The 57,671-nt window shown below is 43.1% G+C and carries 50 protein-coding genes, 1 pseudogene, 1 riboswitch and 1 other annotated feature (1 of these 53 cut by a window edge); of the genes and pseudogenes, 28 read left to right on the top strand and 23 right to left on the bottom strand.

Annotated features, from left to right (window positions below):
• Window positions 1-694, top strand: the 3' portion of a protein-coding gene (locus tag ACIQYG_RS18200) for a nucleotide sugar dehydrogenase (RefSeq protein ID WP_402840641.1). The gene continues 608 nt to the left of window position 1, outside the view; only the last 694 of its 1,302 coding nucleotides appear in the window; the start codon falls outside the window, past its left edge; it ends in the stop codon at window positions 692-694.
• Between the two features lie 415 nt (window positions 695-1,109).
• On the opposite strand, the gene pckA is transcribed toward ACIQYG_RS18200, so the two are convergent.
• Entirely contained in the window at window positions 1,110-2,696 is a 1,587-nt protein-coding gene (gene pckA, locus ACIQYG_RS18195) for a phosphoenolpyruvate carboxykinase (ATP) (protein ID WP_402840638.1), read from the bottom strand.
• Between the two features lie 429 nt (window positions 2,697-3,125).
• Window positions 3,126-3,288, top strand: a riboswitch (SAM riboswitch).
• A gap of 164 nt (window positions 3,289-3,452) precedes the next feature.
• Between pckA and metK the strand changes: the two genes are divergently transcribed.
• Entirely contained in the window at window positions 3,453-4,646 is a 1,194-nt protein-coding gene (metK, locus tag ACIQYG_RS18190; RefSeq protein WP_402840636.1) for a methionine adenosyltransferase, read from the top strand.
• 185 nt (window positions 4,647-4,831) lie between these two features.
• On the opposite strand, the gene ACIQYG_RS18185 is transcribed toward metK, so the two are convergent.
• On the bottom strand, window positions 4,832-5,350 hold the full coding sequence (locus ACIQYG_RS18185; RefSeq protein WP_402840717.1) for a gamma carbonic anhydrase: 519 nt from the start codon (window positions 5,348-5,350) through the stop codon (window positions 4,832-4,834).
• 210 nt (window positions 5,351-5,560) lie between these two features.
• On the opposite strand from ACIQYG_RS18185, the gene ACIQYG_RS18180 reads away from it, so the two are divergent.
• Complete coding sequence (locus ACIQYG_RS18180) at window positions 5,561-6,364, top strand: alpha/beta hydrolase (RefSeq protein WP_402840633.1); 804 nt, start codon at window positions 5,561-5,563, stop codon at window positions 6,362-6,364.
• Window positions 6,365-6,428: 64 nt separating this feature from the next.
• Here the strand turns inward: ACIQYG_RS18180 and ACIQYG_RS18175 are convergent, their stop codons facing one another.
• From ACIQYG_RS18175 to mnmL, 3 genes are all read right to left on the bottom strand, one after another.
• A complete protein-coding gene (locus ACIQYG_RS18175; protein ID WP_402840630.1) occupies window positions 6,429-6,824 on the bottom strand; it encodes a hypothetical protein in 396 nt (131 codons plus the stop codon).
• A gap of 137 nt (window positions 6,825-6,961) precedes the next feature.
• Window positions 6,962-7,534 (bottom strand): tRNA 5-(aminomethyl)-2-thiouridylate-methyltransferase MnmM, encoded by a 573-nt coding sequence (mnmM, locus tag ACIQYG_RS18170; protein ID WP_402840627.1) that lies wholly within the window; start codon window positions 7,532-7,534, stop codon window positions 6,962-6,964.
• Window positions 7,531-8,490 carry a tRNA modification radical SAM protein MnmL/YtqA gene (mnmL, locus tag ACIQYG_RS18165; protein WP_402840625.1) on the bottom strand — a complete coding sequence of 320 codons (960 nt, stop codon included), beginning with the start codon at window positions 8,488-8,490 and terminating at the stop codon, window positions 7,531-7,533. The genes mnmM and mnmL overlap by 4 nt, the downstream gene beginning before the upstream one ends.
• A gap of 168 nt (window positions 8,491-8,658) precedes the next feature.
• Here mnmL and ACIQYG_RS18160 point away from each other — a divergent pair, with 168 nt between their 5' ends.
• The 5 genes from ACIQYG_RS18160 to ACIQYG_RS18135 all read left to right on the top strand — a co-directional run bounded on the left by ACIQYG_RS18160 (window position 8,659) and on the right by ACIQYG_RS18135 (window position 17,139).
• Window positions 8,659-9,165: an SMI1/KNR4 family protein gene (locus ACIQYG_RS18160; RefSeq protein ID WP_052137365.1), complete on the top strand. Its 507-nt coding sequence runs from the start codon at window positions 8,659-8,661 to the stop codon at window positions 9,163-9,165.
• 96 nt (window positions 9,166-9,261) lie between these two features.
• The gene (locus ACIQYG_RS18155; RefSeq protein WP_402840622.1) at window positions 9,262-9,525 is read left to right on the top strand and encodes a DUF2524 family protein; all 264 of its coding nucleotides are present in this window, start codon (window positions 9,262-9,264) and stop codon (window positions 9,523-9,525) included.
• A gap of 153 nt (window positions 9,526-9,678) precedes the next feature.
• Window positions 9,679-9,909, top strand: a binding site (T-box leader).
• 53 nt (window positions 9,910-9,962) lie between these two features.
• Window positions 9,963-12,377: a leucine--tRNA ligase gene (leuS, locus tag ACIQYG_RS18150; RefSeq protein WP_402840619.1), complete on the top strand. Its 2,415-nt coding sequence runs from the start codon at window positions 9,963-9,965 to the stop codon at window positions 12,375-12,377.
• A 336-nt stretch (window positions 12,378-12,713) separates the two neighbouring features.
• Window positions 12,714-15,881, top strand: a complete 3,168-nt coding sequence (locus ACIQYG_RS18145; RefSeq protein ID WP_402840617.1) for a S8 family peptidase — start codon at window positions 12,714-12,716, stop codon at window positions 15,879-15,881.
• A 679-nt stretch (window positions 15,882-16,560) separates the two neighbouring features.
• Window positions 16,561-17,139: a hypothetical protein gene (locus ACIQYG_RS18135; RefSeq protein ID WP_402840615.1), complete on the top strand. Its 579-nt coding sequence runs from the start codon at window positions 16,561-16,563 to the stop codon at window positions 17,137-17,139.
• 490 nt (window positions 17,140-17,629) lie between these two features.
• Here the strand turns inward: ACIQYG_RS18135 and ACIQYG_RS18130 are convergent, their stop codons facing one another.
• From ACIQYG_RS18130 to gltC, 3 genes are all read right to left on the bottom strand, one after another.
• Window positions 17,630-18,229 carry a hypothetical protein gene (locus tag ACIQYG_RS18130; RefSeq protein WP_402840612.1) on the bottom strand — a complete coding sequence of 200 codons (600 nt, stop codon included), beginning with the start codon at window positions 18,227-18,229 and terminating at the stop codon, window positions 17,630-17,632.
• 127 nt (window positions 18,230-18,356) lie between these two features.
• Window positions 18,357-18,851, bottom strand: a complete 495-nt coding sequence (locus ACIQYG_RS18125; protein WP_402840609.1) for a spore coat protein — start codon at window positions 18,849-18,851, stop codon at window positions 18,357-18,359.
• Window positions 18,852-18,986: 135 nt separating this feature from the next.
• Window positions 18,987-19,889: a glutamate biosynthesis transcriptional regulator GltC gene (gene gltC / locus ACIQYG_RS18120; protein WP_402840607.1), complete on the bottom strand. Its 903-nt coding sequence runs from the start codon at window positions 19,887-19,889 to the stop codon at window positions 18,987-18,989.
• Window positions 19,890-20,022: 133 nt separating this feature from the next.
• Here gltC and gltB point away from each other — a divergent pair, with 133 nt between their 5' ends.
• Both gltB and gltD read left to right on the top strand, forming a co-directional pair.
• Window positions 20,023-24,573 (top strand): glutamate synthase large subunit, encoded by a 4,551-nt coding sequence (gene gltB / locus ACIQYG_RS18115; protein WP_402840604.1) that lies wholly within the window; start codon window positions 20,023-20,025, stop codon window positions 24,571-24,573.
• A gap of 16 nt (window positions 24,574-24,589) precedes the next feature.
• Window positions 24,590-26,071: a glutamate synthase small subunit gene (gene gltD, locus ACIQYG_RS18110; protein WP_402840601.1), complete on the top strand. Its 1,482-nt coding sequence runs from the start codon at window positions 24,590-24,592 to the stop codon at window positions 26,069-26,071.
• Here the strand turns inward: gltD and ACIQYG_RS18105 are convergent.
• The 3 genes from ACIQYG_RS18105 to ACIQYG_RS18095 form a co-directional block, all read right to left on the bottom strand.
• The gene (locus tag ACIQYG_RS18105; RefSeq protein WP_402840598.1) at window positions 26,068-26,613 is read right to left on the bottom strand and encodes an MEDS domain-containing protein; all 546 of its coding nucleotides are present in this window, start codon (window positions 26,611-26,613) and stop codon (window positions 26,068-26,070) included. The two genes, gltD and ACIQYG_RS18105, sit on opposite strands and share 4 nt — an antisense overlap.
• Window positions 26,614-26,722: 109 nt before the next feature.
• Window positions 26,723-27,358, bottom strand: a complete 636-nt coding sequence (locus ACIQYG_RS18100; protein ID WP_402840595.1) for a FusB/FusC family EF-G-binding protein — start codon at window positions 27,356-27,358, stop codon at window positions 26,723-26,725.
• 143 nt (window positions 27,359-27,501) lie between these two features.
• Window positions 27,502-27,765 carry a CD3324 family protein gene (locus tag ACIQYG_RS18095; protein ID WP_034310602.1) on the bottom strand — a complete coding sequence of 88 codons (264 nt, stop codon included), beginning with the start codon at window positions 27,763-27,765 and terminating at the stop codon, window positions 27,502-27,504.
• A gap of 358 nt (window positions 27,766-28,123) precedes the next feature.
• Between ACIQYG_RS18095 and ACIQYG_RS18090 the strand changes: the two genes are divergently transcribed.
• Window positions 28,124-28,768, top strand: coding sequence for an SDR family oxidoreductase (locus ACIQYG_RS18090; RefSeq protein ID WP_402840591.1), 645 nt, complete (start codon window positions 28,124-28,126; stop codon window positions 28,766-28,768).
• 42 nt (window positions 28,769-28,810) lie between these two features.
• On the opposite strand, the gene ACIQYG_RS18085 is transcribed toward ACIQYG_RS18090, so the two are convergent.
• Window positions 28,811-29,377, bottom strand: a complete 567-nt coding sequence (locus ACIQYG_RS18085; RefSeq protein ID WP_402840589.1) for a sugar O-acetyltransferase — start codon at window positions 29,375-29,377, stop codon at window positions 28,811-28,813.
• A 357-nt stretch (window positions 29,378-29,734) separates the two neighbouring features.
• Here ACIQYG_RS18085 and brnQ point away from each other — a divergent pair, with 357 nt between their 5' ends.
• From brnQ to ACIQYG_RS18065, 4 genes are all read left to right on the top strand, one after another.
• On the top strand, window positions 29,735-31,066 hold the full coding sequence (gene brnQ, locus ACIQYG_RS18080) for a branched-chain amino acid transport system II carrier protein (RefSeq protein ID WP_402840588.1): 1,332 nt from the start codon (window positions 29,735-29,737) through the stop codon (window positions 31,064-31,066).
• A gap of 410 nt (window positions 31,067-31,476) precedes the next feature.
• Window positions 31,477-32,343: an ATP-binding protein gene (locus ACIQYG_RS18075; RefSeq protein WP_402840585.1), complete on the top strand. Its 867-nt coding sequence runs from the start codon at window positions 31,477-31,479 to the stop codon at window positions 32,341-32,343.
• Window positions 32,344-32,358: 15 nt separating this feature from the next.
• Complete coding sequence (locus ACIQYG_RS18070; RefSeq protein ID WP_402840583.1) at window positions 32,359-34,275, top strand: vWA domain-containing protein; 1,917 nt, start codon at window positions 32,359-32,361, stop codon at window positions 34,273-34,275.
• Window positions 34,276-34,433: 158 nt separating this feature from the next.
• Window positions 34,434-35,150: a hypothetical protein gene (locus tag ACIQYG_RS18065; protein ID WP_402840715.1), complete on the top strand. Its 717-nt coding sequence runs from the start codon at window positions 34,434-34,436 to the stop codon at window positions 35,148-35,150.
• A gap of 28 nt (window positions 35,151-35,178) precedes the next feature.
• On the opposite strand, the gene ACIQYG_RS18060 is transcribed toward ACIQYG_RS18065, so the two are convergent.
• The gene (locus ACIQYG_RS18060; RefSeq protein ID WP_048686276.1) at window positions 35,179-35,298 is read right to left on the bottom strand and encodes a DUF4023 family protein; all 120 of its coding nucleotides are present in this window, start codon (window positions 35,296-35,298) and stop codon (window positions 35,179-35,181) included.
• Window positions 35,299-35,585: 287 nt separating this feature from the next.
• On the opposite strand from ACIQYG_RS18060, the gene ACIQYG_RS18055 reads away from it, so the two are divergent.
• The 6 genes and pseudogenes from ACIQYG_RS18055 to eutC all read left to right on the top strand — a co-directional run.
• Window positions 35,586-36,959, top strand: a complete 1,374-nt coding sequence (locus ACIQYG_RS18055; protein ID WP_402840580.1) for a sensor histidine kinase — start codon at window positions 35,586-35,588, stop codon at window positions 36,957-36,959.
• 9 nt (window positions 36,960-36,968) lie between these two features.
• Window positions 36,969-37,553, top strand: coding sequence for an ANTAR domain-containing response regulator (locus ACIQYG_RS18050; protein ID WP_048686321.1), 585 nt, complete (start codon window positions 36,969-36,971; stop codon window positions 37,551-37,553).
• Window positions 37,554-37,698: 145 nt separating this feature from the next.
• Window positions 37,699-38,970, top strand: a complete 1,272-nt coding sequence (gene eutH / locus ACIQYG_RS18045; protein WP_402840576.1) for an ethanolamine utilization protein EutH — start codon at window positions 37,699-37,701, stop codon at window positions 38,968-38,970.
• A gap of 18 nt (window positions 38,971-38,988) precedes the next feature.
• A complete protein-coding gene (locus tag ACIQYG_RS18040; RefSeq protein WP_402840573.1) occupies window positions 38,989-40,395 on the top strand; it encodes an ethanolamine ammonia-lyase reactivating factor EutA in 1,407 nt (468 codons plus the stop codon).
• 18 nt (window positions 40,396-40,413) lie between these two features.
• Window positions 40,414-41,778: an ethanolamine ammonia-lyase subunit EutB gene (locus ACIQYG_RS18035; protein WP_402840570.1), complete on the top strand. Its 1,365-nt coding sequence runs from the start codon at window positions 40,414-40,416 to the stop codon at window positions 41,776-41,778.
• A gap of 32 nt (window positions 41,779-41,810) precedes the next feature.
• A pseudogene (gene eutC, locus ACIQYG_RS18030) lies at window positions 41,811-42,536 on the top strand (ethanolamine ammonia-lyase subunit EutC); the annotation flags it as partial.
• A 598-nt stretch (window positions 42,537-43,134) separates the two neighbouring features.
• Here the strand turns inward: eutC and ACIQYG_RS18025 are convergent.
• Window positions 43,135-43,860 (bottom strand): DUF4261 domain-containing protein, encoded by a 726-nt coding sequence (locus tag ACIQYG_RS18025; protein WP_402840567.1) that lies wholly within the window; start codon window positions 43,858-43,860, stop codon window positions 43,135-43,137.
• Between the two features lie 260 nt (window positions 43,861-44,120).
• Between ACIQYG_RS18025 and ACIQYG_RS18020 the strand changes: the two genes are divergently transcribed.
• Window positions 44,121-44,840: a YebC/PmpR family DNA-binding transcriptional regulator gene (locus tag ACIQYG_RS18020; protein WP_053536610.1), complete on the top strand. Its 720-nt coding sequence runs from the start codon at window positions 44,121-44,123 to the stop codon at window positions 44,838-44,840.
• A 99-nt stretch (window positions 44,841-44,939) separates the two neighbouring features.
• Here the strand turns inward: ACIQYG_RS18020 and ACIQYG_RS18015 are convergent, their stop codons facing one another.
• Entirely contained in the window at window positions 44,940-46,346 is a 1,407-nt protein-coding gene (locus tag ACIQYG_RS18015; RefSeq protein ID WP_402840564.1) for a polysaccharide deacetylase family protein, read from the bottom strand.
• 185 nt (window positions 46,347-46,531) lie between these two features.
• Here ACIQYG_RS18015 and ACIQYG_RS18010 point away from each other — a divergent pair, with 185 nt between their 5' ends.
• Both ACIQYG_RS18010 and rsiV read left to right on the top strand, forming a co-directional pair.
• Complete coding sequence (locus tag ACIQYG_RS18010; RefSeq protein ID WP_352926137.1) at window positions 46,532-47,047, top strand: RNA polymerase sigma factor SigV; 516 nt, start codon at window positions 46,532-46,534, stop codon at window positions 47,045-47,047.
• Window positions 47,032-47,901 carry an anti-sigma-V factor RsiV gene (rsiV, locus tag ACIQYG_RS18005; RefSeq protein ID WP_402840559.1) on the top strand — a complete coding sequence of 290 codons (870 nt, stop codon included), beginning with the start codon at window positions 47,032-47,034 and terminating at the stop codon, window positions 47,899-47,901. Before ACIQYG_RS18010 ends, rsiV begins: the two co-directional genes overlap by 16 nt.
• An 86-nt stretch (window positions 47,902-47,987) precedes the next feature.
• On the opposite strand, the gene ACIQYG_RS18000 is transcribed toward rsiV, so the two are convergent.
• Window positions 47,988-48,212 carry a hypothetical protein gene (locus ACIQYG_RS18000; RefSeq protein WP_402840557.1) on the bottom strand — a complete coding sequence of 75 codons (225 nt, stop codon included), beginning with the start codon at window positions 48,210-48,212 and terminating at the stop codon, window positions 47,988-47,990.
• A gap of 337 nt (window positions 48,213-48,549) precedes the next feature.
• On the opposite strand from ACIQYG_RS18000, the gene ACIQYG_RS17995 reads away from it, so the two are divergent.
• Complete coding sequence (locus ACIQYG_RS17995; RefSeq protein ID WP_402840554.1) at window positions 48,550-50,040, top strand: peptide MFS transporter; 1,491 nt, start codon at window positions 48,550-48,552, stop codon at window positions 50,038-50,040.
• Window positions 50,041-50,043: 3 nt separating this feature from the next.
• Here ACIQYG_RS17995 and ACIQYG_RS17990 read toward each other — a convergent pair whose 3' ends face one another.
• A complete protein-coding gene (locus ACIQYG_RS17990; RefSeq protein WP_402840552.1) occupies window positions 50,044-50,307 on the bottom strand; it encodes a hypothetical protein in 264 nt (87 codons plus the stop codon).
• A gap of 38 nt (window positions 50,308-50,345) precedes the next feature.
• Complete coding sequence (locus ACIQYG_RS17985; RefSeq protein WP_402840549.1) at window positions 50,346-50,618, bottom strand: YesK family protein; 273 nt, start codon at window positions 50,616-50,618, stop codon at window positions 50,346-50,348.
• 281 nt (window positions 50,619-50,899) lie between these two features.
• Here ACIQYG_RS17985 and ACIQYG_RS17980 point away from each other — a divergent pair, with 281 nt between their 5' ends.
• Window positions 50,900-51,091, top strand: a complete 192-nt coding sequence (locus tag ACIQYG_RS17980; RefSeq protein ID WP_402840546.1) for a hypothetical protein — start codon at window positions 50,900-50,902, stop codon at window positions 51,089-51,091.
• A 209-nt stretch (window positions 51,092-51,300) separates the two neighbouring features.
• Here the strand turns inward: ACIQYG_RS17980 and ACIQYG_RS17975 are convergent, their stop codons facing one another.
• The 4 genes from ACIQYG_RS17975 to ACIQYG_RS17960 form a co-directional block, all read right to left on the bottom strand.
• Window positions 51,301-52,248, bottom strand: coding sequence for a hypothetical protein (locus tag ACIQYG_RS17975; protein WP_402840543.1), 948 nt, complete (start codon window positions 52,246-52,248; stop codon window positions 51,301-51,303).
• A gap of 225 nt (window positions 52,249-52,473) precedes the next feature.
• Window positions 52,474-53,856 carry an adenosylmethionine--8-amino-7-oxononanoate transaminase gene (gene bioA, locus ACIQYG_RS17970; protein WP_402840540.1) on the bottom strand — a complete coding sequence of 461 codons (1,383 nt, stop codon included), beginning with the start codon at window positions 53,854-53,856 and terminating at the stop codon, window positions 52,474-52,476.
• Window positions 53,853-54,560: a dethiobiotin synthase gene (bioD, locus tag ACIQYG_RS17965; protein WP_402840537.1), complete on the bottom strand. Its 708-nt coding sequence runs from the start codon at window positions 54,558-54,560 to the stop codon at window positions 53,853-53,855. Before bioD ends, bioA begins: the two co-directional genes overlap by 4 nt.
• Entirely contained in the window at window positions 54,539-55,123 is a 585-nt protein-coding gene (locus ACIQYG_RS17960; protein WP_402840534.1) for a biotin transporter BioY, read from the bottom strand. The genes bioD and ACIQYG_RS17960 overlap by 22 nt, the downstream gene beginning before the upstream one ends.
• A 279-nt stretch (window positions 55,124-55,402) precedes the next feature.
• Here ACIQYG_RS17960 and ACIQYG_RS17955 point away from each other — a divergent pair, with 279 nt between their 5' ends.
• Complete coding sequence (locus ACIQYG_RS17955) at window positions 55,403-55,579, top strand: hypothetical protein (RefSeq protein ID WP_402840532.1); 177 nt, start codon at window positions 55,403-55,405, stop codon at window positions 55,577-55,579.
• Window positions 55,580-55,624: 45 nt separating this feature from the next.
• Window positions 55,625-56,590, top strand: coding sequence for a biotin synthase BioB (gene bioB / locus ACIQYG_RS17950; RefSeq protein WP_053537392.1), 966 nt, complete (start codon window positions 55,625-55,627; stop codon window positions 56,588-56,590).
• Window positions 56,591-56,711: 121 nt separating this feature from the next.
• Here the strand turns inward: bioB and ACIQYG_RS17945 are convergent, their stop codons facing one another.
• On the bottom strand, window positions 56,712-56,957 hold the full coding sequence (locus ACIQYG_RS17945) for a hypothetical protein (RefSeq protein WP_402840529.1): 246 nt from the start codon (window positions 56,955-56,957) through the stop codon (window positions 56,712-56,714).
• Between the last annotated feature and the right edge of the window lie 714 nt (window positions 56,958-57,671).

Raw genomic sequence — 57,671 nt, 5'->3', positions numbered from 1 at the left:
CAAACTGATGGAAAACACCTTCAGGGATGTCAATATCGCCCTTGCGAATGAGCTGACGAAAATCTGTTTCGAGCTGGACATCAATGTTTTGGATGTCATATCGATGGCAAACAAACACCCTCGTGTCAATATTCACCAACCAGGACCAGGAGTTGGCGGCCATTGTTTAGCGGTTGATCCGTATTTCGTCGTTGCAAAGGCACCAGAGTATGCGAGAATCATTAAATTGGCCCGTGATACCAACGTATCGATGCCTTATTACATCGTTAATTCCGTAAGGATGATGCTGGAGGGGATCCGGAAGCCAAAAGTAGCTGTTTTCGGTCTTGCTTACAAAGGAAATGTAGATGATATTCGTGAAAGTCCCGCCATTGATGTCGTCAATATCTTGATGGGGATGGAAAACGTGGATGTAGCCTTGCATGACCCGCATGTCCAATCTGGAAAGATGCCAGTCGTATCAGTGGAAGACGCTGTAAATGATGCCGACTTGATACTTATCCTGACTGACCATGATGAATTTAAACAGATGGATTATGATAAGCTATCGAATCTCATGAACAATAAATTGATTCTGGATACACGCAATTGCATTGATGCAACTAAAACAGATGTCCCGGTGGCAAACTTGGGCAATATATATCAATACAAAACAGTGTCCATGAAAAAAGCCAGGAATAAAGCGATCATCTAAAAACTTGGACAACATTGATAATGGAATAACGATTAAGGGGGCGCTGACTATCACAGCGCCCTTTTTCCAATCAAGAAAATGACCATGCAAGGGCTTGGTCCATTCAGACCGTGGAAACGATCCAGTTGGTTTCAGAAATCCGCTTCCTTTCCACCAAGCCTCCTCGCCGCAAGTTCTAGCAGGGATCTCGGCTAGCCAGTTATTCGAACGTATATGAGGTATATCGGGCTAATGGGATATTATTCACCGTAGACGCGATTTTTAGCCCTATTATTCGACCGCAGATGGTAGACGCCATATTTCGCCTTCCATGGCACTTAATAAAGTAAACCATAATCATGGTTCGGGAAGAAACATTTCTTGTCGACAAACTGAAAGGACCAAGCAAGAGCTTGGTCCTTTTTTGTACAATTTATTAAGCTGTAGGTCCGCCAAGTTCTTCGATTTCACTTGGAACGCTTTTGAATTTCTTGAAGTTTGCACGGAATTGTGCGGCAAGGTCTGTTGCTGCTTCTTTATAAGCGGCAGGATCTGCCCATGTCTTGATTGGTTGAAGGACTTCATCAGGAACACCAGGAACATGAAGCGGGATATCCAAACCGAAGATATCATCTTTGATCGTTTCGATGTTCGCTAATTCACCTTCAAGTGCCGCTTGTACCATTGCACGAGTGTAAGCAAGTTTCATACGGCTTCCAGTTCCGTATGCACCGCCAGTCCATCCTGTGTTGACAAGGTATACCTTTGCATTGTGCTCGTCAATTTTATCACCAAGCATCTCGGCATAACGTGTAGCTGGAAGCGGTAAGAATGGTGAGCCGAAGCAAGTGGAGAATGTAGCTTCCGGTGAAGTTACGCCTCTTTCAGTACCAGCCAATTTACTAGTGTATCCGCTTAGGAAGTGGAACATTGCCTGTTCTTTGGAAAGCTTGCTGATTGGAGGCAGAACGCCTGAAGCATCAGCTGTTAAGAAAATGATTGTATTTGGGTGTCCTGCAATACTTGGGTTCACGATGTTATCGATCGCTTGCATTTGGTAAGCGGCACGAGTGTTTTCAGTCAATGAACTGTCATCATAGTTCGCTTCACGCGTATCCGGATCAACAACAACATTTTCCAATACAGCACCAAAACGGATCGCATCGAAAATTTGTGGTTCTTTTTCACGTGAAAGGTTGATCGTTTTCGCATAGCAGCCGCCTTCGATGTTGAATACGCCGTTAGAAGACCAGCCATGCTCGTCATCACCAATCAGTTTACGGCTAGTGTCTGCTGATAAAGTTGTTTTGCCTGTACCGGACAGTCCGAAGAATAAAGCGACGTCCCCTTCACGTCCTACGTTAGCAGAGCAATGCATTGGAAGGATTCCAGCCTCTGGAAGTAAGTAGTTCATGATCGAGAAGATCGATTTTTTCATTTCTCCTGCATATTCCGTTCCGCCGATCAAAATGGTACGGCGTTCAAATGAAACGATGATGAAAGTTTCGGATGTAGTTCCGTCCACTTCTGGGTCCGCTTTGAAGTTAGGTGCAGAAAGGATCGTGAATTCAGCTTCGTGACCTCTCAGTTCCTCTTCGTTTGGACGGATGAACAAAGTATGGGCGAAAAGGTTATGCCAAGCATATTCATTAACAACACGGATGGGAAGACGTGATGTTTCGTCTGCACCAGCGAAACCTTTAAAAACAAAAATCTCTTCTTTTGCTTTTAGGTAGTCAACTACTTTATTATATAGTTTATTGAACACATCTTCGGAAATCGGCTGGTTCACGGGACCCCAATCGATTTTATCTTTAACTGATGCTTCTTCCACGATAAACTTATCTTTAGGTGAACGACCAGTATATTTGCCAGTTTCAGCTTTAACCGCGCCGGTTGATGTTAAAACGCCTTCATTTCTGCTTAGTACTTTTTCGACCAATTGAGGAACTGATAGTTGAGTTTGCACATTGTTTCCTGTTAATAATTGGTGTAACTCATTAGAAACATCTACAGAATTCATATATGAGGTACCTTCCTTTGTTTGAGTTTTTAGATTACAATTAGTATAACACATTCATTTAATTAGTCTATACTATTTCTTTTAATTTGTGATTATTTTCAGCTGGCCGCATTAATCATTTTAATCCGGTAGGAACCGAGTCAGGATTATCGCATATACTTTCATGAAGAAAAATTTATTTAAATAGGAAGTAAGTAAGCAATATATGTCTAATGGGAAAGTCAGGATGTCATTCCTTTTCGATGCTCAATACTTTATTATTAATGGCAATTTACAACATTTCTATTCGTATTTTGCATTGTAAACCCCGTTAGGACGTTGTATCAACATGATTTTTCAAATGAACGCCATTCTGGGTGGAAATGTTCTTTTTAGAAAAGCATTGACAAATTCCAGCCAGATACGATAATATCTTAAATTGTACGGATTCTCTTATCCCGAGTTGGTGGAGGGACAGGCCCTTTGAAACCCAGCAACCTGCCATATTGAACTTGACTCCAAGACCGATCGCCGAAAATAAAGCGAAGGTCTTCAAGGAATAGTGGTGATGGTGCTAACCTGAGCAAGGTAAAAAACCCTTGAACGATAAGAGTGAAAGGATAGAAGACAGAATTTTAAACCTTTCCTCATTTGCCAGGGAAGGTTTTTGTGTTTTTTATAAGTAATTCTGTGTCTATAGTCGAAACTAATGAGGGAAACGAGTTCCGTAAAAAATCAGGCTTATGCCTACAACATACTAACTTCCAAGGAGGAAATATGATGTCAAAGAAACGTCTATTTACTTCTGAATCTGTTACAGAGGGCCATCCGGACAAAATTTGTGATCAGATTTCAGATTCCATTTTAGATGCTATCCTAGCTAAGGATGCAAATGCACGTGTTGCGTGTGAAACTAGTGTAACTACAGGTCTTGTGCTTGTTGCTGGTGAAATTACAACTTCAGCTTACGTGGACATTCCGCGTATCGTTCGTGATACGGTTAAAGGAATTGGCTACACACGTGCGAAATACGGTTTCGATGCTGAAACTTGTGCCGTGTTGAGTTCCATCGATGAGCAGTCTGCCGATATCGCAGCTGGTGTCGATAAAGCATTGGAAGCTCGTGAAGGAAACATGTCAGAGGAAGAAATCGATGCAATCGGTGCAGGGGACCAAGGTCTAATGTTCGGATTTGCTTGTAATGAAACAGAAGAGCTTATGCCGCTTCCGATTTCATTGGCGCATAAACTTTCATTCCGCTTGTCTCAAGTTCGTAAAGATGAAACTCTTGCTTACCTACGCCCTGATGGTAAAACACAGGTAACTGTGGAATATGATGAGAATAACCGTCCTGTACGTGTAGATACGATCGTCATCTCTACACAGCATGATGCAGAAATTACGCTTGAACAAATTCAAGCCGATCTAAAAGAACATGTGATCAAAGCTGTTGTTCCAGCCGAGTTGATCGATGCAGATACTAAGTATTTCATCAACCCGACTGGCCGTTTCGTAATTGGCGGACCTCAAGGGGATGCTGGTCTTACTGGACGTAAAATCATCGTTGATACTTACGGCGGATACGCTCGTCACGGCGGCGGTGCATTCTCTGGTAAGGATGCTACTAAAGTTGACCGTTCTGCTGCATACGCTGCTCGTTACGTTGCGAAAAACATCGTGGCAGCCGGCCTTGCCGACAAAGCGGAAGTTCAATTGGCATACGCGATTGGTGTGGCAGAGCCTGTATCGATCTCCATTGATACGTTCGGAACTGGTACAGTTAGCGAAGAAGTCCTTGTTGACCTAGTTCGCGCTAACTTCGACCTTCGTCCAGCTGGTATCATCAAAATGCTTGACCTTCGTCGCCCAATCTACAAACAAACGGCTGCCTACGGACACTTCGGCCGTACAGATGTCGATCTTCCATGGGAACGCACGGACAAAGCAGAAACATTAAAAGCACAAGCGTAATTCATATAAAAAAGGTGTCCCGCAATTAGCGGGGCACCTTTTTTTATGGATTAATTTTGCCGTCTATCGGGAATAATTCAAGAAATCCCAAAGAAATTCAACTTAAGGGCCATACTCGTGAGTTAGAACAGTTTACTCGAGAGTTAGGAGCGAATACTCGTAACTTTCAGTCAATTACTCGTGCATTACTTTATTCGTTCCTCCGTTTTATAGTATTGCCCTTTTTCGGCGTATTCGCGTACGATGCGCTCCATATCCTGACGATCTTCTTCGTTGATTTCGCGGATGACTTTAGCTGGACGTCCGAATGCCAACATGTTCGGTGGAATGACTTTACCTTGGGGAACGAGACTGCCGGCACCGATGAAAGCCCCTTCGCCGATTTCGGCTTCATCAAGTACGATCGATCCCATGCCGATTAAAGCTCCTTTGCGGATTTTACAGCTATGTAAAATGACCTGATGGCCAATGGTTACTTCATCCTCGATGATCAATGGATTATTGGGGCTTTGGTGCAGGACGCTGTTATCCTGTATACTGACTTTTTTTCCGATGATGGTTGGGGATACATCACCGCGAATGACGGAATTGAACCAGATTGATGTTTCGTCGCCGATTTTGACATCACCTGTGACGACAGCATTTTCAGCGATATAAGCGCTTTCAGCAATTTCAGGTTCTTTGCCTTTATACGGATAAATAATCATTTTCAATCATTTCCTTTCCGAAGTGAATGTTTTTATGTATTATTTTAATATACCGTATGCAAATACACTTGGCTATTTATAATAGCAATGTACAACTTGTTAGATTTCTTTTTTGTCGAAAATCATGAATATGGTTATAATTTATATATATTATTTCAACTATCATGGATCGTACACAACAAGTGAAAAGTGAAAGGGGGATTTCGAATGTGGAAATGGGAGACAGAAGGAGACGCAAAGGGCGTCATTGTCATCGTTCATGGGGCAATGGAACATCACGGACGTTATAAGTGGGTAACACAAATGTGGCTTTCAGCTGGATACCATGTCGTCATGGGCGACCTTCCTGGGCAGGGGATGACTACTCGCGCCTACAGGGGACATATCGATTCCTTTGATGAGTATTTGGACGAAGTGAAAAGCTGGATAGAAGAGGCTTACGAATATTCGTTGCCGGTCTTTTTACTTGGACACAGCATGGGCGGTTTGATTTCGATACGCCTTCTTCAGGAAGAGGAATGGGACATTGCAGGGGTGATTCTTTCTTCTCCTTGCTTGGGCCTCGTGACGAAGCCGCGGAAGTTCCTTACAACGCTCTCGCATGGATTGAACATCGTTATGCCTAAGTTCAGGGTACATTCCGGATTGACCCCTGAAATGGCGACGAGAAGTGCGGAAATTCGTGAATCCGATAGAAACGATACATTATATATCACAAAGGTTTCAGTTCGCTGGTATCGCGAGCTTGCACAGGCTATGAAGGATGCTTTTGAAGAGATTCCTGAATTTCAGGATGTGCCGCTTTTGGTCATGCAGGGCGGAGATGACCGAATCGTCAACAAGAAGGCGGTTCGTGAGTGGTTTAATTATAACATGGCCAGTGAAAAGCAATATAAGGAATGGCCGAAGCTTTATCATGAAATCTTCAATGAACCAGAGCGTGATGATGTATTTCAATATGCGCTGAGTTTTGTTGAAAACCGTTTAAAGATATTAGGGTATGTCGTTTGATCAGTACATCCTTCAGGATAAATAAAAAACTGCCGAAGTTAAATCTTCGGCAGTTTTCTTTGGATCAGCCTGCGTTTTTAAGCAATTCGTTCGACTTGATGACCGGTGCCCAGAAAGTAACCGGGTACATAAATTGCTTCAAATGTGTAAGTTCCTTTTTATTGGATAATGCAGTGGATAGGAGATAAATGGATTTGAAGGTCAAGTCATTGGCGAATAGGTCCAAAAGCGTCGCTTTCATATTCATGATCGCTTCATGGTTTTGGGTGGAAATCATTAAATCGAGCTGTGGCAGGAACTTATCAAAATGATGATCGAATTGTTTGAGGTCCTCGATGGTTTTTTGTTCTTCTGTCAACGAGTTGAGCGAGCTGACAAAATCCCCGTATTGCTCACTTGAATCCCTTTTGATTTTTTCAGTCAATATATCCGTCAGTAATGAAGTAGGCAAATGTTCCATTTTCTGCACCCTCTTATCTATTTTCCATCATTATAATCATTATAGACGAAAAATTCAAAAAGTTATGATTGGTAATTCTGCTGCCTGCGAGTTGGGATTGAAAAAACACCGTTCATATCGAACGGTGTCAATAGTCATCATCTCTTTTCAATCGCGACAATGAATGGCGGATTGTTTGCTTGGTTGATGAACCCGTATTTCAGGATATGTGCTTTCTGTTGAGGGAAGTTCTCTACATAATCCATCAATGCATCCCGTTCTGCCGATCCCCCTGGATGACCATGGTAAATGACGAGGATGATGATGCCTTCAGGCGCCAGAAGTTCAAACAGCTGTTCAATGGCTGATATCGTCGTCTCGGCTTGGGTGATGATTGATTTGTCTCCGCCAGGTAGGTAGCCCAGGTTGAAGATGGCACCTGTGATCTTTCCGGAATGTTCTTTCCGGATATATTTGCTTAAATGTTCATGCCCATCGTGAATGAGGGTGCAGCGCTCTTGTAAATTCTCGGCGTTCAGTTTCGCTGTTGTGGTTTCGATCGCTTCTTTCTGAATATCAAAACTATACACATGTCCGTCTACACCTGTAAGTCCTGCAAGAAAGACTGTATCAAAGCCGTTGCCCATCGTGCCATCTATGGTTATATCCCCGGGATGGACCGCTTTTTCGAGCAGAATCCTGGCGAATGGCAAAATTCGATCTAGCTTCATGATTGTACCTCCGTGTGATGGTTTTTCCCCTGCCAGCTGTTACGGCGTTTCAATTCGGCGTCAATGGCATTCAAGACGTCCCATTTATTGACGCTCCACATTGGACCGATCATCAAATCGATCGGACCGTCACCCGTAATGCGGTGAACGATCATTTCTGGAGGGATTATTTCCAGCTGGTCACATACCAGGCTGACATAATCGTCACGGTCAAGAAACTCGAGCAGGCCTTTTTCATATTGTTTGACCATCGGTGTCCCTTTTAATAGATGAAGTAAATGGATCTTTATCCCCTGTACATCGAGTTTGGCGACTGCACGGGCTGTTTCCATCATCATGCCGTAATCTTCCTGAGGAAGGCCATTGATGATATGGGAGCAGACGCGGATGCCGTGTTTGCGCAGTTTATCGACGCCTTCTTTGTAGCAATCGAAGTCATGGGCGCGGTTGATCATTGTCGCGGTCTTTTCATGGACCGTCTGGAGACCCAGCTCCACCCAAAGGTAAGTGCGTTCGTTCAATTCCGCTAAATACTCGACTACATCATCTGGAAGGCAATCCGGTCGTGTCGCGATGGAGAGTCCGACGACACCTTCCTGGGTCAATACACTTTCATATTTCTCGCGAAGCTCTGCCACGGGTGCATGCGTATTCGTGAATGCTTGGAAATAGGCCATATATTTTCCATCTTTCCATTTATGGTGCATCCGTTCGCTGATTTTCTTTAACTGGACGTCAAGGGGTTCAACCCTGCTGCCCGCAAAGTCACCAGAGCCTGAGGCACTGCAGAAAGTACAGCCGCCATGTGCGACGGTGCCATCACGGTTCGGACAGTCAAAACCGCCATCCAGGGCAACTTTAAAGACCTTATGTCCAAAATGTTCTCTCAGGTGGTAATTCCATGTATGATATCGTTTGTTATCCGTTGCATATATAAACGGGTTTGCTTGATTCAAATCAGCAACCTCCTAAATAAAATAAAGCGCAACATATATTATACAACATTCTCGCAGCTAGGTCTTTTTTTGAAAAATAAGCGTATACTGTATACTTGAAGGCTAAATATTTTGCTGCTATTTCCAGTTTATCTTTGAATGACTATATCCAATCGGGAGCTGATGGACATGACCGGTCAAGTTGAAGAAGCGATCAAACAAATGAAAAAGAAATTAGCCGAAAATAATCAGGTGATCGAAGTAAATGAAGATGGGTTCACATACAAAGCCACTTGCACCTTCAATTCACCTGCTTCGGATGAACAAATTCATTCCTTTGAAAAGAAAACCGGACTGCTTCTGCCTGAGGATTATAAGGAGTTTTTAAAAATAACCAATGGATGCCGTCTGTTCGATAATGTGGAATCGGGCGGGGAAAACGATTTATACAGCTTGGATGATATTATTAATTACACATATGAAAATTCCTACGAGGGATGCTATAAAGTGGCCTGCATTTATCAAGATAATATTGTGATCGATGGGGAAGCCGTCGCCAAAGGCGATAAGGAGTATTTAATGGTAAAAGGCCATATCGATGATTTTGAAGAAGGCGAGAAGCTCCATATGGGCTTTGCCGAATGGATCGAGCAGTTCATATCCCATCAAGGTGAGAAGTTTTGGGATAAAGGTTGATTGCCCAAAAAAAAATGATAATCCTCCCGTTATTTGCTCAAACTAGAAAAGATGATTCCGAATCATCCAAATGAGACGCGAAGGAGAGGGTTTGAAATGGCAACCAGACAATCCGTCGATCATTTTTTAGAGCAATGTGAAGGGGCTCTCCATTTTGCAGAGTTTGAATTTAACGAGGCCTCACGGCAGGAGCATTATGATGATGAGCAATTTCAAAATTCGCAAAAGTATATCGAAGAGGCTTTGACGGATATGGAACGATTGTATGCCAGTTCGAATGACCAGCAACGGGAAATGCTTTCGCGGATGAAGCAGCAGTTGAACCAATTGAGGAATGAAATGATTTTACTGCGACATTAGATGGAAGCAGGGGAGCTATGAATGAATAGCTCCCTTTTTTGCACGAATTTCCCTGAATTCGCATATATAATGAAAAACCTGTCGATAATGTTTATGTACGGCTATTGCAATTATCGGTAAAATTGACTAGAATGAAATAAAATCAATATTCTCATAAAGACTATGATGAGGAATAGTAGCGGTTTAAACCAGTAAAGAGAGTTGACGGGTGGTGCAAGTCAACCTGGGATGGTCGTGAACTCGCCTTGGAGTCCCGGGTGTGAATTAATAAGTAATGCCTGGCGTTTTAATCCATGTTACGGATGTTTTAAGCTGGGCGGATTTTAGCTATCGCCAATGTGGGTGGTACCGCGGGAAGATATACATAATCCTCTCGTCCCTATTTTGGGATGAGGGGTTTTTTATTGTTTTTTATACGGAAATTAGGAGGAAATCATATGAGTTTTGACCATAGAAGCATAGAAACGAAATGGCAAAAGTATTGGGAAGGCAATAAGACATTCAAAACGGGTGAAGAAAGCGGCAAACGCAAATTCTACGCGCTGGATATGTTCCCATATCCTTCAGGGGCGGGTCTTCATGTGGGTCACCCGGAAGGTTATACGGCAAGCGACATCCTGGCACGGATGAAACGGGCACAGGGGTATAATGTATTGCATCCGATCGGCTGGGACGCTTTTGGACTTCCGGCAGAGCAATATGCGATCGATACGGGAAATGATCCAGCTGAATTCACGGAGCACAATATCAACACGTTCCGCCGCCAAATCAAAGCCCTTGGTTTTTCTTATGACTGGGATCGTGAAATAAACACGACAGATCCCGACTATTACAAATGGACTCAATGGATCTTCTTGAAATTATATGAAAAGGGCCTTGCTTATATTGATGAAGTGGCCGTTAACTGGTGTCCGGCACTTGGCACGGTATTGGCGAATGAAGAAGTCATCGATGGGAAAAGTGAGCGTGGAGGCCATCCTGTTGAGCGCCGCCCAATGAAACAGTGGATGCTTCGCATCACGGCGTATGCTGACCGTTTAATTGACGACTTGAATGATGTGGATTGGCCGGAAAACATCAAGGATATGCAGCGTAACTGGATTGGCCGTTCCGAGGGAGCGGAGGTTACATTCAATATCGATGGCTTTGATGAAACATTCACGGTGTTCACGACTCGCCCGGATACGTTATTCGGTGCAACATATGCCGTATTGGCACCTGAACATCAGTTTGTCGATAAAATTACCACGGATGATCAAAGGGCGGCAGTTGAAGCCTATTTAGATGAAGTGAAACATAAAAGCGACTTGGAAAGAACGGACTTGGCAAAGGATAAATCAGGCGTGTTCACGGGGGCTTATGCCATTAACCCGGTAAACGGCGAAAAAATGCCGATCTGGATTGCCGATTACGTGCTGATCAGCTACGGAACAGGAGCAATCATGGCCGTTCCTGCCCATGATGAGCGTGATTATGAATTTGCAGTCAAGTTCGACTTGCCGATCAAGGAAGTCGTAGCTGGCGGAGACGTGACAAGTGAAGCATATACAGGCGATGGACTTCATGTGAATTCGGAATTCCTTGATGGGTTGAATAAGGAAGAAGCCATTTCGACAATGATCAAATGGCTCGAAGAAAAAGAAATCGGCACGAAGAAAATAACATACCGCCTTCGCGACTGGTTATTCAGCCGTCAGCGTTACTGGGGTGAACCGATTCCAATCATCCATTGGGAAGACGGCACGATGTCTCCAGTGAAGGAAGAAGAACTTCCATTGATTTTACCGAAAACTACGGACATCAAGCCTTCGGGTACAGGCGAATCACCACTTGCGAACATAGCGGAATGGGTGAATGTAACGGATGAAAACGGACGAAAAGGACGTCGTGAGACGAACACTATGCCACAGTGGGCAGGCAGCAGCTGGTACTTCCTTCGTTATATCGATCCGGATAACAAAGAAGCACTTGCAGATCCTGAAAAATTAAAAGAATGGATGCCGGTCGACATTTATATTGGCGGCGCCGAGCATGCGGTGCTTCACTTGCTTTATGCTCGCTTCTGGCATAAATTCCTGTACGATATCGGTGTCGTGCCAACGAAGGAACCGTTCCAGAACCTATTTAACCAAGGAATGATCCTTGGTGAGAATAATGAAAAAATGAGTAAATCCAAAGGGAACGTCGTGAACCCGGATGATATCGTGGAAAGCCATGGTGCGGATACACTTCGCATGTACGAAATGTTCATGGGGCCATTGGATGCTTCGATTGCCTGGTCCACAAACGGATTGGACGGTTCTCGCAGATTCCTTGACCGTATCTGGCGTTTATTAGTCAACGATGACGGTACGATCACAGATAAGATGACAGAGACGGATGACACGGGCAAGCTCGAAAAAGTCTATCATCAAACGGTTAAAAAAGTGACCGAGAACTATGAGGAATTGAAATTCAATACGGCGATTTCACAATTGATGGTATTCATTAATGATGCTTATAAAGCGGATTCGCTTCCTAAGGTGTATATCGAAGGCTTCGTAAAGCTGCTTGCACCAGTTGCACCGCACATCGCCGAGGAGCTTTGGTCTAAACTGGGCCATTCCGAGAGCATCACGTACGGAACATGGCCGGCTTTCGACGAAGCGAAGTTGGTGGATAACGAAGTCGAAATCGTCATCCAAATCAACGGGAAAGTCAAAGCGAAATTAATGGTGCCGACTGACACTACGAGAGAAAAACTGGAAGAAATCGCAATGGGTGATGACTCCATCAAAGAACAAATCGATGGGAAAACCATTCGTAAAGTGATTGCCGTACCAGGCAAATTAGTCAATATCGTCGCAAACTAAATAAAAATCATTGAAGCTGTCCCGCATATTTTTACTGCTGGGACAGCTTTTTTTCGTGGCAGTGGCTGACCATAGGAATTAGGTCATGTTAGGATTCTCACCGATTTAAATCTATTAACGATCAATCTGCCAATTGGACATCTACTATCGTCATGAGAGGACAATCGGAACGCAAATATCTTGCTTAATTGGTACATGAGAATCATTTTTCAGCTCTATGGCCAAATAAATCAAGCATTTGACATAAAAAAGGGAAAAAATTGGTTGATAAAATTTTACAGTGTGATAGTTTGGTATAGTACTGTTATTTTTTAACCAAATATTGGAGGGGAAACCGTGAAATTTAAGAATGTGAGTCGAATTACAGCGTGTGCACTAATTTTTGCACTGATTTTCAGCTTGATGGTTCCACTGAATTCTCAAGCTGCAGCTGTAACACCCATTGAAAATGTAAAAACGATTAAAAATGGTGACACTCTGGACGGAAAGTTTGAAAAACCGGATGTTCAATGGTACCAAATCAGTCCCACAACAGAAGAAGTACAAAAGTTCTCCCATATTGAGTTCGAAGTCAATTCGGACAAAATCTTGAATATCTCCGTATATCAAGATAAAGAAAAAGCAGAAAAAGATGAGAGCAATTATTTGGTCTCTTCTAAGCCGGATGAAAAAGCTGTTATCGATTTCCCATATGCTTGGGAAGGCACGTATTATGTTAAAGTTGAATATTTCGGCGATACGGATGATGAGGGAAATCCCATCCCGGATGCGGAAAATGTAGCTGAATACTCCATCAATGCGCATTCAGTGACATTGCCGCCATCTTCTGGGGACGAAGGAGAGGACCTCGAATCATGCCCGGTTGAACTAAGTGTCAACGATAAGAAAACGGGAGAATCGATGTTGAAAACACTCCGTGTGTTTAGAGATGAAGTTCTCACGAAGTCGCCTGAGGGACGCACTCTTTCTTCTTTATACTATAAGGCTTCACCATTCCTGGCCATTCATCTTGCTGGTAATAAAACGGCAAGGGAAGCCGTTTATAAACACTTAGTCGAGATTAAGCCGCTCATCGACGATCTTAATGAAAATGGAGCAAGCAGTACGGCAGTCATTAGCAACAAGCAGCAAGAAGCGATTAAAGCTTTATTCAACAAGGCGGCAGGCGTCGCTCCAGCTGGATTGAAAAAGGATATGAACGGCATTGCAAAGAAAATCAATCTTGATAAGCTTGCAGGCGAGAGAATCGTCGATATCGCAAGCAAAGCGGGAATCGAACTTCCGGCTTCGAAAAATGTAAAGAACAAATATATCGTCAAACTTAAACCTGGGAAGTCATTAAGCGCTGTCCAATCCAAGGTAAGCGGAAAGGGATATGGAACATTATCGGTACCTAAGCAACAAGAGGTTCTGTATGATGGTATGTATGTTGTAGAGTTAAAGAATCAAGCTGAAATGAGCACAGCAGCTCTATCAAGTATTGAAAACCTTCCAGAAGTGGAATATATCGAAGCGGTAAAAACGTACAAAGCACTTTCTGCCGACATTCAATCACCGTATCAATGGTCTTTAGATAACGCCGGTGGGGAAGAAGGCATAAAGGGAGCGGACATCGATAACGAAAAACTGCAGAACCTTATTAAGAAACGTAATTTAAAAGATACATTGGTAGCGGTTATCGACACAGGTGTCGATGATTCACTGGCGGATTTGAAAGATACGGTCCGCATGGACTTAGGCAAGAATTTCATTGATAAGAAAGTAGATGCAGTCGATGACAATGGCCATGGTACACATGTATCCGGAATCATCGCTGCCAAAGCCGATAATGGATATTCCATGCAAGGAATCAATCCAGCAGCTAAAATCATGCCTGTAAAGGTCTTGGATTCTTCAGGATCTGGAGACATGGAGAAAGTTGCACTAGGCATTAAGTATGCCGTGGACCATGGTGCAAAGGTCATAAACCTTAGCCTGGGCGGAGGATATAGCAGGACAATTGAATATGCCTTGAAACATGCCGCTGCCAAGAATGTAATGGTTGTCGTAGCAAGCGGTAATGATGGGACGGAAGGTCTTTCTTATCCTGCATCATCAAAATATGCCATTTCCGTCGGTGCAACCAATGCCCTTGATTTAGTTTCCGATTATTCCAATTATGGATCGAAGTTGGACATGGTCGCTCCAGGGACAGGCATCCCGAGCCTTGTACCTAATGGGAATGTTACCTACATGGATGGTACTTCAATGGCAGCTCCGCATGTTGCGGCAGCTACAGCCTTGTTATTATCCGGAAATCCTGGGTTGAAAGTGAATGAAGTAAGGGAAATCCTTCATGGGACATCGGAATATGTCGCTTTTGAAGAAGAAGATAATGCAGTTCCTGATGAGGACTATCTACCTGAAGATGGCGAAATCATAATCCCGGAAGAAGAACTGCCTGTCGGAAAAGATTTAGTCTCTGGATATGGAAGGCTGAATGCGTACAGTGCACTTAGTACAGTGGATTTACAAGCTAAAGTCAATCCTGTGATGGATACGCAAACAAAACTGACTGGTTCAGCTAAAAAAGGTTCAGTAATCGAAGTGAAAAGCGGAAACAAAACGCTCGGTAAAGGAACGGCGGCAGCCAACGGAACGTTCACCGTCACTATTCCGGTCCAAAAAGCTGAGCAGCTGCTTACTGTGAAGATCTCTGATTCTTCCAAACTAGCAGTATCTTCAATCAAAGTATACGTGAATAAGGGTGAAACCCCTAACAAGCCAACTGTCAAAGCTTTAAGTGACAAAGATACGTATGTAACGGGTCAATCGCAAGCGGACATGAAAATCACGATCAAAAATAGCGCAAAAAAAGTGATTGGTTCAGGTAACACGGACAGCAAAGGGAATTTCAAAGTGAAAATCAGCAAGCAAAAGGCTGGAACTAAGCTTTTAGTAACGGCTACAGACTTAGCAAAACGTGAAAGCAAGGCGGCAACCGTGACTGTTCTCGATAAAACAGCCCCGGATGCACCGAAAGTGAATGAAGTAAGCGATAAAGCAACAAAAGTAACAGGTAAAGCCGAAATCGGTTCAACCGTTACCGTGAAGCACAGCAATAAAGACATCGGAACGGCAAAAGCTGATAGTAAGGGGAACTTCTCCATCAAAATCAGCAAGAAAAAAGCAGGTTCCGCATTATACGTCTCAGCAAAAGACAAAGCGGGCAATACAGGGAAAGCAGCAAAAGTAACCGTTAAAGATAAAACGGCTCCAGGAGCACCAAAGGTGAATGAAGTAAACGATAAAGCAACAAAAGTAACAGGTAAAGCCGAAATCGGTTCAACCGTTACCGTGAAGCACAGCAATAAAAACATCGGAACGGCAAAAGCTGATAGTAAGGGGAACTTCTCCATTAAAATCAGCAAGAAAAAAGCAGGTTCCGCATTATACGTCTCAGCAAAAGACAAAGCCGGCAATACAGGAAAAGCAGCAAAAGTAACCGTTAAAAAATCTAATTAGTAACAGGTGAAGGCCGTTTAACTACATGTTAAACGGCCTTTTATTGTGAGAAGCCCATTAGCTGTGTAGATGCCAGTTTCCCTGCCCCGACTGCCGATTTGTTGTGGCTTAAGATAAGATGATAAGCATGAGATGATCTTAATTAAAATCGATGAGAATTCCGACATTTTTTGTGCGACTATTTTTGACTTGCCAATGTCATTTTTTAGTAACATAAGTCTTGATTTATAAAAAACTACTATAAGGAAAAGCAGTATAATTATATTTTTTTTACAAAATAGTCCTTTTTTATCATAGAAATATTGGTAGCATAGGTATAAAGTATTATCGTTGACCTGGGAAATAAATATTCAAGAGGAAATAAAATGAAAAAAGTAAGAGTAATGGCATTAGGAACTATTTTAGCTTGCTCAATTGGTTAGGAACGCTTTCAGTTGAAGCAGGACATGACAATTCGGGATATCATTTACGATTAAGAAAGAGTAGGCTAACTCGTACACAGGTACAGAGTATCGCCAAACGACTACGGAACGGAATGCATGGAAATTTAGAATGTATAAATCAACAGAAGGAACTAATGCTTTAACTACTTGATAATGGAGGAATCGTCTTTGACTCTAAATAAAAGAATGGCTCTTTTAGCTTACTCGTATTAGTAGGCGGATTTCTTATATATGAATTGTACTTTGTTTCATCATCTGATAGTAAAGGTACCAGAAATGCAGAAAATAATACTGCTTCCTATAAGGTGTTACAATCACAAAAAATCATTGTCGGTAAAGATATCGATCCAGGCTATTATGATATTAAAGCCCTCGATAATGAAGCGGAATTTTTTGGTGACAAAATGCATAAAAATGATGTTTTTCATGCGGTGCCTTTTCATATGAATGGTAATATCCCGCTTAAAGGGAAAATTGAATTCAGGCCATCTAAATTTGAAAAAGCAGCGAAAATTGGTCAAAAAATCATCCTTAAAGAACCTGGTCATTATGTGGTCGGTACAGAAATACAAGCAGGGAATTATGTACTATCAAGGACATCCGATAACATCCGAGTGTTCGTTGATATAAAAGATGAAACGGAAACCGAAAGTTTGCAAACGATTCAATGGGAAATCGACGAAAAAGTGAAAAAACCAATCGAAATCGAACTGAAAAAAGGCTATAACGTGTATATCGATAAAGCGGGAAAAGATGGATATATATCAAATAAGGGTGATCTGGTATTGGAGAGAAATGATGAGGATAGTGAGTAATATAAGGGGATTAATATTGAATTACTTCCGAAATGATAAGGAATCAAGCCGCAAAAGCGGATTCCTTATTTCAAATGTCTATACCTAGGGCGGGATTTTCGAGGGTCTATATATCCGCCGGTTATTTGATGTCCTAGAGAGCTCGCGATGACCACTGCTGCAAAGAGGAGGATGATTTTCTTCAAATTAATAATCTTCTTTCCGTTTTTTTATTTTTAAAGATTACACCCAAATACCTCTTCCTTCAACCCCTTTTTACAATGTAGAAAAATTTACTACATTAAAACCTTCCATCCTATAATTTGAACTTACTCATCTATCGAATGAGCGAAGTCAGTCATCTAATGGGCTTTTCCACCTTAATCCATTATATGACAAACCTTTTTTGATTCTTTCAAATGCCCCATTTATTTTCTCGAAGTCATAGAGTTGAACGATCCACTTTTGCCATAGTATCGTGCTAAAAAACTTGCTCCTGCGTTTTGTCAGCTCATTTAGTGAATTCACTTCTCAGGAGGTAGACAACATCGTATTCCTTCAATTCGTCCATATGTGCATCCATATCACCATAAAAATCAGTGGAAAGTGAACGTATGCCCTCATTTCCGCTTGAGTAACATATACTCGCCAATGCTAGTTTGTTTGTGCTGTTTATTTTAAGTTTGCCAGCACTGCCCCATACGCTGGAATCCATTTCATCAATGGTTTCAGGATAAGTAACTGTATCCGTACCATCATCGTTTTGAATGCTGACGTTGAACATCGATCGTTTTTGGTCAGCATCCGTTTTGGATGTGGTGAAGATGATCGTCCCATTCTTTTCAACCCCAGTTGTCATGCGGCCTTTTTCCTCTTCAACTAGTTTGCCGAATTCATATTTTTCGACCCAGACGGACATCTCCTTGTATGTATCATCAACATTGAAATCAATAAGAAAGGAATGTTCACTTGAATTTTCCAAGATGGCCTTTTCCCTTGCTGTCAGCTCAGGAATTGAAAGGTTATTCTCGGATTTTGGCTCATCGGCCTTACATGCGACTAAAGAAAATGAGAGAAGGGATAGGATGATGGATAAAAAGATCTTTTTCATGAATTTCACCTTTTGAATACTTTTAACCTAATTAAAACCAATTCTTGTATATTATAACATGATAATGAAAAACGGAATCGGAACGCGGCAAAAAGGCAAGCAATCGGAATGCTTGCCTTTTTTGTATTTAGAAAGGTTGGGATAGAGCCTTATTGGCAACATCGACGTCATTTTGAAGCAATTGGTTCAAGTCATAAGCAGGATAGAGGTTTCTTTCATACAGGTAGTTGAATATCTTGGCATGTGTATCGATTGCTCCATTTAACTGTTTCTTAAATACTTTTCGAAGGGAAGGGGTGGCTGTTTCAGTAATCGCCAGTGCATAATTTTTGATGGATGATTTGGCAAAGCCAAGTAATTCCCCGGCAGCGGCGGCCGATGCTTCATCCCTTGATACATCGTCATCCCGTCCCGTCTTAGGCGTCAACGGGTAAAATTGCAGCAGCTCCATGATGTTTTGGGTAAGGGTGTCAATCGTTTGTTTATAAATCGTTTTTAGAATGGGGTCTTTTATTTTTGGATAAGCTTTTTTAAATTTCATAAGGGCATTGGACTGTGCGGCGACCAACTCATGAAGCTCGAGTGTTTCATGCCAAGCAAGATGTGAATGGGTGGGTTGCATTTAAATTCCTCCTGAACGAATAATCTTGATACATTATTCGTTCAGTGGGCTATAGGTAAGTTGTCTAGTGAAATATTTATGGGAAGAGCTGTCCCATCTTCGATTTCCATTACTGTTTAGAAGGATCGCAATGTTTTATTGATATTGCTCGAGAACAGAGAAGAACTTTTTGGCAAATTGGTAAAAAAGTTTTTCTGATGGTGCCAAGTCCCTGTTTTTGGGAGTGATGATGCCGACAGTCCGTTTGACTTCGGGTGTATCGATCGGGATCTTGACAGTCAGTCTTGGAATGACTTCATAAAAGGTACTGTCAGGGAGCAGACTGACTCCGATGCCGGCAGAAACGAGACCTTTTATGGAATCCATGTCTTCACCTTCCGAGGCGATGTTCGGTGTGAAGCCGGCTGCTTTGCACGCTTCGAGAGCGATAGTGTGAAAGATATAGCCTTTTGGAAACAAGACGAAGGGATCATTTCGCAAGTCACTTAGGCGCAGGCTCTTCCTATCAGCCAATGGGTGAGTTATTGGCAGTAAAGCGGATATGTTTTCCGTGAACAGGATATGACCTTCGATATCTGGATCGTTTGTCGGGATCGGTCCAAGGAAGGCTAATCCGATTTCGCGATTTTTGACAGCTTCCTTTAAAAAGGAATAAGATCCCTGTCTTAAGTGGAAGCCGATATTCGGCTGCTCATCTTTAAAAGCGGAAATGACGGTAGGCAATAAATGGGTGGAAAGGCTGGTCGGGAACCCGATTTTAATGCTTCCGTGTTCAGGGTCCAAAAACTCCTCAATTTGATATTTGGCATATTCAATCGCCTGTATCGCCGTTTTGGCATGAATTAAGAAAATTTTGCCAATCGGGGTTAACTGGATATTCCGGCCGATTTTCTCGAATAAAAGCACGCCAAGCTCATCTTCCAATCTGGAGATTTGCCGGCTGATTGCTGATTGTGCGATATGCAGGTGCTCTGCGGCTTCTGAGACGTGTTCCCTCTCGGCGACCTCAACAAAATAACGTAATTGTCGTAGTTCCATTTATTCATCCTCCTGGCATCTATCTCAAAGTGAGATAGATTCTACTAGAATTATATATTGTTTATATCGATTTGAAAACCTAGAATAAATGTAAGTGACATAACGGTGTAAGAATACGATGGGGGCGATTAATATGACATACAATCAAATACCAAAAGCACAAGGGCTCTACCATCCTGAATTTGAACATGATGCATGTGGGATCGGTTTATATGCTCATTTAAAGGGGCTTGCTACACATGACATCGTCAAACAAGGATTGAATATGCTGTGCCAATTAGATCATCGCGGCGGACAAGGCAGCGATCCCCTTACAGGAGATGGCGCAGGATTAATGGTACAGATTCCTGATGAATATTTCAGGCTGGCATGCCCGGAAATGAACTTGCCGGCAAAAGGACGCTATGGTGTAGGCATGCTCTTTTTCTCTAACAATGATGATGAACGGAATGAAATCGAAGCTCGTTTGAATGCATTTATCGAACAAGAGGGCCAAACGTTATTAGGCTGGAGAACGGTTCCTGTTGATGCAACGAAAATCGGGGAGGTCGGCAAGGAGACATGTCCGACGATCCGCCAAGTATTCATCGGGGCAAGCGTAGAGATGACCGATGATTTAGCTTTTGAGCGTAAATTGTTCATTATCAGGAAACAAGCTGAAAACTGGGCTCGTGAACGCGGCAATCGTTTTTATTTTGCCAGCCTTTCAAGTGCTACGATCGTTTACAAAGGATTATTGACGCCAGAGCAGGTGGATGCTTTTTATCTTGACCTTCAACAGGAGTCTTTCGTTTCGGCTTTCGCTTTAGTGCATTCCCGCTTCAGCACAAATACTTTTCCAAGTTGGGAACGGGCACATCCAAACCGCTACCTGATCCATAATGGCGAAATCAATACGCTTAGAGGTAATGTGAATTGGATGAAAGCGCGTGAGCAGCAGTTTGTTTCGGAAGCATTCGGGGATGACCTGCAAAAGGTCCTGCCTATTCTGGATATAGACGGCAGTGATTCCTCGATTCTTGATAATGCACTTGAATTCTTCGTGCTTGCCGGGCGTAAACCGGCACATGCGGCGATGATGCTCATTCCTGAACCGTGGACAGAAAATCCGCATATGACGAAAGAAAAGAAAGCATTTTACGAATATCATAGCATGCTCATGGAGCCATGGGATGGACCGACGGCCATATCCTTTACGAATGGCAAGCAAATCGGTGCCATCCTGGATCGAAATGGTTTAAGGCCGGCAAGGTATTATGTGACAAAAGATGATTACATCATTTTCTCCTCTGAAGTCGGAGTAATCGATGTGGAGCCGGAGAATGTATTATATAAAGATCGTTTAAGCCCAGGCAGAATGCTTTTAATAGATTTAGAGGAAGGCCGTATTGTTTCCGATGAAGAGATCAAGTCGGAAATGGCTCAGGAAAATCCATATCAGCAATGGCTGGACGAACAGCTTGTTCAATTAAGTGACGAAGAACCTGTGCTCGAAGTTGAGCCTTTGAGTGATTTATCATTCAGGCAAAAAGCGTTCGGATACACGTATGAAGATGTCCAAAAATATTTACTGCCGGTCATTAACGAAGGCAAGGATCCACTGGGCAGCATGGGCAATGACATTCCGTTAGCGGTCTTATCAGATCGTCCGCAATCGCTTTTCAACTATTTCAAGCAATCTTTTGCACAGGTAACCAACCCGCCGATCGATTCGCTGCGTGAACAGATCGTCACGTCAACGATGACATTTCTCGGTGCGGAAGGAGATTTGCTGAAACCGGATGAAACGAACAGCCGCCGCATCCAATTGGATTCACCTGTTTTGACGCCAGGTCAAATGCAGCAGTTGAAAGAAAATGCCTATCCTGAATTCAGGAGCAAAGTCATTCACACTTTATTTTCAGAAGATTTAGAGAGCGAACTCGATCGCATCTGCCGTGAAGCGGAACAAGCGATCGCTGATGGTGTCAGCCTTTTGATATTATCTGACAAGGATATGAGCAAAGAAAAAGCTGCGATTCCTTCCCTGCTGGCTGCGAGTGCCCTTCATCAAGAGCTGATCCGTCATGGGAACCGTACGAAAGTGAGCATTATCGTTGAATCGGGGGAAGCAAGGGAAGTCCATCATTATGCGTCCCTGATCGGGTATGGAGTGGATGCGATTTACCCGTACCTTGCTTATGAAACATATAAGCAGGCGGTATTGGAAGGCAGTTTGGCCATCAGCTACGAAGAAACGGTGAAGAAATATGTAAGCTCTGTGACAGAAGGCATCGTAAAAGTGATGTCGAAAATGGGGATTTCAACGATTCAAAGTTATCGCGGCGCACAAATTTTCGAAGCGGTCGGAATCGGTGCTGACGTTATCGAACGCTATTTCAGCGGTACGGCATCGCAGCTTAGCGGGATCGATTTGGAAACGATCGCGGATGAAGCGTTGATCCGCCATAGGAAAGCTGCAGCCGATTACCTTGATGAAACTCTTGAAAGCGGAAGTGATTTTCAATGGAGAAAAACAGGGGAACATCATGCTTTCAATCCTAAAACGATCCATACACTGCAATGGGCCTGCCGGAAAGGCGATTATAATTTATTTAAGGAATATTCAAACTTGGCGAATGAAGAGAGACTCGGGTTTTTACGGAATTTATTCTCGTTCGATCAAAAACGCCAAAGCATTTCAATAGATGAAGTGGAATCCGTGGAATCCATCGTCAGCCGATTCAAAACGGGCGCGATGTCATTCGGTTCATTGAGTCAGGAAGCACATGAAACATTAGCGATTGCGATGAACCGATTAGGCGGAAAAAGCAATAGCGGTGAAGGCGGGGAACACTCTAGCCGTTACCAACTGGATGAAAACGGCGATGACCGCCGCAGCGGTATTAAACAAATTGCGTCCGGTCGTTTTGGAGTGAAAAGCCATTACCTTGTTAATGCCGATGAACTTCAGATCAAAATGGCGCAAGGTGCAAAGCCGGGTGAAGGCGGCCAGCTGCCAGGAAACAAAGTATATCCTTGGGTAGCAGAGGTCCGTGGTTCCACACCAGGTGTCGGCCTGATTTCACCGCCTCCGCATCATGATATCTATTCGATTGAAGATCTGGCACAGCTGATCCATGATTTAAAAAATGCGAACCGTGATGCCAGGATCAGCGTCAAGCTTGTGTCAAAAGCAGGCGTAGGCACGATTGCAGCCGGTGTGGCCAAAGGAGCTGCAGATGTCATCGTTATCAGCGGGTATGATGGCGGTACGGGTGCATCACCAAAAACGAGTATCAAACATACTGGTCTTCCTTGGGAGCTGGGTCTTGCCGAAGCACACCAAACATTGATGCTGAATGGCCTGCGCAGCCGTGTAGTCCTTGAAACGGATGGAAAGTTAATGACGGGACGCGATGTAGTCATGGCAGCTATCCTTGGAGCGGAAGAATTTGGCTTTGCTACAGCACCGCTTGTGGTCCTTGGCTGTGTCATGATGCGTGCTTGCCATTTGGATACATGTCCTGTAGGGGTAGCTACTCAAAACCCTGAGCTTCGCAGCAAATTCACTGGAGATCCGGATCATGTCGTGAATTTCATGCGCTTCATCGCTGAGGAAGTCCGGGAAACGATGGCTGAGCTTGGTTTTAGAACACTGGAAGAAATGGTCGGCCGCACTGATGTTTTACAAGTGAGCGAGCGGGCACAAAACCATTGGAAAGCGAAGCACCTGGACTTGACGGCACTTCTTTTCCAACCGGAGGGGATTCGTACGTACCAACTTCCTCAAAACCATAAAATAGAAGAATCTTTGGATATCCGTGAGATTTTACCTGTTGTGGAGCCTGCTTTAAATGACCAAACCCAGGTGGATGTCAGCTTCCCGATTACAAACGTGAACCGTGTGGTCGGAACGATTGTCGGCAGTGAAGTATCCAAACGCTACGGTGAAGAAGGGTTGCCTGAAGATACGATCACACTTCGTTTCACGGGATCGGCGGGCCAGAGCTTCGGTGCGTTCATTCCAAAAGGGATGTCGATGTATTTGACAGGTGATGTCAATGACTATGTTGGGAAAGGCTTATCTGGCGGGAAGATCATTGTCACGGCACCTGCTGGCAATCAGATCGAGGCTGGGGACAATGTAATTGCCGGAAATATCGCCTTATATGGTGGAACAAGCGGCGAGGCCTACATTAATGGCCGTGCGGGAGAACGATTTGCAGTGCGGAATAGCGGAGTCAATGTCGTCGTTGAAGGAATTGGAGACCATGGCTGTGAGTATATGACAGGCGGACGCGTGGTCATCCTGGGCGATGTCGGCAAAAACTTTGCGGCAGGCATGTCAGGCGGCATCGCTTATGTACTTGCTGATGATGCAGAAGAATTCAAGGCATTATGCAATGGTGAAATGATAGAATTCGAGACGCTTGATGATATGGATGATGGAAACGAGGTAAAAGAAATGCTTTACAGCCACCTTCATTATACAGAAAGTGCCAAAGCATCGTATGTACTGGAGAACTGGGAGGATTTCGCCAAGAAATTCGTAAAAGTCATTCCGAAAGATTACAAACGGATGATCAAAAGCATCAATGAGCAGAAGCATGCAGGGCTAACGGATGAAGAAGCGATCATGAGTGCATTCCAAGCAAATGCCGTTCAAGATAAAAAAATCACTAAACAAGCTGTGATGCAGTAAGGAAGGGGAGAGAAAGATGGGAAAAGCAACAGGATTTATGGATTATCCGCGAGAAAAACCAAAAGACCGGAATCCTCTCACTCGTTTAAACGACTGGAGAGAGTATACAGCTCCTTTCTCTGATGAAAAGTTAAGTACACAGGGAGCGCGTTGTATGGACTGCGCCACTCCTTTCTGCCATATGGGCATGGAATTGAACCGAGTCACAACGGGCTGTCCGATTCATAATCTGATTCCGGAGTGGAATGATTTGGTGTACCGCGGCAGATGGAAAGAAGCATTGGACCGTTTATCGAAAACAAATAATTTCCCTGAATTCACCGGGCGCGTCTGCCCGGCCCCTTGTGAAGGGTCTTGTACGGTAGCGATAAGCGATCCTGCCGTTACCATCAAGAACATTGAACGGACCATCATCGATAAAGGATTTGAAAATGGCTGGATAACGCCTCGCATCCCTGAAAGCAGGACCGGCAAGAAAATTGCCATCATCGGTTCAGGCCCGGCAGGATTGGCGAGTGCCGACCAGTTGAATCAAGCAGGGCATTCGGTCACCGTTTATGAGCGTTCAGACCGTGCAGGAGGGCTGTTGACATACGGCATCCCGAACATGAAACTTGAAAAAGATGTCGTTGCACGCCGAATCAAATTATTGACTCAGGAAGGCATCGATTTCATTACCAATACAGAAGTAGGCAAAGATATAACAGCCGAAGAACTGCAAGATCAATATGATGCAGTCATCCTTTGCACAGGTGCCCAAAAGCAGCGTGACCTGGTAATTGAAGGACGCGGGGCATCAGGCATTCACCTTGCAATGGATTACTTGACGACCTCGACTAAAAGCCTGCTGGATTCCAATTTTGAAGACGGCAAGTTCATTGACACAAAGGGGAAGGACGTCATCGTCATCGGCGGCGGGGATACAGGAGCTGACTGTGTCGCAACTGCCCTTCGCCAGGAATGTAAGAGCGTCGTACAATTCGGGAAGCACCCAATCCTTCCGACGGCCCGTACATCTGATAATATGTGGCCAGCCTACCCGAATGTATTTTCCCTTGATTATGCATATGAAGAAGCGGAAGCGAAATTCGGTGCAGATCCGCGTCAATATTCAATCCAAACAAAGAAAATTGTAGCCGATGAAAACGGCAACGTTAAGGAACTGCACACAATCTCAATGGAAAAAATCAAAGGCGATGACGGAATGTACATTTTCAGGGAAGTTCCAGGAACTGAAAAAGTATGGCCTGCACAATTCGTTTTCATCGCAATCGGATTTGAAGGAACCGAAATGCCGCTATTAACTCAATTTGGCGTAGAAACAGTAAATCAAAAAATTGATGCCGTTTATGGCGAATACAGAACGAATGTCGAAGGGGTGTTCGCTGCCGGAGATGCTAGAAGAGGGCAAAGCCTCATCGTTTGGGCAATCAATGAAGGCCGAGAAGTGGCAAGAGAAGTGGACCGCTACTTGATGGGCGCGACCGTATTACCTTAATTCCGAAAAAAAGGAAGTGCCGTTATGGTGCTTCTTTTTTTGTGTGGTGTGAAATGTGTACTCACGAGTAAATGCCCCGAATTCACGAGTAAAACGCCAAAACTCACGAGTAAAGCACAAATTAATGGAAATGACAGCAGATTTACAGCTTTATCTACTGTTCTCTCAAATTCCTCTATGATATGCAGCGGTTCTTCCAAGGTCGCCCATTCCACATGTGCCCATGATCGGAAAGAGATTTTATTTTCCACATAGGGCTGTACCGTTTTATTAAAGTATTCTTCGATTACAGGAGGATGATAACTGCCTCTTGAGCAATAGAAATCGAAGTTGTTCACAAAGTGAAGGAGCTCCATTTGATCTTTCGTTAACCGAGTGCTTAGTTCTTTATGAATAAGGGGGTAAATACGGTCATTTTCAACAAGAATGACATGATCTCCCGCCATGATGCCATCTTGGATATAACTTAAAACTTGTTTAATGTAATTTTCCATTTCAGTATAGGAATACAGCACATGAACATTTTTTTGGTCTTCGAACAACTTTCAAGTATCGCTTCCATTATGCTAGAATTCGATAGACAGGACAAAATGAGAATTTTTTAACAAGGGAAAAAGCAATCCTTCACCATTGAAGGATTGCTTTTCCTTGTTATTTCAGCCGTTCGATCAGGTCGGTCATTTTATCCAAAGTGGTTATGTTCTGGTTGCATTTCATACTGTCCAGACAAATATAATTCCCTTTTTTAATGAATGTCCCTTGGACTGTTCCTTTTGTTTCAGACATGAACATCCCTACTTCTTCAAAGCGGCTGCATATGGCACAGATCCCCTTTTTATTTGCAGGTTTAATGGTCCCGTGCAATCCGGTGAGTTTATTATGATGGGGTGCAATGATGAATTTCTTTCCGGATCCGACATCATCCCATCCCAGGTATGAAATCTCTCTCAAATCGATGTTCTCCAACAAAGGGGTTTTTAATTTCTTTGCTTTAGGAAATAATTTTTTTATCGTTTTTTCGGTTACTTCTTTAAATGGGATCACAAATGGCTTCACCTGTAAGAGAAAGGCTTCGGCTTGTGCGGAATCCTTGATGGTATCCACTGGGTCCAGCAGTTGTTTTTGCTCTTCGTTCAAGTCACTGAATAAGCTTAGTACTCGTTCTTTGGCGACTGTTTTCAGGGTGTTGATCACATCCTTATCGTTGGCAGTCGCGTGTCCATTTATGAGAATTTGTGTTTGGGATTTTATGAAGTTATACTGCTCGCTCCTGATAAAAGCTTCCATTTTCTTCACTCCTGTTTCTGCATGTGTTACCGTTTCCCTTTACTTTACATAAATTGCATCTGCTTTAAAAGGGGGAAAACGACTAAGAAACATACTCGGCATACAAATAGCACTGACATCATTATCAGTGCTACCCGTGTATCCTATTTAGAATAAACGATTTTCTTGATGGTTTCCGCGGAAAGAAAATGTTCCTCGGCTAATTGATGGATGGAATGACCGTCTTTGAATGCATATTTTATAGAGGCATTCCGGTCATCGATCAATTCCCTTGATCCCGAACGGGTTCCCCATTTGTGATGGGCCTTTTCGGGTTTAGGGATATATATGGTTTCACCTTGCACATACTTTTGAATTTCAACGATCAGCTTTTCAGGTAAAACGGCCGTCGCTTTTACATATTTCATTTCTGCCAGCCCCTTATTCTTTATTAAGAATGAAATAAGGTGCAAAGCCGAATATTAGAAATGATAAGGCGGGCGATTGAGTTTAGCTTAATTCAACCCCATGCAAAGTATCGCCTCCAATACTAGGCTTTGCATGAGACGCTGCAGAAGGTGGCATTAACATTATTATTGCCATCTTTACACCTCCCCTTTGTGTTTCTGAATAACACGTGTTGTTCTTATTATAAAATATATAAGTGTAGTTGCCAAACTTTTTCCAATGTTAAAGCTGAATCGGCGGGCTGATTGTTTGATAATGTTCTGAGTCCATGAAATAATTTGAAAGGAATCCAAACTAACCATTATGGGAGCTGACTTTATGAAAGTATTCGTAGTTGGGGCAAATGGGCAGATCGGTAAACATCTTGTAGATTTATTAAAAGATAGCCCGGAACATCGTATACGGGCAATGGTTCGCAAAGAAGAGCAAAGTAAGCATTTAGAGAAAAATGGAATTGAATCTGCAGTCGTCAGTTTAACTGGATCAGTGGATGAGATTGCGAATGCGGCAAAAGGCTGTGATGCCATCGTGTTCACAGCAGGATCCGGAGGGAGCACCGGCGCTGATCAAACGCTGTTGATTGATCTGGATGGTGCAGTTAAAACGATTGAAGCGGCAGAAAACTTGGGAATCGACCGATTCATCATGGTGAGTGCCTTTCAGGCCAATAATCGCGAAAACTGGAATGAAGCCATCAAACCGTATTATGTGGCCAAGCACTATGCAGATAGGGCATTGTTACAAAGCGATTTAAATTATACGATCATTCGGCCTGGCGGACTGGTGAATGAACCGGGAACAGGCAAAGTGACCGCCGCCGAGGAATTGGAAAGAGGTTCGATTGCCCGTGAAGATGTGGCTCGAACGATTCTTGCTTCATTGACCGAAGAAAATACCTATAAGCGTTCATTTGATTTAATTTCTGGCGATACTGCAATCGCGGAAGCATTGAGGAAAATTTAACGAAAAACAGGGGCAGAGCCACTCGGGGGGAGTGGGCTCTGCTTATTTAATTCCTTCGATATGCTTGATGACCTTCGCTGGGTTTCCGCCGACAACAACGCCTTCAGGAACATCCTTTGTTACGACTGCCCCTGAGGCGACGACGGAATGGCTCCCTATTGTTACGCCAGGATTGATGATGGCCCTGCCGCCAATCCATACATGATCCCCTATCGTAACCGGTTTTCCGTATTCCACTCCAGAACTGCGTTCAAAGGGATCCAGTGGATGTGTGGCTGTATAGATATGCACTCCGGGAGCCAACATGCAGTCCCTGCCAATTGTCACTTCACAAACATCCAAAATGACACAATCAAAATTAGCATAAAAGTTTTCCCCGACAGAAATGTTGTATCCATAGTCACAACGGAAAGTGGGTTCAATATATACATTTAGCCCAGTGGAACCTAAAAGCCTTTTCAGCAGTGCAGTCCGTTCATCCCCTTCGCTTTCCGTTGTCTGATTGTATAACCGGGTCAACTTTCTGGCATTTTCCCTATCTCTGATTAATTCCGGATCGGCGGCCATGTAAGGTTTCCCGCTCACCATCTTTTCTTTTTCGGTATTCATGTTTACTCCTCCTGTTTTTCTTGTTTTTTATATAGTTTGGTTAAATATCTGAATATTAAAACATTTTTTCCGCAAAATAAATTGCAGTACTTTTTACTCAACTTTTCTGTTGAATCTAAATGTCTCTCTCGTTTTCTTAAAAAGAAGTAAGAAAAGAAAGATTTTTCCGAATAATGAATGAAATAGCTTTGACAAACGTTCCGCCGGATTTTATAGTAAGGAGAGTCATGGATGATTCATAGCATGAGGTCCATTTTAACTGATTAGTAGAATGGTTCGAAGTTCATGTCTTTTTTACCGGGAATTGTTGGACAACTCTTTCTTCGTTAAGATAATCAAAACAATGGAGGGCTCTATATGTCACAGAAAGCACCGCTGTCTTTTGTCATTGTAACAGGATTAATGCTTTTTGCTTTGTTTTTTGGTGCAGGAAACTTAATTTTCCCTGCCATGCTCGGTCAATCTGCGGGGACGAATTTATGGTCGGCCAGTTTAGGATTCATCATTACTGGTGTTGGACTGCCATTCATTACAATATTGGCCTTTGGTTTTTCGGGAAAAAATGATGTTCAATCGCTTGCAAGCAGGGCACACCCGTTATTCGGCATCATTTTCACAGTCGTTCTTTATTTATCTTTGGGACCGCTTTTCGCGCTTCCCAGAACGGGGAGTGTATCCTACGAAATAGGGATTAAACCTTTCCTATCTAATGATGTCGGTTTTTTACCATTGCTGATATTCACGATCATATACTTTGGAATTGCCTGTTTATTATCCATCAATCCATCAAAAATGCTGGATATCGTCGGAAAAATATTAACACCTTTATTATTGATTTTCATCGGGATTCTCATTGTGGTCGCAATTATTAACCCAATGGGTGAAATCCAGTCACCAGCGACAGATTATTCAGATAATTCTTTCTTCAAGGGATTTAAAGAAGGATATTTGACTATGGATACGCTGGCAGCATTTGCATTTGGGATCATCGTCATCAACGCGATCAAAGATAAAGGGATAACATCCAGAAAAGAAGTGTTAGGCTTTTGTCTGAAAGCCGGCATTATAGCTGCCGCTTTGCTGGTGATTGTTTATACGTCCTTAGCTTATGTCGGGGCAACAAGTGTGGAAAAACTCGGTCTGCTGGGTAATGGCGGAGACGTTTTGGCTCAAGCCTCGAATCATTTTTTCGGATCTGCTGGCGCCGTGCTGTTAGGGTTGATTGTAATCGCTGCTTGCCTGACGACAAGCATCGGTTTGATAACGGCTTGTGCTACGTATTTCAATAAATTACTGCCTGCCGTATCGTATAAATCATACGTCGTCATCTTCTCCGTTTTCAGTACGGCTGTTGCCAATGTAGGTTTGACCAAGCTGATTTCGATTACAGTGCCTGTGTTAACGGTGCTTTATCCCGTGGCGATCGTTTTGATTGTTCTTACGTTCTTCCATTCTTTTTTCAAAGGGAAATCGGAGGTATATTTAGGAAGCTTATTATTAACGGCCATCATCAGCATAATGGATGGAATAGTGGCATCAGGCATTAAAATGGAAGCTGTTTCTGACCTTTTCACTCAATACCTTCCACTATATAGTGTAGGGGTGGGATGGGTGATTCCTGCCATCATCGGCGGTGTATTGGGCTATATGGTATACCTATTGAAAGGTGACCCTAAGGAAGCCTATTAAGGATCATCAAAATGAACTCGAATAACGTTGCCTCCAGGCACTCGCTTTCGAGCGGGCGGTCCGCCCTCGGCGCTCTTTGCGCATGTGGGGTCTCCTTTGGACACGCTTTTCCCGCAGGAGTCCCGTACCTTCCGTTCCAATTAACTGGGGTGTTTCATTGGATTGAAGAAATTTGCGACACTGCTCCCGAATAACTGGCCAGCCGAGACCCCACAGCCGCTTGCGGTGAGGAGGCTTGGGAGCCAGTCGGCGGAAAGGGAGCGGATTTCTGAATAAAACTGCAGGGCAAACTCGCTTTACTCCGAGTTTTTCTACAGTCTGGGAGCTGTCTTGATGACAGCTCCTTTTCTTAGTGTTTGTTTTTAATGCGAAAGAGCCTTAAAATGTTCAGAAAGGGGTGTAGGAACATAATGATCAATCGATTACCAATAGAAATAGCGAATATATTACAAGCAAGCCAAAAGAATCCTGCTCAATTTGAGGAATTGATCAGGAGCGGCGGATATCTGCCTCCCGAGATGGAGTTGATGGTGGATGCCATCACGGCCTTGAGCATGGGGAAGAATATCCTTTTGAAGGGTCCGACAGGGGCTGGAAAGACAAAGTTTGCCGAGACATTATCGAATTTATTCAACCAGCCGATGTTCAGTGTCAACTGCTCAGTCGACTTGGATGCCGAAAGCTTATTGGGCTTCAAGACGCTGGCTTACAAAGAGGAAAAACAAGTGATAGAATTCGTACCTGGACCAGTGACCAATTCGATGAATCACGGTCACTTCCTATATATAGATGAAATCAACATGGCGAAACCGGAAACTCTGCCGCTTATCAACGGTGTGCTTGATTACAGAAGGACGATAACGAATCCGTTCACGAATGAAGTCATAACGGCAAAAGAAGGCTTTAATGTGATTGCTGCAATCAACGAAGGGTATGTTGGTACAGTGCCGCTGAATGAAGCGCTAAAAAATAGGTTTGTCGTAATTGAAGTTCCTTATATCGAAGGGGAGCAGTTAAAGCAATTGATAGAAACCAATACAAAGTTGAAGGACCCAAGAATTATTGATTTGTTCGTTAAACTGTCGAGTGATTTGATAAATGCCGTGAATCAAGGGAAGGTGGCTGAAGATGCGGCATCGATCAGGGCTTTGCTTGATGCTTGCGATCTGAGTGTGTTGATCCCGCCGAAACGGGCGATTCTTCGTTCCATTGTGGATAAGTTGGACGAGGAACGTGAGCGTGAGTTCGTGAAGAACTTGGCTGACACATTATTCTAACTAGGAGAATGCCTCATGAAGTATATCCGGTTCAATGATTCAATAATAGATACGGCTCTTTTTTTACAGCTTCAGGATCTCTCGACTGTTTTATCCGGCATTCCTGAGCTGGAATTCGAATACAATTATGGCTCCTTCATTGATCTGATCGAGAATAAGGTCACAGCCAGCCATTTTTGGGAAAATGGCAATAAGGAAGTGAAGGAAGCGGGGCTGAAAACGGACGTGCTTCTTAGAACGATAGGTACGCTGCATCATACAACGATCCAGAGCATGAAGGAGTACCAGGAGAGCATTGGGGAAAGTTCGCTTCCGAAGTTTGCAGCCCAATTATTCGCTTTGCTGGAAGATTTGCGATTGGAAGAATTGGTGAAGAAAGAAAGGCCAGGCACGAAAAAGTGGTTTTCGGTAAGGGGTGCTTACCTTAAACAATATTTCGAAAGCCAATTGGCGACGAATGTCACAAGAAGTTTTGCACTGGATGAATTATACTGCCTCATATATTTACTGCTTCAATCTGATAGGCCGGATCCAATTTTTCCAAGAGCCAATGAAAGGCAGCTGGAAGAACTGGAGAAGCTCAAACCGTTCATCCATTCGGTCTTTGAAGCTACTAAAACCAGTGATATCACAAGGATTTGCGAGCAAATCGTTTTCCGTGTGAACGATGGATACGAGGATACGATGAATGAATATTTCATTTTCCCCATTGCAAGTGTGGAAAAGTATAAAGCAAATACTTTATTTGATGAACTGACTAGAAATGATGAACTGTTGAACGATGATACAGATGATGCAGATGAAGAAAAAAGTGAGTTCATTGATGAAAAATTCTCGACTTGGCATCGGGAGAACAAGAACGGCGAGAGTAATTCGACTTTTCTCCAATTTGAATTGGAGCAGGGAACGAAAACAAGCCTGATGGGCGGAGGTGCCCGGGAAGCGGAAGATGCCGACCAAGCACTGGCTTCGATCCAGGGTTCATCAGGGGAAAGTCAACAAAAGGAATACAATCAGCAAGAAACGCTGGAGAAGAAACAAACCAATATGGGCAAAAGCGGTGAACATCCATTTGGTGAAGAAAATAAAGACGTCGTTCAGGTAATCAAAGAAGCAAAAATACCAACTCTTACGGAAGAGAAACACTACCGAGAGTTTGTTGCGGATATTGAACCGTTCAAGAGAAAACTCTCCAGTACAATTGAAAAGACGCTGGAAAATAAAAAGAACGCACCAAGAAAAGATTTGGTTTATGGCCGTTTATCAAAGAAATTACTGCCGCTTGTATTTGAAGAAAATCCAAGGGTCTTTTATAAAAAGAACCAGGATTCCAATGAAATGGATGCCGTATTCACATTGCTTATCGATTGCTCGGCTTCCATGCATAACAAAATGGATGAAACGAAACGAGGGGTCGTCCTATTTCATGAAGTGCTGAAGAAATTAAGGATCCCCCACTCGATCGTGGGATTTTGGGAAGATGCAAATGAAGTGAGAGAAGGATATCAGCCGAACTATTTCCATGTGATCCAGTCCCATTCCGATTCCCTTTATCTAAACTCAGGAGCTAAAATCATGCAGCTTGAGCCAGAGGAAGACAACCGGGATGGATACAGTATCAGGGTTGCCACAATGGAATTGGAAAAAAGACGTGAAAAAAACCGTTTCTTGCTCGTATTTTCCGACGGTGAGCCGGCAGCAAGCGATTATGATCAAAATGGCATTGTCGATACACACCTTGCTGTTTCGGAAGCCAGGAAGAAAGGCATCGAAGTCATCGGCCTGTTTTTAGCGGATGGAGGCATCGATGAAAGTGAAGAAATGACGATGAAGAACATCTATGGCAAAGAACGCCTGATGATTCCGAGTGTAGCTGAATTGCCAGAACAATTTACACCGCTGTTAAAAAAACTGCTGCTGAAGACCATTTAAGAAATAGATAGATAAAAACGCAGTAGGATTCAAGTTGGATCTTACTGTGTTTTTTTGTTTGCCTATGTCAGCTATAGATGGAAACTTAAAATGAACATCGAATGAGATTTCTTTTGTCGTGATTGGGGTAAACCATAGATGAGGAAGTGAACATTTTGATGAATTTACTTTTTATGTTGCTTTATTTAATAATCATTGTTCTAGTTATTGAAATATCGGTCACCTTGATGAAATTGACAGGATTAAAAACCACAGTGGCAAGATTTCAGGTTATCTCCATGCTGACGGGTACTGGTTTTACAACTGACGAGTCAAAATCCATCATCGATCATCCCGTTCGAAGGAAAATAAGCATGTTCTTAATTTTATTTGGTGCTTTCTCGCTTGCTGTCATCATTTCATCGATCAGTACATTGCTTACAGATGATCTGCGCTTGATGGAGTTAAGCATCATTATTGGAATATTGCTGGTTTTAACCGTTTTAGTGAAAGCTCCATTCCTGAATAATAGAATATCGAATAAGTTGAAAAGTGAAATGTACAATCATTATGAACTATGGGAACATCCGATAGAAGAGGTCCTATTTTTAGAAGATGAAGACGTGGTCATGGAGATCGATATTTATGAGGACTCCGAATTCATCGAAGTCAAAGCCTTTGATGTCATATCACATGGAGCCGACATCAATATTTTATTTATTGAAAGCGGAGAAGTGAAAATCAGAAAAGAGCTATATGAGTATAAAATCAAATTAGGGGATAACCTCTTTTTATATGGAAATAAAAAAGAGATAGAAGAAACATTCTCAAAAGAAATCGAAGCGATGAAGAAGAAAAAAGTGCATCGGAGTGAAAAGAATCCCAGCCTATCTTAAGGCTGGGATCTTTTGAAGATTGTCTTCATTAATGTTTTTTATTCGGTAATTTCTGAGCGGGATTCCCATTGCCTTGACGGCGCATATTGCCTTCTTCCTTTTTTTGCTGCTCTTGAATGCTTTCAACAAACTCCTTTGAACTTTTCATGGAATGTACCTCCTCTGTTAATTTCTTTTTTACTATAACCAGAAGAGGTGGAATTCATGAGTATGTAAGGGATCTGACTATATGGAGAGGTGGTAATATATGGACTCAAGGTGGTAACTTTGCTCCACAAGTGAGTTGATAAGAATGTGGGTCAATCGTTTTAAATAGCGCCATCTAATGTTAGAATACATCACATTAGAATATTTTGAATATTGACAAAAATAGGGTCGGTATCTATAATAATCAATAATAATATCCATGAATAAACGTTTATTGGGGTTTTGCCTATGGAACGGACAATGACTGTCCGAGATTTATGTGAGTTGCATACTCATTTACTGGACCGTGATATTCAAATTCTTGAAAACCTATCAATGAATTTATCGTTGATAGCCGATTTGAATAAAGCGAATGTGTTTATTGATTGTCCGGTGCGTGAAGGGAGGCATGCCATTGTCGTCGCAGAGGCATGCGGACATTCCGTGAAATCGGTTTACATTCATCCGGTTGTCGGGAAATTTGCCTATGAGGCTTTTGAACCGGCCGTATTTTATGTATTGCGCACTGGAAAGGACATGTTCGTGAATCGGGCATTGACTCAAGAGGGAGCGATGGTCCAGCAAAGTGTCGTTCCAATCAAGGGGGAATGCAATCGGGTCATCGCCGTTTTGATCATGGAAAAGGTGATTCATGAAGAACCCGAATCTTTAAATCAGTTTGATAGGCAAGATCAACAAAATTCCTTAGTTCCTGAATTTATCGAGGAGTCCATTTTCCTGATTAATAACCAAAACAGACTTGTTTATACGAATCCTGCCGCCATTAATTTAGTATCGGAAATCTGTTTGACGGACTGTGTTTTAGGTGAATCGATTTTCGATTATTTTCCTGGCTTTGCCGATGTTCTTGTTTCAAAAGAGGACATTTTAATGAAGGAAATGAACATTGGTAAAAAGATTATCCAAATAAAGAAATTCCATTTGGGCAACAAGAATTCCAATGAAACGTTCATCATAATCCGGGACCTGACTGAACTGCGGGATAAAGAGAGGGAGTTGATCAGCAAGTCAGTAGCCATTCGAGAAATTCATCATAGGGTGAAGAATAATTTGCAGACAGTGGCCAGTTTACTTCGGCTGCAAATGAGGCTAGGAGCCCCTGAAGAAAGCAAGCCCCATTTATTGGTCAGTTTGAACAGGGTGTTAAGCATATCGTCGGTTTATGAAATCATTTTGGCAAGCAGTCAGGTCGATCATGTGGATCTGTTGGAGCTTATTGAAAAAATAGGCGATATGATTGTTCATACGGAGGATCAAGCGCGTCAATGCCTAAGCATTGAATATAGTGGTGAACTTCATTCGATTGATTCCGATATTGGCATTTCTGTCGCGCTGGTGGTGAATGAGCTCATTCATAATTGTGTGAAACATGCTTTCAAGGAAGGGGCGGAAGGTAAGATTACCGTATGCTTGCAAAAGGATGGTCCTGAATTGGAAATTCAAGTAAGAGATGATGGCATTGGATATTCACCTGCAATGAAACCTTCTTTGGGGCTGGATATCATCCGCATGACGGTGGAAAATGATTTGGATGGGGAGTTTTCGATTCAGCGGATTAAAGAAGGTACCCTGGCTTCTGTAAGATTTCCATACAAGAGGTAGGTGGGAGAAGTGGTCAAGAGGATTTTGGTCGTGGAGGATGAATCGATTGTTCTGCTTGATATAACGATCATGCTCAAGGATGCAGGCTTCGATGTGGTTGGACATGCCCGTAATGGCGAGAAGGCGATTGAATTGGCACATGCACTACAGCCGGATCTCGTTTTGATGGATATCAAAATGCCGAAAATGAATGGGCTTAAGGCTAGCGATGTGATATCCAATACCTTTCAGATTCCGGTCCTGCTTTTAACTGCCTTCAGCCAGCGTGAATATATCGACGAGGCGAAGCGAGCGAATATCGTCGGATATCTTGTAAAGCCAATTACGGAGGCGAATTTGATTCCTGCAGTGGAGATAGCCTTGCTGCAAGCAGCCAATACAAAGAAGTATCAGGAACGAAATGCTCAATTGGATGAAACGCTCACAAATCGCAAAGTCATTGAAAAGGCAAAAGGAATCATCATGAAAAGGAAGAATGTAACAGAAGAAATCGCTTACAATAAGCTAAGAAGGCTTAGTATGGATAAACAGCTTTCCATGGAGACGGTGGCGCGTCGAATCATTGCAAATGATCAAAAACAAGTAAATAGATGAAGCAATGGCGCTTTGATGGACCAAATTGGTTACAGGCATGCATTTCTGCCGAAAAACCTAAGTTTGGGCTATAAGAGGCGTCTTTTTTATACCCTTTTTTAAAAGTCGATAGGCCAAATCAAATCGGAATTCAGGGGGAATATGTATGGAGATGGTAGGTAAATTCGTTATTTATATCATTATGGTGTGTGCCGTTATTGGTGCAATTGCATCGATTAAAGACAGTGAGCAAGGCTTGGGGAAACAGTTCATGGAAGGTTTGCATACCGTTGGCCATATATTTATCCCGGCAGCTGGGATCATGGCCTCGATCCCTTATTTATCTTGGTTCATCAATACAGTATGCGGTCCGGTTTTCGCTGCGATCGGTGCAGATCCCGCCCTCGCCGCAACGACGATTTTGGCGACGGATATGGGGGGGTACCAATTAGCGGCCGAGCTGAAGGAATCATATGAAGGCTGGATCATGGCGATGATTGTCGGCTTTATGTCCGGGGCAACGATTGTATTCTCGATTCCAATGGGGCTTGCGATGCTGGAGAAGCGTGATCATAAATACATGGCACTTGGCGTCATGTCAGGAATCCTGACGATTCCGATTGGCGCTTTCATCTCTAGCGTGCTGGTGGTGGCAACGAATTCGAAAATCCGCGAAGTGATTTCCACGAATGCGGATTCTACATACGAATTCGCGTTGAGCTATTTGAAAATTGCCCTGAATCTTTCCCCTCTTCTTATTTTTGTGGTCTTGCTCGCGTTAGGTCTTTATTTCCTGCCGGATTTGATGATCAAAGGTTTCATGTGGTTTGGAAAAATATTGGATGCCGCGATTAAACTTGTACTTGTGTTTTCAATCGTTGAAATTTTCACCGGATTATTTTCCAATGTCTTTGGTGCTTGGGGCTTCCATCCGATCATGGCCGATAGTGCAGACCAGTTCCGTGCCCTGGAAACGGCAGGATATATCGGGATCATGCTGGCAGGTGCATTTCCAATGATTTACCTGATTCAAAAATATGCTGGCAAGCCATTGGAAGCGATGGGCGGGAAAATCGGTTTGAGCAAAGCTGGGAGTGCAGGGATATTAGCCACGGTAGCCAATATATTAGCAATGTTCAAGCTTGTTAAAGATATGCCGCCGAAGGATAAGGTCATAAACATTTCCTTCGCTGTGTGTGCGGCCTTCCTATTGGGCGATCATTTATCATTCACAGCCAACTTTCAGCCCTCCTTAATATTACCGATCATTGTCGGGAAGCTATCTGCCGGAGCGATTGGAATCGGTCTTGCTTACTGGCTGTCGGTTCCGAAAGCTCTGGAATTAGAAGAAAAGGATCGTGCAGCAGGAGTTATCGGCATAAATGAATATAAAACGAAAAATGAGGATGAAAACAGCAATGAAATCCAAGTGGTGTAAAACTGGGGTGTGATTTTAATGAATGAACAGGTGGAACGAATCATCAGTGCAGGAATTGATATTGGCACAAGTACGACGAAACTTGTTATCAGCGAGCTTTCGCTTAGGAATGTGGCGGGCGGCGGACAGGTGCCAAAAATCGAAATTACCGATAAGGAAATTCTGTATCGAAGTCCCATTTTCAGGACCCCGCTTTTATCCGAGACGATAATTGATATACCTGCTGTTCAGAGAATGGTGGAAAGTGAATACCAAAATGCAGGAATCACGATCGATCATATACAAACAGGGGCTGTCATCATCACTGGGGAAACGGCAACCAAACAAAATGCAGAAGAAATGGTATACCGGCTATCTAAAGCGGCGGGTGAATTCCTTGTAGCGGCAGCCGGCCCGGATTTGGAGGGAATCATTGCCGCCAAGGGATCCGGCGCCTATCAACATTCCATCAAGACAAGAAAGACTGTAGCGAACATAGACATTGGCGGGGGGACGGCGAATATTGCCGTATACCGTTCTGGTATGCTTTGCGGAACTTGCACACTGCATATAGGAGGCCGTTTGGTGGAGTGGGAGGGAGCGAAGGTGAAGGTTGCTCCTTCAATAGGAAAATGGCTGAAATCAAAAGGGCACTTTCCTATGAATGGTGATGGGGCAATCATCGCAAATGAAATGGCGAAGGTGCTTTCGAGGTTTTTGGCTGGTTCCTTCACAAAAGAAGATGAACTTCTATTAGTTGGAAAGGAGCCATCTTGGACAGAACGAATAGAAGTGTTGATGTTCTCGGGCGGTGTCAGTGATTGCATCTATCATGAAGAAAGGGAGGACAAAAGCTTCCGGGATATCGGGATGATGCTTGCCGCCTCTATAAAGGAAAATGAAGGATTGGCCGCATGGGAGTGGGAACAGCCTGTTGAAACGGTTCGGGCGACTGTACTTGGAGCAGGCGCACATACAACTGAAATCAGCGGAGCAACCATCGAGGTGAATGATTCTCATCTGCCAGTTCGCAATATCCCGGTCTATCGGGTCGATTTTCACGGTGTGCTTGATGATGTAACTGCGAGAATGGCACAAGCAGTTCAGGATGCGATCACAGTATACGACGCCTTGCAGGAGGGGCTGAATTTTGCCTTTTATTTAACGAATTTACCTTATCAATCATTTCGGGACATTCATCGGCTCGCAGTCGCTTTTATCGAGGCACTGAAGCAAAAGCCGAATCGGCAGCAGCCTCTGATCATTGTGATGGATAGTGATTATGGGAAGGCACTTGGTCAAACCATTCTAGCGAACCAACCGGATCTGCCGGTCATCTGCATTGATCAGACAGAAGTGGAACATGGTGATTATTTAGATATAGGAAGGCTGCTGCGGACAGGGGTCGTTCCGGTTGTAGTAAAAACGCTAACCTTTCACAGTTAGGAAAAGGAGGATTATACGATGAAATTATCCACTCAATACTTTGGGGAAATCCATCAATTCAAATCGTTGAAAGAAGTCCTGGCCAAAGCGAATGAAGAGAAATCAGGAGATAGGCTTGCGGGAATTGCGGCAGATTCCGTTCAAGAACGGATTGCGGCGAAAGCGGTCCTTAGCGAATTGACTTTGGCGGACATTAGGAACTATCCCCTGCTCTCCCCGGAAGAGGATGAGGTGTCGCGGATCATAGATGGTCTTATCAATGGAACCATTTATCAATCTGTGAAGAATTGGAGCGTTGCCGAGCTGCGTGAATATATTTTGAGTGACGAAACGACCGGTGAGGATTTAAAGCGATTAAGCAGGGGATTGAATAGTGAAATGATTGCAGCTGCAGCCAAGTTGATGTCAAACCTCGACCTTATCCATGCAGCCAATAAAATCGAAGTGCTCACCAAGAATAATAGCACGATCGGATACAAAGGAACGCTTGCTTCGCGCCTTCAGCCTAACCACCCGACAGACAATGTGGATGGCATGCTGGCTTCTTTAAAAGAAGGCCTCTCCTATGGAATCGGGGATGCACTCATTGGAATCAACCCTGTCGATGATTCGGTCGATAGCGTGAAGCGGCTGCTTCATGCGACACAGGATGTCATCCAGAAATGGAAAATCCCGACCCAGAATTGTGTGCTTGCGCATGTGACGACGCAAATGAAGGCCGTACAGGAGGGGGCGCCTGCTGATATGATCTTTCAAAGCATAGCCGGAACGGAAACGGCCAATCGGTCTTTTGGAATTAACGTGCAATTGCTCGAAGAAGCTAATGAGATCGCGAAGGCCTATGGCACCGGCACAGGCCCGCAGCATCTTTATTTTGAAACGGGGCAAGGCTCCGAATTATCGGCCGAAGCGCATTTCGGAATCGATCAGGTGACGCTTGAAGCCAGGAACTATGGATTTGCCCGTTATTTTGATCCGTACATTGTCAATACGGTCGTCGGATTCATCGGACCTGAATATCTATATAACAGCAAGCAGGTCATCCGGGCCGGGTTAGAAGATCATTTCATGGGAAAAATGCATGGACTGCCGATGGGAGTGGATATTTGCTATACGAATCATATGAAGGCGGATCAAAATGATATCGAGGACTTGGGTGTACTTTTAACGGCGGCTGGTGTGAATTTCATCATCGCAACTCCGATGGGTGATGACTGCATGTTAAACTATCAGTCTTTGAGTTACCACGATATAGCGACTTTGAGGCAAACGATGGATAAGCGGCCTGCCCCATTATATGAAGCTTGGCTGGAGAAGATGGGGATCATGGAGAACGGAAAATTAACGAAGAGTGCCGGTGATCCAACTATATTTAACCGTTAGGAGTGGATGATATGGGAATGAACAATAAGGAAGATTTGGATGCCTTGATAGCGAAAACCCCTGCGCGGATAGGGGTAGGCAGGTCAGGGACACGGCCAAAAACGGATTCTTGGCTGAAATTCCGTTTTGACCATGCGGCGGCCGTCGATGCTGTATATGGTGAAGTCAGTGATATTCTTTTGAAGCGCTTAGATTTATTCAAGGTGAAAACGAAGGCCGATGATAAGGAAATCTATTTACGGCGCCCGGATTATGGCAGGAAGCTTTCGGATGAAGCAAAGAGGGTGATAGAAGCCAAATGCATAAAGGCCCCAACGGTTCAAATCATCATTTCCGATGGCTTAAGTGCCAAGGCGATCGAAGAAAATGTGGAGGACGTCTATTTATCTTTCAAACAATCTTTGGCAGTGGCATGTCTTGATACGGGTACACCTTTTTATATTGAAAAGGGCCGGGTTGCCGTGATGGATGATATCGGTGAAATCCTTGGACCTGAGGTCATTGTCCTGTTGATCGGTGAACGGCCTGGTCTGGTCAGTGCTGAATCATTGAGCGCTTACATTTGTTATAAACCACGTTTGGGCACCATTGAAGCAGAGAGGATGGTCATTTCCAACATCCATAAAGGAGGGATCCCCCCTGTTGAAGCTGGAGCGCATCTTGGCACGGTCATACAAAAGATACTCAAATACAAAGCAAGCGGCATGTCCCTCGTGAAGAAGGAACATGAAGAAGAAAAGCGTGAAAAACTCGGTTGAAACCCTTTTGTCTAAAAAGAGGTTTCGGAATGGCTCATTCCAGACGATGATTGAGGCTAGGTCGTTGATTAGGCGCTCGCTTCCCGCGGGCGGTCCGGAACGGTCTCACCTTGAACCTGATTTTAATACAAGACTATCTTTGATGTTTTTTTACTGCAATCCTTATTGGATTGAAGAAAGTTGCGACACTCCTGCCGAATAACTGGCTAGCCGAGACCCACAGACGCTTGCTTTGATGAGGCTTGGCAGACAGTCGGCGGAAAGGGAGCGGATTTCTGAAATCAACTGGAACGTCTTTTAAATAAAGGCTGTTTTCACATACTTTGTTGCTATTTACCAAGTAGTGCGGTGTGGTTGATTTCCCCTCCAGTTGCTCGCTTTCCGCGGGGCGGGCGGTGAGCCTCCTCGGCGTAAACGTCTGTGGGGTCTCACCTGTCCCGCTGCTCCCGCAGGAGTCTCACACTTCCGCTCCAATCAACCTTAAATAGTTTCGTTTTAAAAACAACAATCTTTACGAAAAGAGCCTAAATAAAAAACTGCAGGCAAAACTCGATTTTTTTCGAATTTGCCTGCAGTCTGGGGGGAGCGGATCGCTCCTCTATTTACTTGTCCCTAAATTCCATAATCCAAACGGGTTGTAGAAGGGATGGCCTTCTTCATATCTAAAGTCTTGAAGGCCCGTCAATATAAAGTCGGGTGCATTTTGTTGAATGCTAAAGGTTTCGCCATTCTTAAAGAGAGGCCGTTCACCTACATGGTAATAATTAAATGTGTTAAGCAGAGCAGCTGCCTCTTTCGGACTCATTGTGTTAAGTGTCACGGCATCCGGAAGACCAAAGGCTTTCATTCCGAAAGAACAATAATAGTCTTCCTCTCCGATGATCGTGACAAAATGGGCATATACCGAGAGAATATCCGGGCTATGATGAAGATGCTGCCAATCTTCCTTTGAATGGGCAATTCCAGCCGTTTCTATTTTCACTGCCATTCCGCCTGCCTTGAGGATCGCTGCCCCGGCATCGATCAAATCGATAACAGTTCCGGTATCGGATACATCGGCTATTATATAAACGGTAAGGGTATGGCCATTGATTTCCTCTAATGCATTCTCTGAAAAGGCGTCTTTACTGGCGTAAGAAAAGCTCTCTTTTAAAGTGGGTTCATAATCATGGATCTCCGCCTGAAACGTAATGTTCTTATCACTGTTATGAAAAACATTCCCGGCTAACAGATACCCTTCGCTTCGGGAAGCGACCGTTTGAATCAATTCTGTCCGGTCCTTCCATTTACCGGGTATCCCGATGATGATTTGGTTGTCCTTCATGGATCAACTCTCCTTTCCGATCACTTCATACTATACCACTACTGATGTTTTCCATAGTATTTCATGTAAAATAGCGCAAAGCACCGATAAATGCCAGTGAGGGATGTGCAGGACTTTTTCAAAATTATACAATTGATGTATAATATAATCTAGTAATCGTATAGCCTATCTTCAAAGGAATTCCCCTTGTGGGTTTTCTCATAGGGCCGTATCTTAATAATCTATTCGTATATATCAATGATGAAAGAGAGTGGAATATAATGGGTCGTAAGTGGAATAACATTAAAGAAAAAAAAGCGTCAAAAGATGCTAATACTAGTCGGATTTATGCTAAGTTCGGACGGGAAATATATGTAGTGGCAAAACAAGGTGAACCAGATCCAGAATCCAATCAGGCATTAAGGGTCGTACTTGAGCGTGCAAAAACGTACAATGTTCCAAGAGCGATCATTGACCGTGCGATTGAAAAAGCCAAAGGCGGTTCGGAAGAAAACTATGACGAACTTCGTTATGAAGGATTCGGTCCAAATGGTTCAATGGTCATCGTGGATGCATTGACAAACAACGTGAACCGGACGGCATCTGATGTACGTGCAGCATTTGGGAAGAATGGCGGGAATATGGGTGTCAGCGGATCTGTTGCTTATATGTTCGATGCAACGGCTGTCATCGGGATTGAAGGTAAAACGGCTGATGATGTTCTTGAACTGTTAATGGAAGCGGATGTTGATGTACGTGACATCATTGAAGAAGAAGAAAGTGTCATAGTTTATGCCGAGCCTGAACAATTCCATGCTGTACAACAAGCATTCAAGGATGCAGGTATCAGTGATTTTACAGTGGCGGAGCTGACGATGCTTGCACAAAATGACCTAACCCTTCCGGAGGATGCACAAGCACAATTCGAAAAAATGATTGATGCATTGGAAGATTTGGAAGATGTTCAACAAGTTTATCATAATGTAGATCTTGGTGAATGAGAAAATGAGCAGACCTTTGCTATAAGATCAAAGGCCTGCTTATTTTATTTGAATGAAAAGAGCCTGTTCCGAATCACGAAACAGGCTCTTTCCTTTTGATTATTCACTTATGGTGATTCCGGAAAGTTCACGGTCTTTCTTTACCTTTTCCAATTCCGAAATGGTGACCAGTTGATAACCTTGGTCATGCAGTTGTTTGATGATTTTTCCTGCAGCCTGGGCGCTAGTTTGATAGATATCATGCATTAATATGATTCTGCCATCCTTGGCTTTGCCCATCACTTTGTTTACGATTTTCTTTTCATTGCGCTCTTTCCAATCTTCGGGATCGACATCCCAAAGTGCGACTTTCATGTCCTCCATGTATTCCCGCACATTATTGTTAATCGCTCCATATGGGGGACGGACGAGATTTGGCTCAATACCTGTAGCTTTTTCTACAGCGTCTTGGGTCTTTTCGATTTGATCTTCGATTTTGTTCTTGCTTAAGCGCGTCAGTTGCGGATGATCCCATGAATGGTTGCCGATCTCATTTCCTTGCTGCAGCATTTTTTGCAGTACTTCCGGATAGTGCTGTACGCGGCTTCCAAGTACGAAAAACGTCGCGTGTCCGTCATGCTTTTCCAGGTCTTCAAGAATGGACATGGTATGACTTGGATGCGGCCCGTCATCGAACGTCAAGGCAATGACCTTTTTTGAAGGGTCGATCCAATCATTTTTCACGGGCAGTTTGGCGACGATATGTTTCGGCTGCCGCTCCTTTACACGATCCTCATTCAAATCTTGACTTTGATATGAATCTAGCAAACTATCTTTAAAAAGATCCTTCTTGATGGCTATTGTATGGGTCTTAGTTGAATCATCAGTCTTAACGTAGAATACGAGCGTATTTTTAAAGACTGAAAAAGAATTGAAGTTGGCTGCCTTCAGTTTGTTTTCCTTTTTAATGAGACTGTTTGAAATGCCTTCTTCTTCCTTCTGCGTTAACTCTTCAAAAACGATACCGGATAAAACGGATAAATAATCAGTATCCGTGGCAAAGATGTCTTCTATAGAGAGTTTTTGCTGAGATGGAATATCATAAGTGAAGATCTGGGTTCCAGACTGCTTCTTTCCTTCCACTTGCTCATATTTATCGAAGGAAATCGTAATGGTCTGTTTGCTGAAATGGAGGATCGTATAGGTGAGGTTAAGCTCGGAAGCTTTTCCTTCGGAAGCTTTCCATTTCTTTTCATAATTCTTAATTTCTTTCTTTATGTATGCATCTAGCTGCTTGTCGATATTTTCTAAATGCAGAACGGGCCTGCTGGCTGAATACCCGCCTTTCGTATTATCTTTCACATACGTTTGAATATCGGCTTCTGGGTAATCTTTATCAGTTGTATAGGCCGAAACGGTTCTCTTCTTATCAAAAGCAAGGCTTTTGATGGCTAACCCCATCGTTCCCACGGCAGCTGTTAGACAAAATAGAAAAATAAAGACTTTTTTATAATTTAATTTCCTCATGATGCACTCCACCTCGATAATCATTCTACTATATAGACGCGCCAAAAGCCTTAAAAGTTTGTTAAAAATTTCATTTTTTTATATTTATATATTTCCTTGTTCATTTTCAAACTTTTATGGCTGCAGCAACGTCTATTCTTTGTACCTAGGATACGTAATTTAAATGTAAGGAGCTCTATCATGCAATGAAAAATCTAGATATGAATCAATTAATCGCGGCCCGGATAACCGAACGGCAAGAGAATTTGTACAGACTTGCTTTTTACTATGTCAAAAACCAGGAGGATGCCCTAGATATCGTGCAGGAATCAATCAGGAAAGCGCTAGCCTCCAGCAGCAAAATCAAAGACGCCGCTTCTATAGATAGTTGGTTATATAAGATCATCGTCCGAACGGCACTGGATGTTTTGCGGAAGAAAAAGAAACTGACCGTCGCCGATGACGAAACAATAGAATACTTACGCAGCGGTGAGGAAGATCACTATCCTGACCTGGATTTGCAAAAAGCACTGGAAGGACTTTCGGTCAAGTACAAAACGGTAGTCGTTCTCCGTTTCTTTGAGGACCTGAAGTTGGACGAGATAGCGGAAGTGCTGGAAGAGAACGTAAGCACGATTAAAACGAGATTATATAAAGCGCTGCAACTATTGCGGATCAACATGACTGAACGGGAGGAAACGAAAAGATGGAAAAAAAATTAAAAGGTCTGCGGGAAGAATATCTTAAAATACCGATACCAAAGGAATTGAATGATGTCGTTCAAGAAGCCTTGAATGAAAAGCCAAGGAAGAGGCCGAGGGTTGGCAGGAATATCCTCGTGTCAGCGGCTGCAGCGCTTCTGATTGTGACAGCTTCCGTAAACATCAGCCCGGCAGCGGCGAAAGCCATGAGTGATATTCCGATAGTCGAGAAGGTCATCAAAGTGATTACCTTCGTCGAATGGAAAGAAGAAGCGAATAATTCCTCGGCAGTAATCAAAACACCTGCTATATCCGGTCTCGAGAATAAACAGCTCGAAGATAGCTTGAATGATAAATACTTATCGGAAAGCAAGCAGCTTTATAAGGAATTCACGGACTCCATGGCAAAACTGAAGGAAGGGGAAAAGGGCTATATCTCGGTGGAAAGCGGATATGTGATATTGACGGATAATGAAACGATATTATCCGTACAGCGTTATACGGATACGATTTCTGCTTCCAGTTCTACAGAAAGTCAATTCGATACAGTCGACAAGAAAAACGAAGTGCTGTTAACGCTAAATAGTTTATTTAAAGATGATCGCTATCTTCAGGTGATCAGCGAGAACATCAAGGAACAGATGAAGCGGCAGATGGCTGAAGATCCGGAAAAGATATATTGGGTCGAAGATGATGATCTTACTGCTTTTAAAGGCATCGATGAAAACCAAAACTTTTATATAAACGAAGATGGCAAGCTAGTCATCGCGTTTAACAGCTATGAAGCTGCGCCGGGATATATGGGGGCCGTCGAGTTCGTCATCCCGACAAAGGTGCTGTCAGACCTTCTTGTTGGCGATCAATATATTCATTAAAACAGCCCTATTGTAATTCTTATGACGGGCGGAAGGTTTTTAAAACGGCACTATACCCATTAAAAAAGACGAACAACGTTACTTGATTACAGTAACCTTGGTTCGTCTCTTTTTTGTTCGAATTTCATCTGATCCAGTTCCAGCCTCATTTTTTCCGTTTCGATAAGGAAGTTTTCATGTTTAAGTTTTTCAAGTTCCAATTCAACTTGCAGCATCTTCTGTTTGGTCTTTGACTGTTTTTCGAAATGGCTTGTCAGTATGGCGATTATAGGGATGGAAAAAACCATCACGACGGTTACGATCCCTAACATTATGGTGCCTCCTCGTTTTTATATCTATTAAACGGGGAATATAACGGTTGTGGTGGGGTTATTTCAAAATTCACCATTTCCTATTCTCATTAATAAGTGCATGGCAACCAAGGTGATATCAAACGTAATACCATGGGAGAAGTTAGGGCAATATATCATTGATGGCCGCTTTCTATTAGATTATATGGACTGTTTTTTAGTGAGAGATCCGGACTTTTGCATGCGTGGTGGAAAGCCACTTCTATTTATTCTGAAGTTAATTATTTAAATATAATAAATATTTGTTTACAACAGAAAAAATAAAAGTTATTATACAATAATAAAAGGAGGGCTAGGTATGGCAACGATAAATAAACAGAAAATTGTGGATAGTGTACCTCAAAAAGGTTTTTTTGGAAACCCTAAAGGATTATTCACCCTTTTCTTTACTGAGTTCTGGGAGCGTTTCTCCTACTATGGCATGAGGGCCATTCTTGTTTACTATATGTATTACGAAGTTTCTAAAGGGGGACTAGGCCTTGATGAAACTACAGCCCTTTCCCTAGTATCCATCTACGGATCTTTAGTATATATGTCAGGAATAATTGGCGGATGGCTCGCCGATAGGATTTTTGGGACTTCAAAAGCCGTATTATACGGTGGTATCTTGATCATGCTCGGGCATATTGTCCTTGCTTTACCAGGCAATCTCTCCATGTTCTTTGTTTCCATGGTACTCATTGTTCTGGGTACTGGTTTATTAAAACCGAATGTTTCCAGCATTGTCGGGGAAATTTACGCAGAAAATGATGAACGCCGGGATTCCGGTTTCAGTATATTCTATATGGGTATCAACATGGGTGCATTCCTTTCACCACTCATTGTTGGTTCAGTCATGAACTACAGCTTTCACCTTGGGTTTGGCATAGCCGCAATTGGTATGTTGATTGGACTCATCGTCTTTGTTGCAACAAAGAAAAAGAACCTGGGCTTGGCTGGAACTTTTCCTGCTAACCCATTATCACAGAATGAAAAGAAAAAAGTATTCACTAAATTGGGGATAGCTGCACTTATCATAGCTGCCATCATCGGCATCACTGCTTCTGCAGGCATCTTAACGATTGAAACCTTTATTAATCTTGTAGGTATCCTAGGGATCGTTATTCCGACCCTTTATTTCATTTTCATGTATCGCAGTCCGAAAACAACTTCTGTTGAACGTTCACGCTTGCTTGCCTATATTCCTTTGTTTATAGCAGCTGTCATGTTCTGGGCGATTCAAGAGCAAGGTGCAACAATATTGGCAAACTATGCAGACAAAAGGACACAGTTGAATTTTGCCGGAATAGAAATAAACCCGGCATGGTTCCAATCTTTGAATCCTTTGTTCATCATTACCCTTGCACCGGTATTCGCATGGTTATGGATTAAACTAGGAAAGCGTCAGCCGACCATTCCTCAAAAATTCTCAATAGGTCTACTGTTCGCCGGTTTATCATTCCTGGTGATCCTGCTTCCCGTTTATTTCGGTGGATCAGACGCATTAGTCAATCCGCTATGGCTTGTACTTAGCTATTTCCTTGTAGTGCTTGGAGAACTTTGTTTATCTCCAGTTGGACTTTCAGCAACTACAAAATTGGCTCCGGCCGCATTCTCGGCACAAACGATGAGCCTGTGGTTCCTGGCAAGTGCAGCAGCACAAGCACTGAACGCACAAATCGTCAGGTTCTACACACCGCAAACCGAAATGGCTTATTTTGGAGTGATCGGTGTTGCTTCAATGGTCCTTGGACTGGCCCTGATGGCCTTATCACCAAAGATTCAAGGTTACATGAAAGGCATTCGCTAACAGTTAGCCAGCAAAAAAAGATGACCCCCGAATTAAAACGGGGTCATCTTTTTTGTTACTTATCCTTACATAGATCACTCGAATTACAGATATGATAAGCGAATATAAAAAAGAGCATCCTTTATAGGATTGCTCTTTCTTCCGGTTGTAAGAACCTTTTCCTTTTTTGTTTTTAATGATACGGGTGGAGGGATCAAACGCCCAACGCATGCGGCTATTGGTCATTTCACCAATGGTTTTCTTATTGGTTTTATTCGTAATAGTCATTGAATATATTCCTGCTTTCATAGTATTTGAACTGAATTTTAGCTTTGTACGCCTTTGTTTTTGCTCGCAATAATTGAAGCCACAATTGCAAAGGGCAGTAAAAGGAAAGCCAGTATTCCGTATCCAGCTCCTTCAAACCCTCTGATGTTCACAAAACCAATGTAAACCAAAATAATTGAAGTTATAAAGGTTAATATGCCTGGTAAAAGCCTAACAAATAAAGATAAATGTAATTTCCTAAGCCACCATGCTAAAAGTATTACTAGCATTCCAGGGACGCAAGCAACCAGGAGGGGGACTGCCAACATCATTTTGTAACCTCCTCTAATTCATTATGTAAATAATACCATAATAAGTGAATTTCCTTTTATATAATAGAATGAGAAAGACAGCCGATGGTGGTCATTTTCTTGGATGTGTGAGGGAGCAAAAAAAAGTCCAACATAAAGGTGAGGTAAATATTGTCGGATAGGGGTTCTATCTAAATTTTAATATCGATTCCTTGTTGGGGATGACCAATGGCTGCGCATAAAAAAGTCATTTAAACATAATTATATATAACGATAGGTGTTTTATGGGCAGGAGGGAAGGTATGGTGGGAAGGAAGTATAAGTATGAGCTACTATTGAGAAGCGCCAGGAAAGTCGGGTCCAAACCTAAAGGTATTGAAATGCCATCTTCACCAGTATGGAGTCCCAATCATATAAAATCAGCTAAGGATTGGATCGGCAGGAGCCCTATTCTGGAACCGTATATTAATACATATCTTGGACTTAAAAAATAACCCCGTGAGTCATCAGGGTTATTTTTAATTTACATTTGATAATACTTTTTTTACTGACGGACTATTCGGTGTCAACTTGTTCGAGTGATAAGTTGGAATAACGACCTCGTGAGGCTGTGACTTACCAACCTTACTTGCGGATTTAAATAGTTTGGATTTACTATATTTTCTTTTAGGTAAAGACATCGTTATCACCTCTTTCCTTTATTTTACTTAATTTCTTCCTCAGATTCAACATCTTCCTCTTCTTGAATAGCCAAGGATGTGTGATATCTTCGGTATAATTCATATGTTAATGAAGCTAGGCCTGATACTAAATGGCCGTCATATTCATCAAAAATGGTTCGATAGCTCTTTAGGACAATCACATACGTAATTAAGCATTCTTCCTCAGTCAGAAGATTTTCTTCGACGTTAATTGTATGGATCATAAAGTTTTTAAAGTGTATGTATCTATCATTCTCTTTATTGATAGGAAGCCCGATTCCTTTCACTTTTGCAGAGGGAAGAGATTTTTTAACAAGTTTAGGAGCTGAATAATTCTGTTTAAACTTGGTTTCCGTCACTATATCAAATTCAAAATGGGAGTCCCAATTATTTTTATAGTGATCTCTCATGTAAAAGAGCATTTCTTCAAGAAAGTCCTTATAGCTTGTATTATCCCTTTCAACTTCTAAAAACAATGATTTAAAATCCTCTTTTAACCAGTAAGAGAGGAGTCCGAATTTATCTTGTTGAATGGTCAAATTCCTAGCTACCTCGATGGCTTGAGATTCTCTTTCAACTTCGAGGGTCATGAATTTAAATCTTTTAACGCTCAATAGCGGGATTGGTATAAGTATAAAAAGGAATAGCAGGATTAAAAAGTAACCGACATGTTCAAAGATGATTTTTGCTTTTGGTGATTCCGCTAATGGTTTTAAAACCAGTGATGTAACGGTGGGATCCTTTTCAATGACTTTACTTTCCTTTACTTTTTCCCTTTTACTTGTTTGTTCCTGTTTCGACTCTTGAATATTACCGGCAGGTGCCTGAAAATAGCGAATAATTCCAGAGACGATTATTAGAATGAGCAGACTTATATAAGCAAAAGTATAAAAAGTCCTGATCCAGTCTTTTCTGGTAGGGGAATCATACGCTTTTTCTATGCCTGACAAAACGGTTCACCTCTTTCCTTTTACCCTGATTATAGCAGAAATACCCAAAAATATTAAAAATATCTAGGTTAATCTAATAGGTTTGTAAAATGAAAAAGAGGCTAATGATGATTTTAGCCGTGCAGACAATGGAAGATAATGAGCATATGTACTCCGTAATTCTAAAGTGCATTAGTGAAGAAAGGAAAGAACCGGGTGAGCCCTGCCCTTCCGGTTCTTTGTGTATCAGTTAGCTGCTGGAATCAATCCTTTGTGAACGGAGACTTCCTGAATGGCACGGTAGACGGTTTCGACCATGAAATCGAGTTCCTTTTCTGACATGGAAAGGATCGGCATCATCGTGATGACTGGACCAAGTTCCCGGATGATCAGGCCATTTTCCCGTGCTGTATGGATGATTTCGGAAACGACATTCTCTTGGAGTGTGAACGTTTCTTTTGTTTGGCGGTCTTTAACGATTTCCACTCCAATCATGAAGCCGCGCTGGCGGATATTGCCGACTATCGGAAGTTCGTATAGCGCTTGCAGTCTTTGTGATAGGTATTTTGATTTTTTCTGGATGTCTTCAATGAGATTGCGGCTTTCCATCAGCTCGATATTCTTCAGGGCCAGTGCACAGGCAAGCTGGTTTCCTGTATAGGTGTGACCGTGATAGAAGGTTTTATGTTCTTCCCGTTCCCCTAAGAAGGATTGAAAGATCTGCTCGTTCATGATCGTTGCGGCAAGTGGCATATATCCCCCAGTGATCCCTTTGCCCATACACATGATATCGGGGACGACGTCTTCCTGTTCGCAGGCAAACATTGTTCCGGTGCGACCGAACCCTACGGCCACCTCGTCACAAATCAAGAGGATATTGTACTTTTTGCATAATTGCTCGACCCCTTTCAAAAAGCCCTGGGGATGGGTTATGATGCCTGCCGCGCCCTGCACGAGCGGCTCGATGATCAATCCTGCAATTTCCTCTGATTGTTTCTGCAGTAACTTCTCCAGTTCCTTCAAGCAATGGTTTTTCACGGCTTCTTGATCTCCATACTCAGTCATGTGATAGGCATATGGTGAAGGGGCGGAAATCCGTTGAAATAAGAGTGGCTTAAAGATTCTATGGAATAGATCCATTCCGCCCACACTAACGGCTCCGACAGTATCGCCATGGTATGCTTCGTCAAGGGAGACGAATTTGTTTTTACTCTGATGCTTGACGGGATCGATATTCTGCCAATATTGATAAGCGACTTTAAGGGCGATTTCCACAGCAGCAGATCCCGTGTCGGAGTAAAAGACTTTCGATAAAGAACCAGGAGTGATCTCTGCCAGTTTTTTCGCCAGTAAGATCGATGGTACATTCGCAGATCCCAGCAGCGTCGAGTGCGCGACTTTATTCACTTGTTCAATTAGGGCGTCGTTTAATTCCGGCTCGTTATGCCCGTGCACATTCACCCATAATGAAGCATAGCCGTCGAGGTAGCGTTTGCCATCCGCATCAATCAGGTAGCTGCCTTCGCCGCGTTCGATGATCAGCGGTTTACTTTCCCGATACGTTTTCATTTGTGTGAACGGATGCCATACATATTCCTTATCCCATTGTTCTAAATCCTGACTGTTCATGCTTCGAACACCTCTTTCAGTTGTTGGATATATTCTTGATCACCAAGCAAATCAAGGATGCAGATCCTCAAGTCTTTTCTAACATCGGCCATTGTTGGAATGCAGGCGAGGCCAGTCAGCCCAGTCAGCTTTTCAATGGTTTCGATATTATCTTGATGAATTCGATCTTCTGGCCGGTAATGATTATACAAAATGGTTTTCACGTTTATATCATGGATTTGGGCATAAGAATGGGTCGTCACGACATCATGAATCGCCCCTAAACCGCTTGTGGATACGAAGAGGACAGGCATGCCGCAATCCCTTATGAAATCCGCCGTCATATAGAAACCTTCCGTCCGTTCAATAAGCGGCACAGCCAATCCGCCAGCTCCCTCGACCAATACGATGTCATACATTTCCTCAAGTTCATGGACCCTTTCCACGACTTTCTTCTCATCGATAAGACTGCCGGTTAATTTAATCGCCAAATGTGGGGAGGTTTCGGGTTCCAGTGTATAAAACCCTGATTCCTTTACACCGAGTTCCTGCTCAAACCAAGATATATCCGGGTATGTATTATTTTCCTCATTGATTCCAGTTTGAAATGGTTTGAATATCGTGACGCTTTTTCCCAATGTTTGAAGAGACAGATAGAGTGCACTCGTGACGATGGTCTTTCCAATATCCGTGCCAGTTCCGGTTATAAAGTAGGCTTGGCCCATGGATGATTCAGCTCCTTTATGTTTATATATCTTGCAATGCGCGGCCGTACTTGCTGAATGATGACAGCACATAGAATGCATAGCATTAAATCACCGGGTACAGGTAATAAGAAGCCGTAAAGAATCGTATGGCTGATGGAAAGCGGCGTTTCCACAATCCACTTCATCGCACCATACAGCCAGATGCAGCCGAAAAAGTAAACTGTCAGCAAAGTGGCGGCATTAGCAAAGAATATGGAACGAATCGTGGAGAGGGAAAACCGGTTGATCAGCCATCCATTTACATAGGCTCCCAGTATATATCCGAGCAAATAGCCGAAAGTGGGTTTGAATATATAGCCGAATCCCCCGCCTTCAGCAAACACAGGTACCCCGATAAGTCCGATTAAGACGTAGCATAACTGACTGAGCATCCCAAGCCTGGGCCCCAATAATGCGCCTGCCAAATAGACTGCCAGAATTTGCAGTGTGAATGGTATGTAAGGGATAGGTATCTTAATAAAGGCGCCAATGGCAGTTAACGCGGTAAAAAGGGCCACATAAGAAATCGTCCTTGTTTTCATATTTTTAACCCCCTTTTTGAAATGGCTCTGCAGAATTCCCACTATTAGTTTGCCTGATTCCTATTTTATATGTCAACTAATTTATAGTTTAGTTAACATATGAAGTGCCAGCTTCCTTACGATTTAAAGGACGAACCAGGAAAATATTGAAAAAAGACCATTGAATAATATTTTGTTTGTATGTTATTATTCTATCGATATGTTAACTTAATGTATTTTGGGTTAACAAATATTGTCGCTTCATTGATACTGCTAAATGTTAATTGCCCATTGAGGTTGATGGTGCATATACGACCGGTTGGTTGGAGGGGAAAGTGGATTGGTGATGGGGACACCCGCGGCTGGAGCAGCAGGTTGCAAGAAGCAGGTCTATTACTAGATATCATCCGTTTTATGTGCGGAGAACCGGAACGGGTTATGTTCTTTTTCAAGGAATGGCGATTCGGCACACAATAAAAGAAAAGAGGGATAGGTTTGGAAACATTGGTAAGGGATTGGAAGATGTTAGCGGAGAACGTTATCAAAGGATATAAAGTGACGGAGGAAGAGGCATTATCCATCGTACAAGCCCCAGACGAAGAGGTTTTGGAAATTCTGAATGCAGCCTATCTCATACGCAAGCATCATTATGGGAAAAAGGTTAAATTGAATATGATCATCAATACGAAATCAGGATTATGTCCCGAGGATTGCGGCTACTGCTCACAGTCGATCGTCTCGGAAGCCCCGATTGATAAATATGCTTGGCTGACTAAGGAAAAGATTGTCGAGGGAGCACAAGAATCAATTCGTCGCAAGGCGGGCACTTATTGCATCGTTGCTTCTGGCCGTCGTCCGACCAACAGGGAGATCGATCATGTCATTGAAGCGGTAAAAGAAATCCGCGAAACGACGGATCTTAAAATCTGCTGCTGTTTAGGTTTCCTAAATGAGGAACATGCCGGTAAACTAGCGGAAGCAGGCGTTCATCGCTATAACCACAACTTGAATACATCACAGGAAAACTACAGCAAAATTACATCGACACATACATATGAAGACCGGGTAGATACTGTCGAAGCTGTGAAAGAAGCCGGAATGTCCCCATGCTCTGGCGCCATTTTCGGTATGGGCGAATCTGAAGCGGAAGCGGTGGAAATCGCTCTATCCTTACGCAGCCTTGATGCAGATTCCATTCCTTGTAATTTTCTCAATGCAATTGACGGAACGCCGCTTGAGGGAACTTCCGAGTTGACCCCCACTAAATGCCTGAAATTGATTTCGATGATGAGATTCGTTAATCCGAGTAAAGAAATCCGTCTGGCCGGCGGTCGTGAGGTCAATCTCCGTTCCATGCAGCCCATGGCACTTTATGCAGCCAATTCCATCTTCGTCGGTGACTATTTAACGACAGCTGGTCAAGAACCCACAGCTGACTGGGGAATCATCGAAGACCTGGGATTTGAAATTGAAGAATGTGCTCTTTAATTGAAAAAGATGATTATTGAGGAAAACTAAAAAACACCCCTAGGGTGTTTTTTTCAGTTTGTCGACAAAGGTGAGTTCGTATTGGTCCCACCCCGAGCAATGATTATAAAAGAATACTAGGTTATCCATCATATTTTTTTACTGTAACCCTTAATGGATGGAAGAAATGAGCGACACCCCTGCCGAATAACTGGCTAGCCGAGACCCCGGAGCCGCTAACCGTCAAGGAGGCTTGGCAGACAGTCGGCGGAAAGGGAGCGGATTTCTGGAAGGAGGTATGTGTAATGATTTCCACTCCAGGCACTCGCTTTCCGCGGGCGGTCCGGGAGTCTCCTCGGCGCTCGCCTGCGGGGTCTCCCTTGGCCACGCTTTTCCCGCAGGAGTCTCGTACCTTACGTTCCAATCACTGGAACTTCCTTTTTAAGAAGTATTGTAGGGAAACTGGCGCTTCTTCTCAAATTCGACTACAGTCTGGCGGTTCCATCAATTTTCCGGCAAAAGGAGTTTCGAATTGATCTCGCCCCGAACCAAAATTTTGAAAGTAAACTAGATTATCCTTCATATTTTTTTACAGTAATCCTTAAAGGATGGAAGAAATGAGCGAGACTCCTGCCGAATAACTGGGTAGCCGAGACCCCACAGGCGCTTGCGCCGAGGAGGCTCGGCAGGCAGTCGGCGGAAAGGAAGCGGATTTCTGGAATCAACTGGAATGTAATTTCAAGAAAAAACTGTAGGCTCGGACACATCCGAAGCAAGTTTAAGATAGGGGATCCTTCATATTTTTTTACAGTAATCCTTAAAGGATGGAAGAAATTTGCGAGACTCCTGCCGAATAACTGGGTAGCCGAGACCCCACAGGCGCTTGCGCCGAGGAGGCTTGGCAGGCAGTCGGCAGAAAGGAAGCGGATTTCTGGAATCAACTGGAATGTAATTTCAAGGCTCGGACACATCCCGAAGCAAGTTTAAGATAGGGGATCCTTCATGTTTTTTTACAGTAATCCTTAAAGGATGGAAGAAATTTGCGAGACTCCTGCCGAATAACTGGGTAGCCGAGACCCCACAGGCGCTTGCGCCGAGGAGG

The organism is Peribacillus sp. NPDC096622 (genome assembly GCF_044762665.1).
In the GTDB taxonomy this organism is placed as follows: Bacteria; Bacillota; Bacilli; order Bacillales; family DSM-1321; genus Peribacillus; species Peribacillus frigoritolerans_B.
Note: the sequence above shows the minus strand (reverse complement) of the source record. Positions and strands in the feature narration are given on the sequence as shown.

Bases quoted from the DNA above. Each gene is read 5' to 3' on its own strand.
- pckA (WP_402840638.1), bottom strand. From the start codon at position 2,696: ATGAATTCTGTAGATGTTTCTAATGAGTTACACCAATTATTAACAGGA.
- metK (WP_402840636.1), top strand. From the start codon at position 3,453: ATGATGTCAAAGAAACGTCTATTTACTTCTGAATCTGTTACAGAGGGC.
- ACIQYG_RS18180 (WP_402840633.1), top strand. From the start codon at position 5,561: ATGTGGAAATGGGAGACAGAAGGAGACGCAAAGGGCGTCATTGTCATC.
- ACIQYG_RS18175 (WP_402840630.1), bottom strand. From the start codon at position 6,824: ATGGAACATTTGCCTACTTCATTACTGACGGATATATTGACTGAAAAA.
- mnmM (WP_402840627.1), bottom strand. From the start codon at position 7,534: ATGAAGCTAGATCGAATTTTGCCATTCGCCAGGATTCTGCTCGAAAAA.
- ACIQYG_RS18160 (WP_052137365.1), top strand. From the start codon at position 8,659: ATGACCGGTCAAGTTGAAGAAGCGATCAAACAAATGAAAAAGAAATTA.
- ACIQYG_RS18155 (WP_402840622.1), top strand. From the start codon at position 9,262: ATGGCAACCAGACAATCCGTCGATCATTTTTTAGAGCAATGTGAAGGG.
- leuS (WP_402840619.1), top strand. From the start codon at position 9,963: ATGAGTTTTGACCATAGAAGCATAGAAACGAAATGGCAAAAGTATTGG.
- ACIQYG_RS18130 (WP_402840612.1), bottom strand. From the start codon at position 18,229: ATGAAAAAGATCTTTTTATCCATCATCCTATCCCTTCTCTCATTTTCT.
- ACIQYG_RS18125 (WP_402840609.1), bottom strand. From the start codon at position 18,851: ATGCAACCCACCCATTCACATCTTGCTTGGCATGAAACACTCGAGCTT.
- gltC (WP_402840607.1), bottom strand. From the start codon at position 19,889: ATGGAACTACGACAATTACGTTATTTTGTTGAGGTCGCCGAGAGGGAA.
- gltB (WP_402840604.1), top strand. From the start codon at position 20,023: ATGACATACAATCAAATACCAAAAGCACAAGGGCTCTACCATCCTGAA.
- gltD (WP_402840601.1), top strand. From the start codon at position 24,590: ATGGGAAAAGCAACAGGATTTATGGATTATCCGCGAGAAAAACCAAAA.
- ACIQYG_RS18100 (WP_402840595.1), bottom strand. From the start codon at position 27,358: ATGGAAGCTTTTATCAGGAGCGAGCAGTATAACTTCATAAAATCCCAA.
- ACIQYG_RS18095 (WP_034310602.1), bottom strand. From the start codon at position 27,765: ATGAAATATGTAAAAGCGACGGCCGTTTTACCTGAAAAGCTGATCGTT.
- ACIQYG_RS18090 (WP_402840591.1), top strand. From the start codon at position 28,124: ATGAAAGTATTCGTAGTTGGGGCAAATGGGCAGATCGGTAAACATCTT.
- ACIQYG_RS18085 (WP_402840589.1), bottom strand. From the start codon at position 29,377: ATGAATACCGAAAAAGAAAAGATGGTGAGCGGGAAACCTTACATGGCC.
- brnQ (WP_402840588.1), top strand. From the start codon at position 29,735: ATGTCACAGAAAGCACCGCTGTCTTTTGTCATTGTAACAGGATTAATG.
- ACIQYG_RS18075 (WP_402840585.1), top strand. From the start codon at position 31,477: ATGATCAATCGATTACCAATAGAAATAGCGAATATATTACAAGCAAGC.
- ACIQYG_RS18070 (WP_402840583.1), top strand. From the start codon at position 32,359: ATGAAGTATATCCGGTTCAATGATTCAATAATAGATACGGCTCTTTTT.
- ACIQYG_RS18065 (WP_402840715.1), top strand. From the start codon at position 34,434: ATGAATTTACTTTTTATGTTGCTTTATTTAATAATCATTGTTCTAGTT.
- ACIQYG_RS18060 (WP_048686276.1), bottom strand. From the start codon at position 35,298: ATGAAAAGTTCAAAGGAGTTTGTTGAAAGCATTCAAGAGCAGCAAAAA.
- ACIQYG_RS18055 (WP_402840580.1), top strand. From the start codon at position 35,586: ATGGAACGGACAATGACTGTCCGAGATTTATGTGAGTTGCATACTCAT.
- eutH (WP_402840576.1), top strand. From the start codon at position 37,699: ATGGAGATGGTAGGTAAATTCGTTATTTATATCATTATGGTGTGTGCC.
- ACIQYG_RS18040 (WP_402840573.1), top strand. From the start codon at position 38,989: ATGAATGAACAGGTGGAACGAATCATCAGTGCAGGAATTGATATTGGC.
- ACIQYG_RS18035 (WP_402840570.1), top strand. From the start codon at position 40,414: ATGAAATTATCCACTCAATACTTTGGGGAAATCCATCAATTCAAATCG.
- ACIQYG_RS18025 (WP_402840567.1), bottom strand. From the start codon at position 43,860: ATGAAGGACAACCAAATCATCATCGGGATACCCGGTAAATGGAAGGAC.
- ACIQYG_RS18020 (WP_053536610.1), top strand. From the start codon at position 44,121: ATGGGTCGTAAGTGGAATAACATTAAAGAAAAAAAAGCGTCAAAAGAT.
- ACIQYG_RS18015 (WP_402840564.1), bottom strand. From the start codon at position 46,346: ATGAGGAAATTAAATTATAAAAAAGTCTTTATTTTTCTATTTTGTCTA.
- ACIQYG_RS18010 (WP_352926137.1), top strand. From the start codon at position 46,532: ATGAAAAATCTAGATATGAATCAATTAATCGCGGCCCGGATAACCGAA.
- rsiV (WP_402840559.1), top strand. From the start codon at position 47,032: ATGGAAAAAAAATTAAAAGGTCTGCGGGAAGAATATCTTAAAATACCG.
- ACIQYG_RS18000 (WP_402840557.1), bottom strand. From the start codon at position 48,212: ATGTTAGGGATCGTAACCGTCGTGATGGTTTTTTCCATCCCTATAATC.
- ACIQYG_RS17995 (WP_402840554.1), top strand. From the start codon at position 48,550: ATGGCAACGATAAATAAACAGAAAATTGTGGATAGTGTACCTCAAAAA.
- ACIQYG_RS17990 (WP_402840552.1), bottom strand. From the start codon at position 50,307: ATGACTATTACGAATAAAACCAATAAGAAAACCATTGGTGAAATGACC.
- ACIQYG_RS17985 (WP_402840549.1), bottom strand. From the start codon at position 50,618: ATGATGTTGGCAGTCCCCCTCCTGGTTGCTTGCGTCCCTGGAATGCTA.
- ACIQYG_RS17980 (WP_402840546.1), top strand. From the start codon at position 50,900: ATGGTGGGAAGGAAGTATAAGTATGAGCTACTATTGAGAAGCGCCAGG.
- bioA (WP_402840540.1), bottom strand. From the start codon at position 53,856: ATGAACAGTCAGGATTTAGAACAATGGGATAAGGAATATGTATGGCAT.
- bioD (WP_402840537.1), bottom strand. From the start codon at position 54,560: ATGGGCCAAGCCTACTTTATAACCGGAACTGGCACGGATATTGGAAAG.
- ACIQYG_RS17960 (WP_402840534.1), bottom strand. From the start codon at position 55,123: ATGAAAACAAGGACGATTTCTTATGTGGCCCTTTTTACCGCGTTAACT.
- ACIQYG_RS17955 (WP_402840532.1), top strand. From the start codon at position 55,403: ATGGTGCATATACGACCGGTTGGTTGGAGGGGAAAGTGGATTGGTGAT.
- bioB (WP_053537392.1), top strand. From the start codon at position 55,625: ATGTTAGCGGAGAACGTTATCAAAGGATATAAAGTGACGGAGGAAGAG.